General features: G+C 52.2%; 59 protein-coding genes (2 of these 59 cut by a window edge). 19 read left to right on the top strand and 40 right to left on the bottom strand.

Annotation, left to right across the window (positions count from 1 at the left end; genetic code table 11):
- The 4 genes from DG177_RS16280 to DG177_RS16265 all read right to left on the bottom strand — a co-directional run.
- Positions 1–481 carry the start of a hypothetical protein gene (locus DG177_RS16280; RefSeq protein WP_337658959.1) on the bottom strand. 1,043 nt of this gene lie to the left of the window's left edge, so the window shows 481 of its 1,524 coding nt (coding positions 1–481); the start codon lies at positions 479–481; its stop codon lies off the left edge, out of view.
- A gap of 299 nt (positions 482–780) precedes the next feature.
- On the bottom strand, positions 781–1,155 hold the full coding sequence (locus DG177_RS16275) for a hypothetical protein (protein ID WP_108812449.1): 375 nt from the start codon (positions 1,153–1,155) through the stop codon (positions 781–783).
- A 186-nt stretch (positions 1,156–1,341) separates the two neighbouring features.
- Positions 1,342–1,989, bottom strand: a complete 648-nt coding sequence (locus tag DG177_RS16270; protein WP_108812448.1) for an HAD-IA family hydrolase — start codon at positions 1,987–1,989, stop codon at positions 1,342–1,344.
- Positions 1,986–2,906 (bottom strand): SMP-30/gluconolactonase/LRE family protein, encoded by a 921-nt coding sequence (locus DG177_RS16265; protein ID WP_108812447.1) that lies wholly within the window; start codon positions 2,904–2,906, stop codon positions 1,986–1,988. The genes DG177_RS16270 and DG177_RS16265 overlap by 4 nt, the downstream gene beginning before the upstream one ends.
- Positions 2,907–2,991: 85 nt before the next feature.
- Between DG177_RS16265 and DG177_RS16260 the strand changes: the two genes are divergently transcribed.
- The 3 genes from DG177_RS16260 to DG177_RS16250 are packed head-to-tail and all read left to right on the top strand — an operon-like array spanning position 2,992 to position 6,627.
- Positions 2,992–4,428, top strand: a complete 1,437-nt coding sequence (locus DG177_RS16260; protein ID WP_108812446.1) for an aldehyde dehydrogenase family protein — start codon at positions 2,992–2,994, stop codon at positions 4,426–4,428.
- An 11-nt stretch (positions 4,429–4,439) separates the two neighbouring features.
- The gene (locus tag DG177_RS16255) at positions 4,440–6,086 is read left to right on the top strand and encodes a thiamine pyrophosphate-dependent enzyme (RefSeq protein WP_108812445.1); all 1,647 of its coding nucleotides are present in this window, start codon (positions 4,440–4,442) and stop codon (positions 6,084–6,086) included.
- Between the two features lie 28 nt (positions 6,087–6,114).
- Entirely contained in the window at positions 6,115–6,627 is a 513-nt protein-coding gene (locus tag DG177_RS16250) for a VOC family protein (RefSeq protein WP_108812444.1), read from the top strand.
- Positions 6,628–6,655: 28 nt separating this feature from the next.
- Here DG177_RS16250 and DG177_RS16245 read toward each other — a convergent pair whose 3' ends face one another.
- The 14 genes from DG177_RS16245 to coxB all read right to left on the bottom strand — a co-directional run bounded on the left by DG177_RS16245 (position 6,656) and on the right by coxB (position 17,741).
- Positions 6,656–7,063, bottom strand: a complete 408-nt coding sequence (locus tag DG177_RS16245) for an EVE domain-containing protein (RefSeq protein ID WP_337658958.1) — start codon at positions 7,061–7,063, stop codon at positions 6,656–6,658.
- Between the two features lie 104 nt (positions 7,064–7,167).
- Complete coding sequence (locus tag DG177_RS16240; protein ID WP_337658957.1) at positions 7,168–7,746, bottom strand: fasciclin domain-containing protein; 579 nt, start codon at positions 7,744–7,746, stop codon at positions 7,168–7,170.
- Between the two features lie 113 nt (positions 7,747–7,859).
- Positions 7,860–8,633 (bottom strand): SDR family oxidoreductase, encoded by a 774-nt coding sequence (locus DG177_RS16235; protein ID WP_108812443.1) that lies wholly within the window; start codon positions 8,631–8,633, stop codon positions 7,860–7,862.
- Positions 8,630–9,001, bottom strand: a complete 372-nt coding sequence (locus DG177_RS16230) for a dihydroneopterin aldolase (protein WP_108812442.1) — start codon at positions 8,999–9,001, stop codon at positions 8,630–8,632. Before DG177_RS16230 ends, DG177_RS16235 begins: the two co-directional genes overlap by 4 nt.
- Before the next feature lie 66 nt (positions 9,002–9,067).
- The gene (locus DG177_RS16225) at positions 9,068–9,922 is read right to left on the bottom strand and encodes a class I SAM-dependent methyltransferase (protein WP_337658956.1); all 855 of its coding nucleotides are present in this window, start codon (positions 9,920–9,922) and stop codon (positions 9,068–9,070) included.
- 22 nt (positions 9,923–9,944) lie between these two features.
- Complete coding sequence (thrC, locus tag DG177_RS16220) at positions 9,945–11,348, bottom strand: threonine synthase (protein ID WP_108813025.1); 1,404 nt, start codon at positions 11,346–11,348, stop codon at positions 9,945–9,947.
- 42 nt (positions 11,349–11,390) lie between these two features.
- Complete coding sequence (locus DG177_RS16215; RefSeq protein ID WP_108812440.1) at positions 11,391–11,981, bottom strand: SURF1 family cytochrome oxidase biogenesis protein; 591 nt, start codon at positions 11,979–11,981, stop codon at positions 11,391–11,393.
- Positions 11,978–12,370, bottom strand: a complete 393-nt coding sequence (locus tag DG177_RS16210; protein WP_108812439.1) for a DUF983 domain-containing protein — start codon at positions 12,368–12,370, stop codon at positions 11,978–11,980. The genes DG177_RS16215 and DG177_RS16210 overlap by 4 nt, the downstream gene beginning before the upstream one ends.
- Positions 12,371–12,379: 9 nt before the next feature.
- Positions 12,380–13,249 (bottom strand): cytochrome c oxidase subunit 3, encoded by an 870-nt coding sequence (locus DG177_RS16205; RefSeq protein ID WP_108812438.1) that lies wholly within the window; start codon positions 13,247–13,249, stop codon positions 12,380–12,382.
- A gap of 34 nt (positions 13,250–13,283) precedes the next feature.
- Entirely contained in the window at positions 13,284–13,874 is a 591-nt protein-coding gene (locus DG177_RS16200; protein WP_108812437.1) for a cytochrome c oxidase assembly protein, read from the bottom strand.
- Entirely contained in the window at positions 13,871–14,035 is a 165-nt protein-coding gene (locus DG177_RS17815; RefSeq protein ID WP_337658955.1) for a hypothetical protein, read from the bottom strand. The genes DG177_RS16200 and DG177_RS17815 overlap by 4 nt, the downstream gene beginning before the upstream one ends.
- Positions 14,032–14,937, bottom strand: coding sequence for a heme o synthase (locus DG177_RS16195; protein WP_108812436.1), 906 nt, complete (start codon positions 14,935–14,937; stop codon positions 14,032–14,034). The genes DG177_RS17815 and DG177_RS16195 overlap by 4 nt, the downstream gene beginning before the upstream one ends.
- A 90-nt stretch (positions 14,938–15,027) precedes the next feature.
- Complete coding sequence (ctaD, locus tag DG177_RS16190) at positions 15,028–16,680, bottom strand: cytochrome c oxidase subunit I (RefSeq protein ID WP_108812435.1); 1,653 nt, start codon at positions 16,678–16,680, stop codon at positions 15,028–15,030.
- A gap of 14 nt (positions 16,681–16,694) precedes the next feature.
- Positions 16,695–17,741: a cytochrome c oxidase subunit II gene (coxB, locus tag DG177_RS16185; RefSeq protein WP_108812434.1), complete on the bottom strand. Its 1,047-nt coding sequence runs from the start codon at positions 17,739–17,741 to the stop codon at positions 16,695–16,697.
- 252 nt (positions 17,742–17,993) lie between these two features.
- Between coxB and pyrE the strand changes: the two genes are divergently transcribed.
- The 4 genes from pyrE to lepB are packed head-to-tail and all read left to right on the top strand — an operon-like array spanning position 17,994 to position 20,629.
- A complete protein-coding gene (pyrE, locus tag DG177_RS16180; RefSeq protein ID WP_108812433.1) occupies positions 17,994–18,575 on the top strand; it encodes an orotate phosphoribosyltransferase in 582 nt (193 codons plus the stop codon).
- Complete coding sequence (locus tag DG177_RS16175; RefSeq protein ID WP_108812432.1) at positions 18,572–19,306, top strand: pyridoxine 5'-phosphate synthase; 735 nt, start codon at positions 18,572–18,574, stop codon at positions 19,304–19,306. The genes pyrE and DG177_RS16175 overlap by 4 nt, the downstream gene beginning before the upstream one ends.
- A gap of 10 nt (positions 19,307–19,316) precedes the next feature.
- The gene (gene acpS, locus DG177_RS16170; RefSeq protein WP_108813024.1) at positions 19,317–19,721 is read left to right on the top strand and encodes a holo-ACP synthase; all 405 of its coding nucleotides are present in this window, start codon (positions 19,317–19,319) and stop codon (positions 19,719–19,721) included.
- Between the two features lie 38 nt (positions 19,722–19,759).
- On the top strand, positions 19,760–20,629 hold the full coding sequence (gene lepB / locus DG177_RS16165) for a signal peptidase I (RefSeq protein ID WP_108812431.1): 870 nt from the start codon (positions 19,760–19,762) through the stop codon (positions 20,627–20,629).
- Positions 20,630–20,640: 11 nt separating this feature from the next.
- Here the strand turns inward: lepB and argC are convergent, their stop codons facing one another.
- From argC to DG177_RS16105, 12 genes are all read right to left on the bottom strand, one after another.
- A complete protein-coding gene (gene argC, locus DG177_RS16160; protein ID WP_108812430.1) occupies positions 20,641–21,573 on the bottom strand; it encodes an N-acetyl-gamma-glutamyl-phosphate reductase in 933 nt (310 codons plus the stop codon).
- Between the two features lie 21 nt (positions 21,574–21,594).
- Positions 21,595–22,536 carry a C40 family peptidase gene (locus tag DG177_RS16155; RefSeq protein ID WP_337658954.1) on the bottom strand — a complete coding sequence of 314 codons (942 nt, stop codon included), beginning with the start codon at positions 22,534–22,536 and terminating at the stop codon, positions 21,595–21,597.
- A 119-nt stretch (positions 22,537–22,655) separates the two neighbouring features.
- A complete protein-coding gene (locus DG177_RS16150; RefSeq protein WP_108812429.1) occupies positions 22,656–24,077 on the bottom strand; it encodes a leucyl aminopeptidase family protein in 1,422 nt (473 codons plus the stop codon).
- 43 nt (positions 24,078–24,120) lie between these two features.
- Positions 24,121–25,632 (bottom strand): NAD(P)-binding domain-containing protein, encoded by a 1,512-nt coding sequence (locus DG177_RS16145; RefSeq protein WP_108812428.1) that lies wholly within the window; start codon positions 25,630–25,632, stop codon positions 24,121–24,123.
- 56 nt (positions 25,633–25,688) lie between these two features.
- The gene (locus DG177_RS16140) at positions 25,689–27,227 is read right to left on the bottom strand and encodes a flavin-containing monooxygenase (protein WP_337658953.1); all 1,539 of its coding nucleotides are present in this window, start codon (positions 27,225–27,227) and stop codon (positions 25,689–25,691) included.
- 335 nt (positions 27,228–27,562) lie between these two features.
- Positions 27,563–28,564, bottom strand: a complete 1,002-nt coding sequence (locus DG177_RS16135; RefSeq protein WP_108812427.1) for a hypothetical protein — start codon at positions 28,562–28,564, stop codon at positions 27,563–27,565.
- Between the two features lies 1 nt (position 28,565).
- Positions 28,566–29,837 (bottom strand): outer membrane beta-barrel protein, encoded by a 1,272-nt coding sequence (locus DG177_RS16130; protein WP_337658952.1) that lies wholly within the window; start codon positions 29,835–29,837, stop codon positions 28,566–28,568.
- Between the two features lie 137 nt (positions 29,838–29,974).
- Positions 29,975–31,105 (bottom strand): glycosyltransferase, encoded by a 1,131-nt coding sequence (locus DG177_RS16125; RefSeq protein ID WP_337658951.1) that lies wholly within the window; start codon positions 31,103–31,105, stop codon positions 29,975–29,977.
- A gap of 114 nt (positions 31,106–31,219) precedes the next feature.
- Positions 31,220–31,480 (bottom strand): hypothetical protein, encoded by a 261-nt coding sequence (locus DG177_RS16120; protein WP_108812424.1) that lies wholly within the window; start codon positions 31,478–31,480, stop codon positions 31,220–31,222.
- Positions 31,481–31,518: 38 nt separating this feature from the next.
- Positions 31,519–32,862: a hypothetical protein gene (locus tag DG177_RS16115; RefSeq protein ID WP_108812423.1), complete on the bottom strand. Its 1,344-nt coding sequence runs from the start codon at positions 32,860–32,862 to the stop codon at positions 31,519–31,521.
- Positions 32,863–32,911: 49 nt separating this feature from the next.
- Positions 32,912–35,101, bottom strand: a complete 2,190-nt coding sequence (locus DG177_RS16110; protein WP_108812422.1) for an AAA family ATPase — start codon at positions 35,099–35,101, stop codon at positions 32,912–32,914.
- A 68-nt stretch (positions 35,102–35,169) separates the two neighbouring features.
- Complete coding sequence (locus DG177_RS16105; protein ID WP_108812421.1) at positions 35,170–36,117, bottom strand: glycosyltransferase; 948 nt, start codon at positions 36,115–36,117, stop codon at positions 35,170–35,172.
- Between the two features lie 211 nt (positions 36,118–36,328).
- On the opposite strand from DG177_RS16105, the gene DG177_RS16095 reads away from it, so the two are divergent.
- Genes DG177_RS16095 through DG177_RS16080 form a run of 4 tightly spaced genes read left to right on the top strand, consistent with a single transcriptional unit; the run spans position 36,329 to position 40,745 of the window.
- Positions 36,329–37,081, top strand: a complete 753-nt coding sequence (locus DG177_RS16095; protein WP_108812419.1) for a glycosyltransferase family 25 protein — start codon at positions 36,329–36,331, stop codon at positions 37,079–37,081.
- A gap of 16 nt (positions 37,082–37,097) precedes the next feature.
- Positions 37,098–38,606: an oligosaccharide flippase family protein gene (locus tag DG177_RS16090; RefSeq protein ID WP_108812418.1), complete on the top strand. Its 1,509-nt coding sequence runs from the start codon at positions 37,098–37,100 to the stop codon at positions 38,604–38,606.
- A complete protein-coding gene (locus tag DG177_RS16085; RefSeq protein ID WP_108812417.1) occupies positions 38,599–39,600 on the top strand; it encodes a polysaccharide pyruvyl transferase family protein in 1,002 nt (333 codons plus the stop codon). The genes DG177_RS16090 and DG177_RS16085 overlap by 8 nt, the downstream gene beginning before the upstream one ends.
- The gene (locus DG177_RS16080; protein ID WP_108812416.1) at positions 39,597–40,745 is read left to right on the top strand and encodes a glycosyltransferase; all 1,149 of its coding nucleotides are present in this window, start codon (positions 39,597–39,599) and stop codon (positions 40,743–40,745) included. Before DG177_RS16085 ends, DG177_RS16080 begins: the two co-directional genes overlap by 4 nt.
- Here DG177_RS16080 and DG177_RS16075 read toward each other — a convergent pair.
- Entirely contained in the window at positions 40,695–42,089 is a 1,395-nt protein-coding gene (locus DG177_RS16075) for a sugar transferase (protein ID WP_108812415.1), read from the bottom strand. The genes DG177_RS16080 and DG177_RS16075 overlap by 51 nt on opposite strands.
- Before the next feature lie 393 nt (positions 42,090–42,482).
- Here DG177_RS16075 and DG177_RS16070 point away from each other — a divergent pair, with 393 nt between their 5' ends.
- Entirely contained in the window at positions 42,483–43,151 is a 669-nt protein-coding gene (locus DG177_RS16070; RefSeq protein WP_108813021.1) for a hexapeptide transferase, read from the top strand.
- On the opposite strand, the gene DG177_RS16065 is transcribed toward DG177_RS16070, so the two are convergent.
- The 8 genes from DG177_RS16065 to DG177_RS16030 all read right to left on the bottom strand — a co-directional run bounded on the left by DG177_RS16065 (position 43,148) and on the right by DG177_RS16030 (position 50,846).
- Entirely contained in the window at positions 43,148–43,744 is a 597-nt protein-coding gene (locus tag DG177_RS16065; RefSeq protein WP_108812414.1) for a polysaccharide biosynthesis/export family protein, read from the bottom strand. The two genes, DG177_RS16070 and DG177_RS16065, sit on opposite strands and share 4 nt — an antisense overlap.
- 143 nt (positions 43,745–43,887) lie before the next feature.
- Positions 43,888–45,210 carry an oxygen-independent coproporphyrinogen III oxidase gene (gene hemN / locus DG177_RS16060; RefSeq protein ID WP_108812413.1) on the bottom strand — a complete coding sequence of 441 codons (1,323 nt, stop codon included), beginning with the start codon at positions 45,208–45,210 and terminating at the stop codon, positions 43,888–43,890.
- A 45-nt stretch (positions 45,211–45,255) separates the two neighbouring features.
- The gene (locus DG177_RS16055) at positions 45,256–46,371 is read right to left on the bottom strand and encodes an MBL fold metallo-hydrolase (RefSeq protein ID WP_337658950.1); all 1,116 of its coding nucleotides are present in this window, start codon (positions 46,369–46,371) and stop codon (positions 45,256–45,258) included.
- 105 nt (positions 46,372–46,476) lie between these two features.
- Positions 46,477–47,163, bottom strand: a complete 687-nt coding sequence (locus tag DG177_RS16050) for a cell cycle transcriptional regulator TrcR (RefSeq protein ID WP_108812411.1) — start codon at positions 47,161–47,163, stop codon at positions 46,477–46,479.
- 161 nt (positions 47,164–47,324) lie between these two features.
- Complete coding sequence (locus DG177_RS16045; protein WP_108812410.1) at positions 47,325–48,389, bottom strand: glycosyltransferase; 1,065 nt, start codon at positions 48,387–48,389, stop codon at positions 47,325–47,327.
- On the bottom strand, positions 48,386–49,300 hold the full coding sequence (locus DG177_RS16040) for a UDP-2,3-diacylglucosamine diphosphatase (RefSeq protein ID WP_337658949.1): 915 nt from the start codon (positions 49,298–49,300) through the stop codon (positions 48,386–48,388). The genes DG177_RS16045 and DG177_RS16040 overlap by 4 nt, the downstream gene beginning before the upstream one ends.
- A gap of 103 nt (positions 49,301–49,403) precedes the next feature.
- Positions 49,404–49,832, bottom strand: a complete 429-nt coding sequence (locus DG177_RS16035; protein ID WP_337658948.1) for an NUDIX hydrolase — start codon at positions 49,830–49,832, stop codon at positions 49,404–49,406.
- A 3-nt stretch (positions 49,833–49,835) separates the two neighbouring features.
- On the bottom strand, positions 49,836–50,846 hold the full coding sequence (locus DG177_RS16030; protein ID WP_337658947.1) for an NAD(P)H-quinone oxidoreductase: 1,011 nt from the start codon (positions 50,844–50,846) through the stop codon (positions 49,836–49,838).
- Positions 50,847–50,974: 128 nt separating this feature from the next.
- Between DG177_RS16030 and DG177_RS16025 the strand changes: the two genes are divergently transcribed.
- The 5 genes from DG177_RS16025 (at position 50,975) to DG177_RS16005 (ending at position 55,785) form a co-directional block, all read left to right on the top strand.
- Complete coding sequence (locus tag DG177_RS16025; RefSeq protein ID WP_108812409.1) at positions 50,975–51,175, top strand: DUF1192 family protein; 201 nt, start codon at positions 50,975–50,977, stop codon at positions 51,173–51,175.
- A 263-nt stretch (positions 51,176–51,438) separates the two neighbouring features.
- Positions 51,439–53,763 carry an ATP-dependent Clp protease ATP-binding subunit ClpA gene (clpA, locus tag DG177_RS16020; RefSeq protein WP_108812408.1) on the top strand — a complete coding sequence of 775 codons (2,325 nt, stop codon included), beginning with the start codon at positions 51,439–51,441 and terminating at the stop codon, positions 53,761–53,763.
- Between the two features lie 136 nt (positions 53,764–53,899).
- Positions 53,900–54,625, top strand: coding sequence for a DUF1428 family protein (locus DG177_RS16015; RefSeq protein ID WP_108812407.1), 726 nt, complete (start codon positions 53,900–53,902; stop codon positions 54,623–54,625).
- Between the two features lie 90 nt (positions 54,626–54,715).
- Positions 54,716–55,087 carry a VOC family protein gene (locus tag DG177_RS16010; RefSeq protein WP_108812406.1) on the top strand — a complete coding sequence of 124 codons (372 nt, stop codon included), beginning with the start codon at positions 54,716–54,718 and terminating at the stop codon, positions 55,085–55,087.
- A gap of 2 nt (positions 55,088–55,089) precedes the next feature.
- Positions 55,090–55,785, top strand: a complete 696-nt coding sequence (locus DG177_RS16005) for a WYL domain-containing protein (protein WP_108812405.1) — start codon at positions 55,090–55,092, stop codon at positions 55,783–55,785.
- 4 nt (positions 55,786–55,789) lie between these two features.
- Here the strand turns inward: DG177_RS16005 and DG177_RS16000 are convergent, their stop codons facing one another.
- Positions 55,790–56,134, bottom strand: a complete 345-nt coding sequence (locus DG177_RS16000; RefSeq protein ID WP_108812404.1) for an EthD family reductase — start codon at positions 56,132–56,134, stop codon at positions 55,790–55,792.
- 106 nt (positions 56,135–56,240) lie between these two features.
- Between DG177_RS16000 and DG177_RS15995 the strand changes: the two genes are divergently transcribed.
- Together DG177_RS15995 and DG177_RS15990 are read left to right on the top strand one after the other, a co-directional pair.
- Positions 56,241–57,032, top strand: a complete 792-nt coding sequence (locus DG177_RS15995) for a DUF547 domain-containing protein (RefSeq protein ID WP_108812403.1) — start codon at positions 56,241–56,243, stop codon at positions 57,030–57,032.
- Positions 57,033–57,039: 7 nt separating this feature from the next.
- Positions 57,040–57,671, top strand: the 5' portion of a protein-coding gene (locus tag DG177_RS15990) for a DUF3047 domain-containing protein (RefSeq protein ID WP_108812402.1). 109 nt of this gene lie beyond the right edge of the window; only the first 632 of its 741 coding nucleotides appear in the window; its start codon is at positions 57,040–57,042; its stop codon lies off the right edge, out of view.

The raw sequence follows: 57,671 nt of genomic DNA, 5'->3' as shown, positions 1-57,671 counted from the left end.
TCATGATGATCGGTTCAGAGGCGGTGCCCTCAGCAAATAACTGCGAACCGCGATTGACCAGCAAGAAGTCACCGCCAGACGAACCAAAAATCACGACGCCGGGCTCAATTGTCATGATCCCGGCGGTGCCGCCATCAACACCGACTTCGACCGCACCGGAGAAAGAATAAATCGTGCCATCGCGATTAGGTACAGTCAGGTTTCCAGTGATGACGCCGGATATCTGGCAGTTCCGCACTTCCTGGCTATTTCCTGTTGTGATCGTTCCGACATTGGCTATGCCAACCGGGCAATCAGCAGCAGGGCCGCCAGGCGGGGTTGGTGTCGGCGTAGGAGTTGGGGTTGGCGTAGGTGTCGGCGTCGGCGCAGGCAAAACTATGGTGCCTTCACCTGGAGAGGCCACGTCATCGGCACCACAAGCGGTCACCGCCACAGCCGCCGCACTGGCGAAAAGTACAGAACGAATTTGCTTATTCAACATGGATAAAGTCTCCGCAGATAACTGATTTCAAACACTTCAGATCAGATGATGTGGAAACGAATCAAAATGCCCCCATCGCCTTCGGACTCGGGCACTAGGCGCGACAAATGACCCGCCGATGCCGTTTGCATGACGCTTTGGAGACAATATTATTTCAGGATTGTTGCAGTCGCTTGGTAAGCCGCCAAAGCGCTTAGCTTTTAATGCTGCAGTGCAAAAATGCAGCAGTGTAAATATTAATAAACAAAAAAGGCGGCCGCATGAACGACCGCCTGCTTATAATGGCACGAAATTTCGGTTTAGCGAGAAGCCAATCGTCCATTCAGATCGTTCAACGCCATCTCAGCCGCCTTGCGAGAATTCATAACCTGGCCATCAGCAAGCACCAAATCAAAGCTGCGATTGCTGCTCATGGCAGCTACGAACATTTTCGCTGCATCACCCGAGCGTCCGGTACGGGCATAAGCCTGACCCAGATTGATCATAACGGCTGGATCAGTGAGCTTTCCGCTTTCCAGCTTTGCAACAGCCGCCTTATTGTCGCCAGCCATCAAAGCATCATAGGCCAAAGCACCCCTATCGTAGCCAATTTCACCCTCTTGCGCTTGTGCCAGTGCAGGCGACACCGTCATCGTCAAGCCTATTGCAAAGGCCATAATCTTTGCGTTTTTCATACTCACTCTCCTGTTTCTTTGGGCCATTATTACAGTTTTATGACGTATTTTGCAACATAACTGTAATAATAGTGTCATTGAAGAGTCATTAAAAACTGGCGGTCAAGCACCATTTCTACCGAAAACAACATGCTTTCAGTATGTTAGGATCGTTGAAAATCTATAGATTTGTGACGAAATTCGCTACTATGCGAACGGCATATCCAACAGTGCATGCAAGTCTTTCAGCGCCTGCTCTTCGCCGGTCACTTTGATCGCGGCCATACCCAGCGCCGCAGCGGGCTTGCAGTTGATACCAAGGTCATCAAGATAGATGCACTGTTTCGGATGCACGTCCAAAGCCTCGCACATCATCTCATAAATGCGCGGATCGGGTTTCCTTATACCCACCTTGCTACTTTCAATAATATGATCAAACCGTGCCATAATCTCCGCGATCGCGGCTGCCTTTTCATCATTCAGCGCCATGCCCGATCCTTTGCCAGATGGGACGTTGTTCGTGATGCAGCCGATAGTAAAGTCCTGGGCTTTCAGTGTATCGAGCATTGCCACCATTGCCGGACGGATATCACCGGCCAGACAAGCGAGCACATCGCTGCCGTTCAGCTCGATACAAATTGCTCTCGCTTCTTCGGCAAAAAGCGCATCAAAACCGGCGGCGTCAATTTCTGATCGTTCAAATTTCGCCCAGGCGTTATCATGCGGATTGGTACTGTTGATCTGACGAACGCTATGGATCGGCACGCCGCGCTCAGCCTCCAGCCGATTAAATGCATCAAATGGCGAACTGGTGATTACGCCGCCAAAGTCGAAAATTACGGTGTCATGGTTCATTTATTCAGATATTCCAATTTGAGGCCAGGGCGTTTCCATCGCATTTTCATCAACTTTCCGGTCGCGGACAGACAAATATAAGCATCCATCATATCGGCACCACCGAAACAGATATTGGTGGTAAAGATATCCGGCGTTGGCACGAACTCTACCAACTCCCCATCCGGAGAAATCACGCTGATCCCGCATTCACCGATGGTTGCGACACAGATATTACCGCTCTCTTCCATCGCCAAACTGTCGAAAAACTTGTATCCAGCGGGGCGATAGACCGGGATACCGGGGCCGCCTGGCCCAGCATCCGGAGAGACTTTGCCCGGTTCGGTAATATTGAACTTCATCAACCGGCAAGTGAAAGTCTCCGCTGCGTAGAGAGTTTTACCATCAGGTGATAACCCAACGCCATTGGGGTTTTGCGAAGGAAAGATGACTTCCTCCAAATAACTACCATCGGCCTTCGCATAGAATATCCCGACAATGTCATGACAGCGCTTTTCATAATCCGTTTTACCGTGATCGGTGAACCAGAATCCGCCATGTTCATCAAAGACAATGTCATTCGGCCCGCGAAGAATGCAGTCAAAATCACCGCTCTTGTAAAGCACTTCTACCGCACCGGTTTGCGGATCAATCCGCTCGATCCGACCACCGGAATAATCCTTTGCAATACCGGCCGGGGTTAGAAAGCCGTTCGCTTCCTGATATTCAAAGCCGCCGTTATTACAGACATAGATTTTGCCGTCGGGACCTAGCGCGGCGCCGTTGGGGCCGCCGCCCGGCTTCGCAATCACCTCCTTGGAGCCATCCGACCCGATACGGGTCAGTTGTCCGGCGGCGATTTCAACCAATATTACGCTGCCGTCAGGCATTGCGATCGGGCCCTCGGGGAAACGCAGTCCGTCGGTAACCAGTTCCATCTTTTTCCTCTCGAAAATTTGTCACAGTCATTGCGGGAAACAGACGACAAGTCTAGTGCTGTCTCAACCGGTTACAGGAGCAACTATGTCAAATACCTATCCCCCTACCCTGCAACTTCATATTGACGGCGAATGGATTGATCTGGCGGATCGCGATGTCCATCATGTTGTCAATCCAGCGACCGGAAAAACCATTTCCGATTTGCCTAAGGCAAGCATCGCCGATCTTGACCGTGCACTGGATGCGGCGGATCGGGCTTTTCCGGTCTGGCGCGATACGCCTGTCAATGAACGCGCAGCGATCCTCCGCAAGGCTGCGGAGCTGATGCGTGAACGCGCTCCGGAAATCGGTCGGCTAATGACTGCTGAGCAAGGCAAGCCGTTTACTCAGGCCGCAGGCGAGGTAACCGGCTCAGCCAATCTGTTCGATACAATGGCCGAAGAAGCCAAGCGCTGTTATGGTCGTGTCCTGGTGCGCCCGACCGGCCAGCAGAGTTTCGTCAAATATCAACCTGTCGGCCCAGTCGCCGCATTCAGTCCCTGGAATTTCCCGGTTTTCACGCCTGCACGAAAACTGGCTGCCGCACTCGCCGCCGGTTGCTCGATCATCTTGAAACCAGCGGAAGAGACTCCGGCAAGCGCAATTGAAATGATCCGCTGTCTGGTCGATGCCGGCCTGCCAGCTGGAGTCGTACAGGTTGTCTTTGGTGATCCTGCACAAGTATCTAGTCACCTGATCGCATCGAAAATCATCCGCAAAGTCAGTTTCACTGGTTCCGTTCCTGTCGGCAAGCATCTGATGAAACTGGCGACAGAGAATATGCAGCGCACGACTATGGAACTGGGCGGTCATGCGCCGGTCCTGGTCTTTGATGATTGCGATATGGACCAGGCGCTCGACCTGCTGGCCATGCAAAAATACCGCAATGCGGGGCAAGTCTGCGTCTCCCCTACCCGCTTCTATGTTCAATCCGGGATCTACGAAAAATTCGCTGCGGAATTTACGAAGCGCGTGGAAAAGGTCCGGGTTGGTGACGGCTTTGGCGATAATATCGACATGGGACCGCTTGCCAATCCACGCCGCCCAGAAGCGATGGAACAACTCATCGGCGATGCGAAGGCCAAAGGCGCAACCGTGCGTCTTGGTGGAGAGGCAATCGATGGTGATGGCTATTTTTATCGCCCAACTGTCTTGACCGATGTGCCGCTACAAGCGGATATCATGAGCAGTGAGCCTTTTGGCCCGGTGGCTGCCATGCGACCATTCGACACATTGGACGAAGCGTTAGAGCAGGCCAATCGCCTGCCATTGGGCCTTGCGGCTTATGCCTTTACCGAAAGCCTGCGCACAGCCAATATTGTCGGAGACATGATTGAGGCCGGCATGGTTGCGATCAACAACATGACCATCAGCCCCGGTGACGCGCCTTTTGGGGGCGTAAAAGAATCTGGTCATGGATCAGAAGATGGCCCCGACGGGTTGAAGGCCTATATGGTTACTAAAGCCATTCACCAGAGCTGAGGATTAGCAACATGACCAAACGTACCGGCGCTCAAATCCTGGTCGATCAATTGATTATCCAGGGCGCCGACCGCATTTTCACTGTGCCGGGAGAGAGCTTTTTGTCCGTTCTTGACGCGCTGCACGATTGCGATGAAATCGAGACTGTGTCTACTCGCCAAGACGGCAGTGCCGCATTCATGGCGGAGGCCGATGGAAAGCTGTCCGGTCATCCCGGGATCGCCTTTGTCACACGTGGTCCGGGTGCCACCAATGCCAGCATCGGCGTCCACACCGCGATGCAGGACAGTACCCCGATGATCCTGTTTATCGGCGACGTTGCCCGCGATGATCGTGACCGCGAAGGTTTTCAGGAAGTCGATTTCACCGCGATGTTCACACCGCTCGCCAAATGGGCGGCGCGGATCGATAATGCCGCCCGCATCCCCGAATATATCGCCCGTGCCTTTGACACAGCCAGCTCCGGTCGACCCGGCCCTGTGGTGCTTAGCTTGCCTGAGGATATGCTACGCGACGAGGTGGAAGCACTGGACCGTCCGAAAGTGGTCGCACCGGTTCAACCCATGTGTGCTAATGCGATGACCACGCTGACCGATCTGCTTCGCGATGCGACGGATCCGATAGCGATTGTCGGAGGGGCTGGCTGGTGTGCCAGCGCAAGAGAAAACTTCGCCACCTATGCCGAGCGTATCGGCCTGCCTGTCGCTTGCGCGTTCCGCCGGCAGGATAATTTTCCCAACACCAGTCCTGTTTATGCTGGCAATCTCGGCTATGGCCCCAATCCCAAGCTGGTTGAGCGGGTGAAAGCGGCCGATCTAATCATCGCTGTCGGTGCGCGGCTTGGTGAGGCTACCACCGATGGTTATACACTAATCACCCCCGATCATCCCGATCAAACACTGGTCCACATCCATCCCGATCCCGATGAACTGAACCATGTCTATCGCATTGACCTACCGATTTGCGCGGAGATGCATGAATTTGCTGAACAAGCCGCTTTGTGGGAAGACGATTTGCTCAGCTTTGACTCGGGCAAAGCAGCCTATGCTGATTACACGGAATGGACGACCGTCAAACCCAGTGGTGCCAAACTCGATCTCGGCCCCTGTGTCGCGGCGATGCAGGACATGTTGCCTGCTGACGCCATTATCAGCAACGGGGCAGGTAATTTCTCCGGCTGGTGGCATCGCTACTGGACCTATGGTGATTTCCCGAGCCAACTTGCTCCAACATCGGGCGCTATGGGCTATGGCGTCCCGGCATCCGTTGCTGCTGCCCTGCGGTTTCCGGATCGCGTCTCCGTGGTAATCGCGGGCGATGGCGACTTCATGATGAACGGACAGGAGCTTGCAACTGCGATGCAATATGATGCAAACCTGCTGGTGCTCGTCATCGACAATGGCAGCTTTGGCACCATTCGCCTCCATCAAGAACGTGAATATCCTGCGCGCCTGTCGGCTACTTCGCTACAGAATCCGGACTTTGCCATGCTCGCCAAGGCCTATGGTGGATGGAGCGCAACGGTCGAAAGCACGGAGCAATTTGCGCCAGCACTGACTGAAGCCATGAAGCACAAAGGCCTGCGCCTATTGCACCTGAAAACCGATGTCGAATATCTCACCGCCGCAGGGGCTACGGTCAGCAGTTTCCGAAAATAGCCCGAAAAATGCTTGAGAGGAATCTATAATGAAAGCGCCCTATCTTCTGTTTGTTGCAGGATTAGCCGCCTGCTCCCCAGTGCAGGAAGAAACCGCTCCAACAGAAACTGAAACCCAAGAAGAAGCCGCGACGCTTGGCCTCAACCATATCGGCTTTGCGGTTACCAAGCTGGATGACAGTGTGGCTTTTTTTGTTGATACTCTGGGCTGGAAAACCGCTGGCGGCGAGCCGGAATATCCTTCTGTATTTGTAACGAATGGCGATATGTTTGTCACACTATGGCAGGTGACTGACCCGACCAACGCCGTTGCTTTTGATCGAAAGAACAATGTTGGCCTTCACCATATGGCAATCACAGTCCGCGATCTTGCAGCGTTAGATGCACTTCACGAACAATTTCTCGCTAAGGACAATGTGGTTGTTGAATTTGCCCCAGAATTTATGGGGGATGGTCCAACCACTCACATGATGATCCGCGAGCCATCTGGATTGCGTCTGGAGTTCATTGTGCCTGCGGACCGGGTTGAATCGGGAAGCTAAAAACTGAGGCACCAGTGCCACAAATTTCTCAGGCTGCCATCGTCAGTATCGCTTCCCATTCGTCGCTGGTCACCGGAGCCACTGACAAACGGGTCTGCCGAATGATAGCCAAATTTTCGAGTTTCGGATTCTGCTTCATTTCTTTAAGCGGCACTGCTTTGTCCAATTTGCGTACCGGCTTCACCTTTACAGCAATCCAACGGCCGGTATCGTCGAACGGATCTGGAAACTTTTCTTCACTGACTTCCATGATTCCAACAATTTCCAGTCCCTGGCGGGAATGATAGAAGAAAACCTGATCCCCGACCTTCATCATTTTCATATTATTGCTGGCCTGCGCATTTTTGACGCCGTCCCACGTGCCTTCCTTTTCCGCGACCAGATCATCCCAGCCATATTCGTCCGGTTCGGACTTCATCAACCAATATTGCGCCACAGGACTGCTCCTTATTCAATAACCACACCCCAATAGCGGCATGGCGGGCAATAAAAAAGGCCCCGCCGTTGAAGCGAGGCCTTTCGGAATTGTGAGGTTCAATCTTAGCCAGGCATAACGACTGTATCGACGGCGTGAATCACACCATTGGTCGCTTTGACATCGACGAGAGTTACTGTTGACTTCCCGCCAGCAGCATCTTCCAAGACGACTTTTTGACCTTCGAGCGAAGCCTTCAGCTTCGTGCCTTCAACCGTGGTCAAGGTTGCTGTGCCACCGCCATCGGCAATTGCCTGTGTGACATCTGCTGCGGTCATCTCTCCGGAAACAACATGATAGTTTAGCAGAGAGGTAAGATCTTCTTTCTTTTCTGGAGACAGCAAAGCACTGAGTTCTGCAGGATCGATTTTGTTAAACGCATCATTGGTCGGCGCGAAAACCGTAAAGGGGCCTTCTTCCGCCAGCGTTCCACCCAATTCCGCGACCGTCATAGCCATAACCAGTGTCGACAATTCTGCATTATTTTCGGCAACGCCAACAATATTGGTGGGTTCGGCGGGTTCTTCGACCGCCGCACTTTCGGCATCACTTTCGCCATTCGCTGTGTTGGCAGCCTGCTCGCCACAGGCTGTTAAAGAGATTGTGGCTGCACAAGCCAGAAGGATTTTGGAAATGTTACGCACATTGGTCCTTTCACTAATTTGTCCCCCATTTTAGCTAAAGCCCACACAGCAGGGTGGGAGCTCTTCCCCGCCATGTAAGGTAGTTATCGATGAACGGAATGGTAATTCGGGACCTAGCGACGCTCCATGAACATGAAATCGCGATCGAAACTTTTCATATGTGCACCGCCGTCTACAAACAAAGTCTGGCCAGTCACACTATCTGCCTCGGCGAGATAACGCACTGCCGCAGCAATATCATCAGGCGATGAGAGCCTGTTCAGCGGCATGACAGTCGCTAAACGGGTCATCTGCTCGGCACTATAATCTTCGGTTGCCAAGGTAAGACCAGGCGCAATGCCGTTAATCCGCAGTTGGACGGCACACGCGATAGCCAGGGTACGGATTGTTTCAGAAAGGGCCTGTTTGGACAATGTGTAGCTCAATTGATCGCCATTTGGGTTGCGAACCCGCTGGTCAACAATATTGACCACTGCGGCGCGCTCATTTTTTGGCACCCGTTTCGCTAGCAATGTTGTCAACAAGGTTGGCACCATCATATTGATTCTCAGATGCTGTTCTAGATTCCGGTCATCCAGACTTTGTGCATCATCATAGTCGAACAGCGAAGCGTTGTTGATCAACAGATCAGGAGGACGTCCAAAATGCTCGACTACCGATTCTAACAGTCTGGAAGCCGCACCCTCTTCGACAAAATCGGCAACGAAACCAGACCAATCGGTGTTGTGAACCTTCAGAGCTTCGGTCAGCATATCATCTGGCTGTGCATCACTATGGCCATGAAGCGCCAACGCGTAACCTGCTTCCGCCAAGCGAGTCGAGATATGCGCGCCAAGTCTCCTGACGCCGCCTGTGACCAAAGCCAGTTTCACCGGATTGCCATTCATTTGCGCGCCCGTGACAGCGTTATACCAATGGCTTCCCCTTTTTCGGAAATGAGCAGCTTTACAATTTTTACCGTCACTCGCAGCACATTCTCATCCTGCAAGAACAATGTTTCCATAATATGGTCGGCCACGGCCTCGATCAGTTTGAAATGCACGCCCTCTGGTAGGGCTGTGGTCGCAGCATCTTTAAGGTCCATATAGTTTTTGGAGCTTTCCAGCGGCGTTTCGGCCTCATAGCGCTCCTGAACTTTCAGTTCCGCCATAATCGAGATGCGCAACGGCTGTGGTAGATGGGTTTCTTCGGAATAGATGCCGGTCAGGACATCGACCTCTAAATCATTGACCTCTAATGTAAGTGTATCTGTCATGAGATGTCTTCACCACTTTGCAGACGAAATGGCAAGCCATGCTGTCAGTTTGATGGCGACGAATCCCTATTTGGACCAGCGCGCGTAGATCGCCGTTGGCAATAACAACCCGCGTGATTCTTCTTTGACAGCCAGTTCCCCTACCTCAACAGTGCCCCCCAAATGGGCCAGTTTTTCTTTAAGCAGCGATCCCAAAGCAAGCGCAGACATCCGCACTGCATAGACGGTCAGAAAGAGGCAGCGACTTTCCTCGTCTAACAACTTTCCGCAACTTTCGATCAAAGGAGCTAGGTCCTCTTCCAGTCGCCAGATCTCCCCATCAGGGCCTCGGCCATATTTTGGTGGGTCGAGCAGAATCGCGTCATAGCGCCGCTCCCGCCGCACTTCACGCGCTGCGAATTTGGCAGCGTCATCGATGATCCAACGAACTGGACGCTCAGACATGTTGGATAGTGCCGCATTGTCTCTGGCTGCAGAAACAGATTTCTTAGACGCATCGACATGGACCAATTTGGCACCAGTAGCAGACAGTGCAAGTGTTCCCACTCCGGTATAACCAAACAGGTTGAGCGCTTGCGCTTCTTCCAAATCTTGTAAGTTTGACCGAAGCCAACGCCACACCGGGTCCATATCGGGAAAATAAGCCAGATGCCGAAAGGGCGTGCATTGTGCGGTAAAGGTAACTTCTTCCCAACTCAGTGGCCACCCCTCTTGTGGAACGGGCCGGTTGAAATGCCAGCGCCCACCCCCATCGTCATCGGATGCGGGGATAAACTCGCCATCTGCTTGCCATTCCTCCCGCGCAGGCGACCACATCGCCTGGGGTTCGGGTCGAATGAAATGATAATCGCCATAGCGTTCGAGCTTACGACCATTGCCGCTGTCAATCAGCGCATAGTCGCTACGCGGATTGCTGATCATTACCCCCGGCTTTGATGATGCCTCAACCATTTGCAGGAGTGGCTTTGGAGGTTACAAAAGCCTTCACCGAGTCATAATCACCCGGAAGTTTATCGCAGGCTTCTTCTCGATCAAAAAGGTCACCGATACGTCGCGGTAAGGCAGGCCGCATGCCGGTCGCCCGTTCGACAGCATCCCTGAACTTGGCGGGATGGGCTGTTGCCAGGGTCACAATCGGCACCGAGGGATCAATTTGGGCTGATCGCGCTGCGGACAGGCCAATGGCAGTATGCGGGTCAATCACCTGCCCGGCCTTCTCTTGCGCTTGACTCATCGCTAGCGTCATTCCGTCTGGATCAACTCTTTCACTGGCGAATATGCCAGCAGCTTTTGACAGCATATCCGGCGCTATCTGCATATCGCGGGTCGCTTCAAACGCTTTCATTCGCGCCGCCGTTTTTGCGCCATCACGACCTTCAAGATCAAAGAGCAGACGCTCAAAATTGCTGCTGATCTGGATATCCATTGATGGTGCCGCAGTTGGGGTTACGGTGCCCGCAGAATAATCGCCTTGGCTCAAGGCGCGATGAAGTATGTCATTTACGTTGGTCGCGACAATCAAACGTTCAATCGGTAGCCCCATTTGCGCTGCAACATAGCCGGCGAATACATCACCAAAATTGCCCGTAGGAACCGAAAATGCCACTTTGCGATATGGCGCACCCAATTGTGATGCCGCATAGAAATAGTAAACAATCTGAGCCATTAGCCTTGCCCAGTTGATTGAATTAACCGCGGAAATAGCAAACCTGTCAGTCACTTCTTTGTCGGCAAACATGCGTTTGACCATAGCTTGTGCGTCATCAAAACTGCCATCTATCGCGACATTGTGAACATTCGGCGCCAAAACGGTGGTCATCTGCCGTCGCTGGACATCCGATATCCGTCCATCAGGATGAAGCATGAATATATCGACCTTGTCGCGCCCCGCCAGTGCATCAATAGCGGCGGACCCCGTATCACCCGAAGTTGCGCCCACGACAGTCAAATGCTTGTCCTGCCTCGCCAGAAACGTTTCAAATAAGAGTCCCAGCAGTTGCAGTGCGACATCCTTGAATGCCAAGGTTGGCCCGTGAAACAGTTCAAGCAACCAATGTTGCCCATCCAATTGCACCAATGGGGTCACCGCATCATGTGCAAAACGGCCATAGGCTTGCTCACACAGGTCGCGTAATTCTTCTTCTGACAGCGCGTCACCGACAAAGGGCCGCATCACCCGAACCGCTAGCTCGGAATATGGAAGTCCAGCCATGCTGGCAATCTCAGCCTGCGTTAGCTTAGGCCACTGAGCTGGCACATAAAGCCCGCCGTCACCCGCCAGCCCAGTCAATGTCACCTGTTCAAAATTTAGCGGTGCCGCGCCGCCCCGTGTTGAGATATATTCCATGATGGCCAGCGGGTTAGCGACCTGATTGGCCAAGAGCAAGTTTTAAGCTTTGGTAGCCCCACCAATACGCGCTCGCAAAGCCAGAAAAAATATGATCAATGCGATACCGGCAAACAGAAACCACTGCACGGCATAGGCCATGTGATTGTTGGGGACGTCGTCAGTTGACGGTTCCTGACTTTTTTGCAAGCCAGCAACCGGTTCGCTGGCAACCAAACGCACCACATTTTGACTGTCAGGTGCAATGATACCGTTCACAAATCCGCCTTGCCAAGTGGGATCGTCGGATGATCTGGACCAACCTGCCACAACCTGTGCGCCTGGCCCCTCCCCTCCGGATGTTTTGCAATGCGCAATATGAGCCCACCCAGATTGGCCATTTGCATTTCGCCCGCTAACAGCACGCCAACCCAATACCTCAAGGCAATTTACCGTTGATTTCCGGAAATAGGGTGCACCCTCACTGACGGGTACAGTTGGATAGCTGACGGCGGGCTGATCACTCGCAGCTTCGTAAGTTGCCAGCAGATCATTCTTCCAATCAGCCCGTTGTAATTGCCAGACGCCTAACCCGATCATCGTCGCGACGGCCGCCAAAACAATGACTGTGCCAATGATCGGCAAGCTCTTCATTCTTCAGTACCATCATCGATGCTGCCTTCGCGGGCCTGGTTACGATGTTCCAAGATCAGCAGTATCGCTTTCGAAACGCGCAAGGCTCCAACAACTGCTGCAATTGTGAGAGGGAACCAAAGCATGGCGTGGACCCAGATTGGCGGGCGCCAGTTGAGCTCGACTATCAAGGCAAGCGCTAGCACCAGTCCACCGACGATCAATGTTAAAAAAGCCGCAGGACCATCACCAACATTGTACTTGTCATAGTCTAACCCGCAAGCCCTGCACTTGTCAGAAAAAGCCGTCAGGCTTCGAAACAGGGTTTTCTGTCCGCAATGGGGACAGAGTCCAAAAAGGGCAGCAGGAAAAACGTCCGGCTGCCCTTTTGAGTGTTCGCTATCAGTCAATAGACCGCCCTAGTGAACCGGTGCGCCCCAGCCGCCCCATACATAAACAGCGAGGAACAGGAACAACCAAACAACATCAACAAAATGCCAGTACCATGCAGCGGCCTCAAAACCGAAATGCTGTTTTGGCGTGAAATGGCCTTTATAGGAACGCGCCAGACAAACGATTAGGAAGATCGTACCGACGAGCACATGGAAACCGTGGAAACCGGTCGCCATATAGAAGGCGCTGCTATAGTTTATGCCTGCAAACGGGAATGGTGCGATGCTATATTCGTAAGCCTGTATCGCGCTAAACACGGCCCCAAGAATGATCGTCAACCAAAGACCTGTAATCAGGCCCTTGCGATTGCCGTGGATGAGCGAGTGATGCGCCCAAGTTACCGTTGTACCAGAACAGAGCAGAATCAGGGTATTCAAGAGGGGCAGTTCGAAAGCGTTCAAAACCTCTATGCCCTTTGGTGGCCACTGCAGAAGCGCTTCTGCGCCCTCTTGGCCAATCATGTTGGTTGTGAAGCCCTCGGCAAACTCCAGAGGCTGCGGGAACAAGGAATAATCGAACCAAGCCCAGAACCAGCCGACGAAGAACATGACTTCCGAAGCGATAAACAAAATCATTCCATAGCGGAGGTGCAATTGCACAACCGGTGTATGATCGCCAGCATGCGCCTCTTTGACGACATTTGACCACCATGCAAAAAACGTCAGCGCAACCGTCGCAACACCAATCGCAAATACCATTGGACCGAAAGATCCAAAGACATCAGGATGTAGCCACATCACACCGCCGAACGCCATCGTCAGCGCAGCAAACGCGCCGAAAAACGGCCAGATGTCTGGCGGCAATATGTGATAATCGTGATTTTTGGCTCCGGCCATGGTTTAATTCCCCAAACTTCTTTCGTTACTGTTCTTAGCTCTCGCTCTTTGCGGGGTCCACCGCAATGCCATTTTTAGAGCGATAAAATGTGTAGCTCAACGTGATCTCTTCAATATCGCGCGTTTCCGGATCTTCTAGAATCGCGGGATCAACATAATATAATACAGGCATCCGCATCGTCTGCCCCGGTTTCAAGAGCTGTTCGGTGAAACAAAAGCACTGTACTTTGTGAAAATATTTACCGGCTTGAACAGGCGTAACATTAAATGTCGCGGTGCCCACAACCGGCCGCTCAGATTTGTTCGTCGCAATATAGATTGCCATGTCGCGTGCGCCAACACTGACGCGGTCAACTGCTTGTTCGGGCTTAAAGGCCCACGGCAAAGCAGAATTGACGTTGGAGTCAAAACGAACGGACATAACCCGTGCAGTGGTTTGTACTGTGGCCGCTTGCGCCGCATCAACCCGCTGGGTGGTTCCGCCATAGCCCGTGACCCTGCAAAATATCTCATAGAGAGGTACGGCGGCATAGCCCATGCCAAGCATAGCCAAACCCATCGCCCCAGCCATCACGGCGCTGCGGAGATTTTTGCTTGATAAATCTCGGGTCTGTGCGTGGCTCATGATACCGAACTGTTTATCTTAACAAAGGTGATGAAGTAAAATAACACGACGAGGAAAAAGAGCAAGCCAGCCATGATCGCCGCGCGATGCTTTTGCTTGGCCTGGTAGACCTTTTGTTCCTCAGGTGACATCGCTGCCTTGCTGCCATCAGAATCGCTCATGCGAATACCATCCTGTCCGCTACCAGCGCACCAAACAATGCGAACAGGTAAATAATCGAGAAGCTAAACAGATGTTTCTCAGCGGACATTGCGGCGGGATTTTCGGTTTTGCTCAGACCAACGCGCAGCGATAGAAGGACAAAAGCTATGCTCAACACTATGGCCACTGCTCCATAGACGCCACCAGTCATGCCAAGGGCGAAGGGAGCAATTGCGCTTATCGCGAGTATCAAGCTGTAGGCAAAAGCCTGTCTGCGCGTCGATTGTCGGCCAGCGACGACCGGCATCATAGGGATTCCGGCTTTGGAATAATCGCTGTTCACAAACAGTGCTAGCGCCCAGAAATGCGGAGGTGTCCAGAAAAATATGATGGCGAACAGCAAGATCGGCATGGCCGTCACATCACCGGTTACCGCAGCCCATCCGATCACCGGCGGGAATGCTCCAGCAGCGCCACCAATCACAATATTCTGCGGTGTACTACGCTTCAGCCAGATGGTGTAGACCACGGCATAGAAGAAAATCGAAAAGGCCAGAATCGCTGCGCTTAACCAATTGACCGCAACGCCCATCAGCAACACAGAAAAAACCGATAATCCAACACCAAAATGCAAGGCCGTCTCACGTTCCATCCTACCGGCAGGAAGCGGACGACTGGCGGTGCGCTTCATGACCGCATCGATATCATGCTCATACCATTGATTCAGCGCCGCAGATGCCCCAGCGCCCAGGCTGATTGCCAGTATAGCCGTAAAGCCTATTACAGGATGAATTGTTCCCGGAGCCGCTAGCATGCCGCAGATCGCAGTAAAGATCACCAGCGACATCACGCGCGGTTTGGTCAACGCAAACAGATCCTGTGCGCTGGCCAGCTTGTAAGATGATGTCGAAGCGGTTGTCATGTTTCTGTTTATATCTCTAGTCGCCAATATGGCAGTCTGTCCTGCAACCCATTGGTCACCGGACAGACTGTTATTATTGCTTTGCCCAGATTACTTGATCTGAGGAAGCGTTTCAAACTGGTGGAAAGGCGGCGGGCTGGACAATGTCCATTCCAGCGTCGTTGCACCTTCGCCCCAGTAGTTATCTTCCGCTTTGCGACCAGCGATAAATGCCCAGGCGATATTGATAAAGAAGATCAACACACCAACTGCCATGATCGCATAGCCGATGGACGCAATTTCGTTCCAATAGGCGAATTGCTCCGGATAGTCGGGATAGCGGCGCGGCATGCTCTGGTTACCCAAGAAGTGCATTGGGAAGAACAATACGTTCACGCCGATGAAGAAAATCCAGAAATGAAGCTGACCTAGCAACTCGCTATAATGGCGTCCGGACATTTTCGGGAACCAGTAATAGAAACCAGCAAAGATCGAGAAGACAGCACCCAGCGACAACACGTAATGGAAATGAGCCACCACATAATAGGTGTCATGCAGGTTGTCGTCGATACCGCCATTGGCCAGTACAACACCGGTCACACCACCTACCGTAAACATGAAGATGAAGCCCAGCGCCCAAACCATCGGAGTTTTAAAGGTCATCGAACCGCCCCACATGGTCGCAATCCACGAGAAGATTTTGATGCCGGTCGGCACCGCAATAACCATGGTTGCCGCGGTAAAGTACATTTTCACATTTACCGACATGCCGGTCGTGAACATATGGTGCGCCCAGACAACAAAGCCGACCACGCCAATTGCCACCATGGCATAGGCCATGCCAAGATAACCGAAGATAGGCTTGCGCGAGAAGGTTGAGATAATGTGGCTGACCATGCCGAAACCGGGCAAGATCATGATATACACTTCAGGGTGACCGAAAAACCAGAAGAGATGCTGATAAAGCACCGGATCACCACCACCGGCGGCGTCAAAGAATGTCGTCCCGAAGTTACGATCCGTCAGCAGCATTGTGATTGCGGCAGCCAGCACTGGAAGAGCCAGAAGCAGCAAGAAAGCCGTCACCAAAACTGACCATACAAAAAGCGGCATTTTATGCAGCGTCATGCCTGGTGCACGCATGTTCAAAATGGTTGTAATGAAGTTCACCGCACCGAGAATGGAACTGGCACCGGCAAGATGGAGCGAGAGAATGGCCATATCCACTGCGGGCCCAACGGAACCACTGGTAGAAAGCGGCGCATATACAGTCCAGCCGGTTCCGGCTCCGTCGCCTGTTCCTCCAGGGACAAATGCCGATCCCAATAGCAACAGAAATGCAGGAATAAGCAGCCAGAAACTAACATTGTTCATGCGCGGGAACGCCATGTCTGGCGCACCAATCATCAACGGTACGAACCAGTTACCAAAACCGCCGATCATCGCCGGCATGACCATGAAGAACACCATGATCAAGCCATGCGCAGTTATCAGCACATTCCAGAGATGAAGCGCTTCATCCATTGAAGCCCCTGCTCCTACCCAGCCAGAGAGATACTGGATGCCAGGTTCAGCGAGCTCCATCCGCATCATGCCGGAGATAGCGCCGCCAATAATACCGGCAATAATCGCAAAAATCAGATAAAGTGTACCAATATCTTTGTGATTGGTCGACATGAACCAGCGTTGAAAAAAGGCCGGCTTGTGATCTGCGTCATGTGCGTGATCATCCACAATCTGACCGTCTGCTGCAATAGTTGTCATCGCTTGCGTATCCCTTAGTTTACAGCGGCGGCTGCATCAGCAGGCGCGCCTTCTGTTGTCGTCTCGTCAGATGCGGTTTCTGCGTCAGCATCTGCTTCCGCTTCGCCCTCTTCCGCAGCCTCTTCACCTTTTACGGTTCCGCCGTTAGCGCGAACCCAGTCGTTAAACTTGTCCTCTGGCAGAACTTCAACCGTGATAGGCATGAAACCATGCCGTGCGCCACAAAGCTCGGAACATTGGCCATAGTAGACACCAACTTCATCGATCTGCAGCACTTTTTCATTGATCCGGCCGGGTACAGCATCAAGCTTGAACCATGCCGCCGGTATTGCGAAACTGTGAATAACATCAGCACCGGTGATCAACATTTTAACCGGTTTGCCGACCGGAATCACCATCCGATTATCCACTGCCAGCTGGAAAGGCTCTCCGCGCGCATTCGCCTCGTCTTCAGGCAGCATGTTGGAGATGATTTCAAAATCGCCATTGTCCGGATAGTTGTACCCCCAATACCACTGGTAGCCGGTCACCTTCACCGTGAGTGCATCCTCGGGCGCAGGCTCAAACTGCTTCGCCAGCAGGCTGATGGAGGGAACAGCAATAACCAGCAAAATCAAGACAGGAATCACGGTCCAGACAATCTCGATAAATGTATTATGAGTGGTCTTGGATGGCTCCGGATTGGCGCCCCGGCGGAACCGGATCATCACGATAAACAGCAATGCCAACACAAACAGGCAGATAACGGTCATGATCGGCAACAAAATGACGTTGTTAATCCATTTCGCCTGCTTACCCGTTTCACTTACCTGCGGTTGAAAGTCGAGACCGCCATCGACCGGCATTCCGACACCCTCTGTCGGTTTCATCGGCGTATAAAGTTCAGGGTCAAGGCCAGATGTTGGAGCAGCTTCAACTGCAGGTACTTCTGTATCTGCACTGGCCTCTGCCGGCGCGGCTTCCGCTCCTGGCGCTGCCGGCAGCGCATCTTGCGCCATTGCTGTTGCCGGTGTGAGAATCAGGCCCAATGCCAGAATCCATGCTTTCACATAATGAGTCATTACTTGCTCAACCTTATCTAAGCCCTAATTTCCGGTCGTTTTCAGCCCATATACCGCCCAGATATTCTGGTAAATATGCCCATTTGGACACCAACCCGACTAACCTGAAACATCCCGTTTGGAGCGGCTTATAAGCAGGGTTGTCGCAAGCCTCAAGCTACTCTACGCATATTTTTTAAGTTTTTGGGCTTTCATTAAAACCAAGATGAACCCATTTCGGATATAGAAACCAGAAAGGACGGAACAAAAACCTTGACCGAGAACGAAATATTGGACGAATTCCGCGCCAGCGATGCCCTTTTGGAAGGGCATTTCATATTGTCATCTGGTCGGCATAGCGCACAATATCTGCAATGCGCCCGAGTACTTATGGATCCAGCACGTGGTGCGAGACTGGCCAATGCACTTGTGTCCAAAATGCCTGAGAATATTCGGAATGCCATCGAGATTGTCGTCTCTCCGGCCATGGGGGGCGTCATCGTGGGTCACGAAATGGGCAGAGCCCTTGGCAAGGAAGCAATATTCCTCGAGCGCCCCGAAGGTACGTTCGAACTGCGGCGCGGTTTCCGTTTGGAGCCTGGCCAAAAAGTGCTGATGATGGAAGATGTTGTCACCACGGGCCTATCGTCACGTGAAGCCATAAAGGCGATAGGTGAAGCTGGCGGCGACGTGATCGCAGCAGGCGCGTTGGTCGACCGCTCGAATGGGACAGCAAGTTTTGATGTCCCATTCTATCCCTTGATCGCATTGGAAGTACCTTCCTATGCCGATGAGGATGTACCTGCCGAGCTGGCCGCTGTTCCGACGACAAAGCCTGGCAGCCGCCAATCATGAATCAAGCGTCACATCTTAGACTGGGCGTCAATATTGACCATGTTGCTACCATTCGCAACGCTCGTGGAGGAGATCATCCGGAACCCGTTCGGGCGGCAACCATAGCGGCAGAAGCCGGGGCAGATGGCATCACCGCTCACTTGCGCGAAGATCGGCGGCACATCCGCGATGGCGACCTGATTGAGTTGATGGACAAGCTTTCTATTCCGCTAAACCTTGAAATGGCGGCTACAGATGAAATGCTGGACATTGCACTACGTCACAAACCACATGCAGCCTGTATCGTACCGGAAAATCGAGAAGAACGCACAACTGAGGGTGGCCTGGATGCTGCGGGTCAGCATAACCGGTTGAAGGATTTTGTCGGGCAGCTGCGCAACGCCAATATTCGCGTCAGTCTATTCATCGAACCGGACCCACGTCAGATCGAAGCGGCGATCCATCTCGGCGCACCGGTGGTCGAGTTTCACACCGGTCATTATGCGCATGTCAGTGGCACCGAACGCGAAAAGGAACTGCGCCGGATCAGCGACGCAGCTGCACTCGCCGCTAAAAACGGCATCGAGCCGCATGCCGGACATGGCCTGACTTTCGAGAATGTTGTTCCCATCGCAGCCATCCCCCAATTGGTCGAATTGAATATCGGTCATTTCCTGGTTGGCGAAGCAATTTTCGGCGGTCTGGCCGGAAGCATCAGGCAAATGCGTACGTTAATGGACGATGCGCGGTGATTATCTGATCATGATTATTGGACTAGGCTCAGACCTTTGTAATATTGAACGGATCCAGAATTCCCTGGATCGCTTTGGCGAACGTTTTGAGAAGCGCGTTTTTACTGAGATCGAACGCGCGAAGGCTGCTCGACGACCGTTTACGAAGGCTGGTACCTACGCGAAGCGCTTCGCGGCCAAGGAAGCCTATTCCAAGGCGGTTGGAACTGGCTTCAAAGCTGGCGTATTCATGAAAGACATCGGCGTCGTCAACGCTAAAAGCGGGGCTCCGACATTGGCGCTTTCCGGCGGAGCAAAAAAACGCCTCGACGCCCTTACACCCGCCGGATATGATGCTATCGTTCATCTCACACTCACTGACGATCATCCATGGGCCCAAGCGTTCGTAATTATAGAGGCGATGCCCACACGCTGAGAGATCACGGTGAAGGCAATAGAAGAAGAAAACAGAATATGGCTGTAGAAAAGGCGGATGATCAGGCAATTAAGTCTGGGGGATCCGAAAAAGAGAAAACCGATTGGGTCGGCGAGGCCAAAAGTATTGGCCTTTTACTGCTTGCCGTTTTGGCTTTCCATAGCCTCGTCGCCAAACCATTTTATATTCCGTCAGTGTCGATGATGCCGGGTCTCTTGGTAGGCGATCGTCTGATCGTAAGCAAATATGCCTATGGTTGGTCTTGGGTGTCGCCCACTTTTCACATATTGCCGCGGATGGAAGGGCGACTTTTCGGGTCTTTGCCGGAGCGTGGAGATATCGTTATTCTCACCCCAAAAGATCAAAGCAGCGACTATATCAAAAGGGTTATCGGATTGCCGGGAGATACGCTGGAATTGCGCGGCGGTCAGGTTTTTCTCAATGGAACGCCAGTTAAACAAGAGATACAGCCAGACTTGCAATTGCCAATAGATGCCAATGCCCCATGCGGCGGTCAGGAATTCCCCGGTTTGCGCGATACTGATGCAAATGGCGATGCCGTATGTATGCTCCCCATTGTTCGTGAAACGCTACCAAATGGCGTAAGCTATGATATCATAGATCTGGGCCCTCAAATGACCGATGATGTTGATCCAATCATCATCCCGGAAAACCACGTCTATCTGCTTGGTGACAATCGCGACCTATCTGCTGATAGCCGTGTTGCAAGCCCGCGCGGGCTGGACGGTGTCATTCCTGCAGAAAATATTGGAGGGCGGGCAGAATTCATCACCTTCTCGCTTGATGGCACGACAAGTCTTAACCCAGTCACCTGGTTCACGTCCTTTCGCAGCGGACGGGCAGGAAGCAGTCTAAGACCTGACAGAGATAGCGGCGGCTCCGAATAGATCGGAATAGCTTAAAGACGCAGACCCAAGGTCTCATCGAGACCAGCCATGATGTTCAGGTCCTGAACCGTACTTCCTGCTGCCCCTTTGCCAAGATTATCAAGCTTGGCCACAAGCCGCACATGATCGCCGGTTGCCTCACCACAAACATGGAGCTCAAGCCGGTCGGTGGCCGGGTCATTCTCACTGAGCAACAGTTCGTCGAGACCAGTCCCATCATGTACACCGACAATCGGAGAGCCTTCGTAATGCAATCTCAATGCATCCAGCAAGTCGCCCGCTTTTGCGGCAACATCCATTGCGGCCAGGTTTAGCGGAACCTCAACAATCATTCCGCGATAGGCACGCACCACCGATGGCGCAAAAATCACATCATGGGTCAGGCCAGCGTGGCGCTTCATCTCTGGCATATGTTTATGATCAAGAGCCAAGCCGTAACCTCGAAATCCGATATCCGGTTCCCGCTCAAAGCGTTCAATCAACGCTTTCCCACCGCCAGAGTAACCGGATACGGCATTGACGGTATACGGCCAGTCCGTGGGCAGGAGCCCACTAGCGATAAGGGGGTTAACGAGGCCGAGAAACCCCGTGGGATAGCAACCGGGATTAGACACAAATCTTGCTCCGGCGATGCGCTCCCGCTGACCATGTCTAAATTCAGCAAATCCAAAGACCCAATCGGGCGCGATCCGGTGCGCCGATGATGCATCGATGACACGGGTCTGATCATTTCCGACCAGCGATACCGCCTCCCTTGCTGCTTCATCAGGCAAACACAGGATGACAAAGTCGCTATCATTAATCGCTTCACGCCGAGCCGACGTGTCTTTGCGCTTGGCATCCGGCAGCTGCGTAAGATTGAATTCCGAGCGATTGCTCAAGCGATCCGCTATCTCCAGGCCCGTTGTCCCAGCCGCTCCATCAATGAAGACACTATATGTCATGATCCATCACCAATATGATCATCAACTGAGCCGCTTACGCGACGATATCGGTGAATCCACATCAAAACGTGCTACGACATCACCGAGCGGTTCTGCGCACACTTGCATCCAATGGATGTTGGCATGAATAATCTCGCTGTCATCGGCCATTATACCGACATGATCGGGGAAAAAGACAAGATCGCCCCGTTTCAGGTCGTCATCCTTGGAGAGTTCCGTGCCGACAGCTTTCATCTGCTGATCAGCATCTCTCGGGGCAGACTGACCAGTCAAACCAAGCACCATCTGAACGAGGCCGGAGCAATCAAGGCCGTCACCGCTCCTGCCACCCCACAAATATGGCGCACCAATGAGCTGTTCAGCAAATCCAACGGTGTTATTTTTACCGTCAAAAACCGGCTTAGCGCCAATTTCCTGAACATGGCGAACATGCACAAAGCCTTTGCCTGCCTGCAAAAAATTGCCGCAATCACTGAGTGTACCACATGCCAATTTCGCGCCCATTGGCAGTCGCTTCATCACGCCTGCCTTGACGTCGGGTTCTATGAAAATCAGCGCTGCTCGCGCTGAAATCAGATGTGTAGGCTGCGCCGTCTTACGTTGATGCTGCAATGCATGCACGGGTACGTAACCAACATAATTATCATGATCACAATAGCCCCAAGCCCAGTCGCCAACGACATCCAGCATATGAAAATCTTCGCCATGCAGCAGTTCAGACACCGCGACATGATTTTTGCTGCCTTGCTTGCGGATCATCGCTTTCGGAGCAGCACAACGCATCGGCATTGTTTCCGCATAATGTGGTGCGAACAATTTGCCCGCCAAGGCGATATCCGCCAAATCGCCGCGATGCGCAGTTGTCCGTGGATCAAAATCCTCTTCGGGACCGTGCAGCGAAAACTTCGCGCGTGCCGCCATGTCCCCGGTTTTCATATCCCCGACAATATTCATGTTTCTCATCTACCCCATTTGCGGCTTTACCGCCGCTGCGCGACTTGAGCGCTTTATGACAAAGCTGTTACAATATAGCCGCCCTTAAACGAGAAGCGGCCAGTTGATCAAGCTGCGACTGAATTCGGCTATTTGTCGTAACGTGCCTTCAGATAAGTCCAGCTCGCACGCAAACCCAGCGCTTCTCCACCTTTCGGTCGCCCTGCCTTGCTTGCGGGACGCCAAGCATAGGTGTCGAAATGGGCCCAGGGAGTGTTTTTTGGCACAAATTTCTTCAGAAACAGGGCAGCCGTAATACAGCCTGCAAAAGAGCCGGTAGCGACGTTATTTGTATCTGCAATCGGGCTGTTGAGACGATATTCATAGCGCGACCAGAGAGGCATTCGCCACAGCGGATCATCTTCCTCTTCCCCGCTTTCGATTAAACCAGCGGCCATATCATCGTTGTTGCAAAACAAGGCCGGCAAGTCAGGCCCCAATGCAACACGCGCCGCACCGGTCAGCGTTGCAAAATCAATAATAAGTTCCGGCTCTTCCTCACCGGCAAGCGTTAATGCATCACCAAGCACCAAACGCCCCTCAGCATCCGTATTGCCAATTTCCACGGTCAAACCTTTGCGACTGTTCAGGATGTCACCGGGACGGAGTGCATGACCGTCAACCGAATTTTCAACTGCTGGTACAAGCAGGTGGAGTTGAACTGGCAGATTTCCTTCCATGATCATCTTCGCCAGCGCAATTGCATGAGCCGCTCCACCCATGTCTTTCTTCATGATCAACATGCCCGCAGGCGACTTCATTGAAAGTCCTCCGCTATCAAAGGTTACGCCTTTGCCTACAATCGCGATCTTGGGGGCATCAGCCTTGCCCCATTTGAGTTCGATCAAGCGAGGTGCATGTTCGCGCATGGCTGCCTTGCCGACACCGTGAATCATCGGAAAATGTTTTTCTAGCGTATCGCCACGCGTAACTTTCAGATCCGCGTCATGCTTATCAGCCAGTTTTTCAACAATATCCTCAATCTTGTCTGGCCCCATGTCAGCAGCGGGCGTGTTCACCATATCGCGAACCAGCGCTGTAGCGTCCGCCTGACGCACCGCTTCATCAACTTTGGAAATCTCTTCTTTAACCAGCAGAACGCTAGGTCCCTGCTTATTTTCAACTTCCTTGTACCGCTCAAAGCTATGCTGCGGGATCAGCCAGCTAAACAGGCCACCTTTGGCACTAGCCCCTTTCAGGCGATATTTTCCTTCAGGCAGCTTTCCTCCCAATTTGGCCAACGCCCAGGGATCGAGCTTTTTGTGGTTCTTCACTCCAGCCACAACCGTGAAATCACCTTGCTCTGATTTGTCTTTTTGGCCTTTGCTTGATGCAATAGGAAGAATCAGAAATGATTTCGGATTGGCAACAAATTTATAGGCCTTCACGATGCTGCGGACACTCTCGGACTGGTCTTTCAGCCAGTCTTCAAAATTCTTCACATCCAAAATCTGGATAGTACGTGCTGGCTGGCCCTTGTCGGCCTCTATCAATTTCGCAAAATCAGTCATGACGGTGTTATAGCGACAGAATTGCCGCAGTGCGAGAACCTAATTACGCCGCAACTGCTTCCTTCTTTTGACCTTTTTGCTCCAAATCAACCGATTTGCTACCAGCTTTCGCAAACACCATCACACCATCATCCACCGTCCTATGACGCAAATTGATGATATCCTTTGCGTAATTCTGGTTCAATCGCCACGGCTTTTTCTGACCCTGTTTCGGCAAATCCGCAGCGGCCCGTTCAATATAGCCCGAGGAGAAATCTACTATGGTTTCAGGAACCATCGACTCCGGATCTGTCGGGTGCGGATAGGCAATTTGAGCGTCTTTGCGATCCATTAAGTTGATCAAACGGCAAATATATTCGCTGGTCAGATCAGCTTTCAGTGTCCAGCTCGCATTGGTATAACCAAATGTCATCGCCAGATTGGGTACGTCAGAGAACATCACTCCCTTATAGTTGAAGCGCGAGCCGAAATGGACAGGGTCACCGTCGATCTTAAACGCAGTGTGGCCGCCATTTACGAGCTGCAATCCGGTTGCAGTGATAATGATATCGGCTTCAATTTTCTCGCCGGATTTTAGCAATATTCCATCTGAAACAAATCGTTCGATGTGGTCAGTCACAATCGACGCCTTACCCGACTTGAGTGACCGGAACAGATCACTGTCAGGAACTAGACATAGTCGCTGATCCCATGGGTTATAGCTTGGTGTGAAGTGCTTCATGTCAACACCCTCACCCATCTCCTCGCGCACCATGTCTAGCAGGGTCTTTTTAAAACCAGCCGGCTTGCTCCGCGCGAGATTAAATGTGAAGAGTTGATAGAGAACATTGCGCCAGCGGGTCACACCATAAGCCAATTTGCTCGGTAAGAATTTGCGAAGAGCCAGCGCAAATTTATCCTCGGCGGGACGCGATACGATATAAGTTGGCGATCGCTGTAACATGGTAACATGTTCTGCGGTCTCCGCCATCGACGGGACCAGCGTCACTGCAGTGGCGCCACTGCCAATGACAACTACTTTCTTGCCAGCGTAATCCAAATCCTCAGGCCATTCCTGAGGATGAATGATCGGTCCGGCAAATTCATCCTGCCCTTTGAAGTCAGGCTTGTATCCGCCTTTATAGCTGTAATAGCCAGAGCACATGAAAAGGAAGTTACATTCAATCTCGCTCGTCGTGCCATCACCATGGATCAGGCTGACCGTCCACCGGGCGGTTTCGCTCGACCAACTCGCATCGGTAACCTTGCGCTCGTAACGAATATGCTCTTCGAGCCCATACTCTTCTACAGTTTCCCGCAAATAGGTTAGAATTGTGGGCGCGTCGGCAATCGCCTTGCGCGCGGTCCAGGGTTTGAAGTTATAGCCTAAAGTGTACATGTCACTGTCCGAACGAATGCCCGGATAGCGAAACAAGTCCCAGGTCCCGCCCAGGCGTTCACGCCCCTCGACAATTGCGAAGTTTTTTCCAGGGCAACGCTTGGACAGGTGAACCGCTGCACCAATGCCGGACAAGCCAGCGCCAACGATCAGGACATCTAGAATTTCATTTTTCATGAAACTAACTTACTAACATTAATGTTAATTACAAGGCATTCATGCAAAAATTAGAATTATTCCGCCGCTTCGAGCGCCGGTTCAGAATCCGTTGTCGATTGGCTATTTGGCCCGTAAAACTGAATCACACCGTCATCAATGGCTTCATTGAGCAGGACCTTCTTATCAAACAGATAGTCCTGATTCAGCTTCCAAGGCATCATCGTGCTGTTGCGCGGCAGCTCATTGATAGCGCGTTTGATATAGCCGGAAGAAAAATCAAATAGCTCTTCATCTTCAAGGTTTTCGGTCAACACAGGATTGGCGATCCGTGTGCTGGTAGCGTCCATATGATTAAGCATCCGGCAGACATATTCCGAGACAATATCGGCCTTGAGCGTCCAGGATGCGTTCAGATAGCCAAAGACAATCGCCATATTCGGTATATCGGAGAACATGCAGCCTTTATAATAATAATGTTCCGGCCAATTCACAGCCTTACCATCGACTTCAAACGCGACCTTGCCGGCAACCGCCAATTTCAGACCCGTAGCGGTAACAATCACGTCCGCGTCCAGTTTTTCACCCGATTTCAGCTTGATGCCATCAGCGGTCACAGTCTCGATATGACCGGTTTTGACATCCGCTGCTCCAGAGCTGATCGCCTTGAACATGTCGCTATCCGGAACAAGACAGAGGCGCTGCTCCCATGGTCCATAAGGTGGGGTATAATCTTCCTTGTTATACTTGTCGCCCAGCTCTTTCTTGAGCGGTTTCTCCAGCTTTTTGACGATTTTCTCAGGCTTATTCCGTGCCATATTGAACGTGATGTCCTGCATTTTCACGTTTTTCCAGCGGATGATATTATAGGCCCACTGATCGGGCATGATCTTACGCAGGAAATTGGCGAGATGGTCCTTCGCGTCGCGAGCGAAATACCAAGTTGGGGTACGCTGCAACATGGTGACATGCGATGCCTTCTCGGCCATCACGGGGACAATAGTCACCGCCGTTGCACCGCTGCCGATAATCACGATCTTTTTGTCGCTATAGTCCAGTTCCTTGGGCCAAAATTGGGGATGGACAACATCCCCCTTGAAGTTTTCGATACCCGCTATCTTCGCGTCATAACCCTGATCATAATCATAATAGCCAGACCCCATATAAAGAAAATTGGCATACATAACGGTCTGACTGCCGTCCGATTTTTCGGCAGTCACTGTCCAGCGGGCCTCTTCACTTGACCAACTCGCGCTCAGCACCTTGTGACCAAAACATATGTGCTTTTCCAGATCATGTTTCGCCTTGATCCGGTGTAGGTAGTTCATAATCGAAGGGCCATCAGCGATAGCCTTTTGCTCTGTCCATGGCTCGAATTTATAGCCTAATGTGTGCATATCGCTGTCAGAGCGTATTCCCGGATATTGGAAAAGGTTCCACGTTCCGCCAATTTCTTCGCGGCGTTCGACCAAGGCGAAGCTCTTACCCGGACATTTGTCGCGCAGATGGACTGCCATACCGATACCGGAAATACCCGCTCCAACGATCAAAACATCGACCGTCTCTGTCGGTGCCTGTGCACCGGTGCTGTTTTTTTCTGCCATCTGCGTAGCCATTTGCCGTCTCTCCCAGCTATAAAGCTACTATGCCATTCTCGCGACAAGGTTGCAATTGACAATTTAATCGACCAATTAAGCGCAAAGTTCACACAGTTCTCACTTATAGAGTGACGGTTTCCAGCCAGAGGCGCGAGTTATGGCCGAAATTTTCAAGAGCGAAATCGGGGATTTTTCACTCCAGTTTTTTTGCCTGAGTTTCTGCAATCATAAACAGAATCGCCTACCCAGTTTTCCGATTTCCGCGATCTGTTTAAATGGTCGCTGCATCCATCCTGCTTAGCCAATAGCATAGCCGATTGATGCTCTTGTAGGACAGGATTTTTGGAGCGGAATTATTCAGCAGTCCGGATATTCTGTTCGTCACGCGGAGGAACCCACGTAATGTTCGGCTCGCTATTTTCAGCAAGAACGAGCGGTGCACTAGGCGCGTCGATATCTGCATTGCGGATTTCGACGTTAGCGGGTGTGTCATTGTCAAATAGGAAAACCGGCGCATCATTATCCGATGCAGCACGCACAACCGGGCGATCGATAACATATTTGGCAGTCCCGCCATGGAAAGAGAAATGGCTTGGCCTGCCGGACCCACCATATGACCGAGGATCTTCGCTGCGGCAGTTTTCGACTAGACCATTGCCCCAAAAACGAAAATTCCGTTTGTTATCCTTGGCCACACAATCGACCAGCCGGACTTCCGTTGATTTCAAATCAAAGCCGCCGTCGCTGCTGCCAGTGGCAATGCAACCGAGATATTGGATCGCTTTATTGCCTCGCTCGTCAGAAAAGCCATCGCCATTCCAATAATCATCGCTCGACCGGCTCCGTTCAACAAAGCCATGCGCCTCGCATCGCCGATAAATAATCTCACGTGCTTCATCATCAAGGACAAAACCGGCGCAGTAACGTTCGGTATTGTCGCTTGCTCGCGCAATAACATCTTCGATCAGACCATCTCGCGACCCATAGCGAATGCGGGTCATGGCACGTCTGATATCGGCACCCATAATCCGCCGCAGTGTGAAATTTGTAAGTGAGGCCGGCGTGGAGCGATTGGATGCGGTGTTTTCTAGGAACCGATATAGATTCCTGCCTTCCGCCTGCTCGACTACCAACCCGTCAGTTGCAACATTCACCCGTATCGCACCGTTCCCCAGATTGAGAAATTTGGAATTCCTGATCACCAGCCCCGATTGTGCTCTCAACCCCTCTCCAGAACCGTCACCTTGAAACGTCCTGCCCTCAATCGTCGCCGCTTTTACGCTACGGGAACATCCGGCGAGAGATGCCAAAGCAATGACGGAAACAAAGGTTCGACGGTTCAGATAGGTGATCATATCACATTCCTGCAATCGTGATGCCGACCAGAAAACGATGCCGTGAAAATGCACGCCCCGGGAATGTTCCAGAAGCATCCTGGTCGCGAAAATCATATCGTGCATGCAACGAATAGCGCGGTGCCAGACGCCATTCGACACCCATCGCGGCCCCTGTAATATCATAGTCCCGGTCGATGTCTTGAAAACGGTCCTGTTCGTAACTGACACTGGCCGTAACGATCAGATTGCGCAGAAGCTCATAGTCTGCCGTCAGCGAAACAGATGTTGCGACGAAAGCGCCTGATCCCAAAGTTGATGATTCCTCGACACCACGATTGGCGCGCGCTGTCAGAGTCACGAGCGGCGTGACAAAATATTCCAACTTCCCCCGAATTGCAAAACCGTCAACATCATCAAAACCCGCATCTTCGAAATCTTGCTGAAAATAGCCGATACCAATTTCCGAGCGGATCAACTTGCTCAGCTGAAAACTTGTGCCGGCCGTAATTTCATATCCTTCTGAATCTCGGGAAGGCAGTGATGGCGGCTGGCTAACATAATCGCGTCGATTGACGCTGCCGTTCACAAAAACCGATATATCTGGGTTGACCGCAAATTCCGCGCCTAGATCGCCGGTCCACAATGTGCGGTTGCGAAAGTCCTGATCGACAAGAGCGTCGAGCCCATCACGTCCATCTTCATAGTTGCGCTTTTCTACACCGGCACGCGCTGCGATCCGTAATCGGTTAAAATTCTGTGCGGCTCCGAAAAAGGCAGAAGCAAACCGGTATTGAACGGGCTCCTGAAGGTTCAGCGGAGATGCCGGATCGGTTCTGTCTTCGGTCTTCTGGCCATTGCGGGTACCGATGTAAATCTGACTCTCACGGCTGATATCGTAACGACCACGTAGCCCCAATGTGAAGTCGGTAGTACTCTGGCTATCGGTGCTGAGATACTGCCGGTGATCAACTTCGGCGGCGGTGGTTATGTTGAAATTTCCGAACTTGGTTGAAGCGGTAAGCTTCGGCCTGACCCGTATAATCAAATCGTCGCTGGCATCGTTCACAGCAAAGATATTGCTATCATAAAAAGCGTCAATATTGATGCTGGGCATTATTTCCACTCCATCAATCCGGTACGGGACAGGATCAAATTCTGGCTGCGAGCGATCCCGTACGCCAAGCTGTTCGCTGCGCTTGAACTGAAGGCTTTCATCACGAAAATCCTCCAATATGTCAGACTGCTGCGCGTGAGCGTCGGTCGGAAACAAGGTGGCCAGAATCAAGGGCAAAAAAAGCACCTTTGACGGCACAAAAACTCTATTGCTAACCGCCCGAACAGGAACAAAAGTCACGAGGCCAGATTGATGCATATCCGCTTCAATTCCTTGCATAGCCCCAAGGTTAAACAACTGCCTGATATGATCAGCTACGCAGCAGCGTGGGCATTGCCTATCACATGCCAGTAATGCTGTGCCGCCTTTTCCGGTGTATAGTCTTTGGTGCGCGCCAAAGCGAGCCGAGCCAGTCGTTTGCGGACCGCATCGTCCTGTAAATAGAGCAAAGAATCGGCCATAGGTTCAATCTCGTCACAGGGAACCAGGACCCCAAAATCCACCGGCGTCATCCGTTCGACGGTCATATTACTCTGTCGCGCCAGAATTTCGGATGGACCGGATCTACAGTTTGTCGAAATGACCGCCGTTCCGGTGCTCATTGCCTCGACCAAGCCATTGGGAAACCCCTCCGCATTAGATGGCAACACAAAAAACTGCGCTCCGGCCAGCAACGGAAAAGGGTTGGAAATGAATCCGGTCAGAATGATCCGGTCCTGCAAGCCATGATCCGCTATTTGCTTTTCCAGTACAGAGCGCAGTGGGCCGTCACCGATGATGATCAGCTTTTCGGGCACCGACGCCGCTGAAAAAGCATCAATCAACAATCGGAAATTCTTGTTTTCGACCAAGCGGCCGATCGCCACAATATACGGCTCGTGCGTGTGGACAGGATGCTTTTCGAGCGCCAGCCGGGATATCCGTGTAACGTCGACAGGGTTCGCAATGACACTGATTTTCTTCGTGGGCACTGCGAAATTACTCGATAGGTCATCAGCTACGCCCTGCGAGACGGCAATGACACAGGTTGCCTGCCGATAGGATAAGCTTACCAGACCGCGGCTCAGCCTGCCGGAAAATCCGTGACCCAGATGGGCGCTGGTATTCACTCGCTCGCTAATGATCCACGGTTTGCGCCTGGCAGCCCTGCTGGCCCAGTTGGCGACATTGGCGCGGGTTAGAAAACTGAGGGTTACCGAAGGCTGTAGCGATCTTTCGAGCGCACGTACTTGCCGAACAGACTGCCATAGACTGCCACCGCAATCCAATTGGTGAACCGTGATCCAGTCAGGTATCTCATAAGCTTGCGGTTCGTCATCGAGCAGCGCCAGAGCAATATCATATTGTTCACGATAGCCCGCCGAGTGGCTGAGCAGCGCGGCCATGACCCGCTCAGCGCCACCGCCGGTCAGAGAGTTGATAATAAAGAGAATCTTTGGCCGCAAAAAACCTGCCTCGGATGGGGGGGACATCCAGGATTTACTAGCAAGTCCCGCCGATCCGCAAAACGTTTCGGCGATATGATGCACAGAATTCGGGGTGACGGGATAAGTATGCGGTCAAGTGAAAAAGAGCAAAACTGCGGCTACAATAATGGCCCAAACAAACAGCCCCGCAAGGCCGATGATCCACATTTTATAGGGCAGCTGTTCCGCTCTCTCCGAAGCAGATGATTCGGCCCAGGGCTCTGCTGAATTCGTGCTTTCAGCTTCGCGATCACCGAGTTTGCGCTCGCGATCTTTATAGACTCTGGGACTAACCAGGTCATCGGAAATAACCGAAGGGTCGGGCCTGTGAGCATTGTCTGCCTTTTTGTCCACACATGCCTCCCTGTTCCAACAACTCCGATTTATCAGAGTCACACAGGGTGCAAGCTCGCTTTCCAATGGCGTTTGACAGCCCCTGTTTCCACTTTCCTGAATAGCGAAAAACCACAAATAATGGCATAAAAAATTACACCTTCAATTTGCCACAGGGCCATGGTTGCCAAGTTCATGAAAAGGAATGACAAATGCGCAAACACCAATGTTGCGCGATCCTCAACAGGTGCTTTGATTGCCAGATTGAACATCATAATCCAGAACATCAGCAACAGAAAGACGCCAGCCCAACCCAATTCGTAGAGATAAGCGACAATGGTATTATGGGGATAGACTTTGAATATCTCCTCCCAGCTGTCCGGGCCGAAACCAATCATATGATTGAGTGTCGATCCTTCCATCCATGCGTAAATATAGCCTGACCAGATATAAAATCTGCCTGACAACAGGCGCCGCTCGTCAAACGAAAACTCCGCCTGTGGTTTTATATACTGGCCGGGATCACCGAAGAACACGGCCAGATCATTGAAACGTTCCGCTGAAAAGCCGGCCAATATAAATAGACCGACCAACATCAGTAATGACAGGATGACCGCTAAAATCACGCGCTGTTCCCGCACAAAGGAAAACATGGCGCTACTGACCATCTGAATGGCGGCCAATGGCAAAACAGCAAGCATCGTGGTTCGGTAATTCGCGAGAATAATACCGCCCAGCAATCCGGCGGACAACAAAGCTTGAATCACACGTGGCAAAGTCGTTGCAAAACAGGCGACTATAAAAAAGGTCGCCATCGCTATGGAGAAAGTTGCTTCGTGATTATAACCACCGATATAGCTGCTCGAGCCATCAAATTCGGATGCTTTCACCGCGCCCAATCCAATGGATAGCAACTGAAAGACCACAAGAGGTGCAAAGGCCCAGAGCAACGGCGAGAAAAATCGCGCACCGCCATTGTCCAGCAGGGCTCGGTAAACAGCGACCATCAACACCAGAAAATAGACGTGCTTGACCGCCGCATTCAATGCGGTGAACAGACCGTCATTTGCCGCTGCACTTATTAGGGAAAGCAGAATCAGAGCATAGACTGGCATTAGCGGTTTGAACAGCAAGTGCCGTGGATTGAGCAGTAACAGCCCGATTCCAGCAACCGCCACTGAGCCCAGCGCATTCAGGCTCAGTCCAGCGACAACTGGTGAGAATGTCACCTCATGAAAAGCGCTCATGATGTAGCGCAACCAAATGGCGAGAATAACAAATCGCGCCGGATAGCCCTGTACTTTTTTGAGGGCGAGGACCATCGGCGCCGCCATCAAGACCGCAACCAGCACCAAGAGCGGTAACGGCAGGGATGGTGCACCGCCCAGATCGCTACCGCTCATTAGAATGTCCTGTCGGTATGTGAGAGGATTATTGCCAAAACGACCCGCCTTAAGCGTAATATTCCTTGTAGCGTTTGAAGTAGAGCCCCGCGTCACCAAAACCTGTGCGCGCCTGTTCGACAACATCGACCCGGCTCAGTACAACCCCTGCAACATTAGCGCCGACCGCATCCAGCTGATGCAGACCGATCTCGGCCGCCTTGGCCGGCGTTTCCTTCCACTGCACCAGAAAGACAACAATATCTGCAAGTGCTGCCAGCATCCTGGATTCTGCAACCGGCAGAACTGGCGCGGTGTCAAGCACAACAAACTGGAATTGACCGCGTAACTCGGACAGCAAATCGGACATGGCCTGCGACCCCATAAGATCAAATGGGGTTTCCTCATCGGGTCTTTGGCCAAGAAAATACACACCGCTGTCGGAATCATGGACGATCGCTTCGCTTAGCGATGCTTTGCCATTCAGAACATCCGTCAAGCCGCAGCTTATCGCCTTGGCCAGGGATCGCGATGAAGCTTGGCGGCGGGAATCGCAGTCAATCAGCAAAGTACGGATACCCGATCGTGCGGCTGCGCTGGCTAGACATATGGCCGAACTTGTCTTGCCTTCGCCGGGCAGCGCCGATGTCAGGGAGATGATCTTTGTCTGATGCGCTCCGGGGGCCATGACCAACGTCGTCTTGAGCGCCCGAAAAGCCTCTGCAAAAGCAGATTTGGGATGATCAATAAGAAATTGCGGAGGCCAAGGCGCTGGCTCGCGAGACTTCCTGACCTCCGGCAGCGAGCCAATCTCCGGAATGGAACCCAAGGCGCTGATCTTGAGCCGCTTCTCTACGGCTTCGGCGGTTCTTAGTCCGCTTTCCAGAAACTCCCGTCCTGCAACAACAGCGGTCGACGATGCCGCAGCAGCAACCAGCCCTAACGCCAAATATAACAGCGGATTGGGTGATACCGGGAGCACAGGTATGGCAGCGCGAGAAACTTCTTTCGCGCCGCTCGTCTCGGTTCCTTGCCGGGCTAGTGATTCCTTGTAGCGATCAAGAAACCCCTGATATAATTCGCGAGCCGAAGCCGCGTTCCGTTCCAGTTCGGACAGCCGTACAGAGGCATCGCTATCTACCGCGAGCCGATTTTGCAGACCCGCAATGGAAGATGCAATGGAGGCCGTACGTCCTTGCGCTGCCCGCGCTTCGGTTTTCAGGCTGGCGACAATTCTTCCGACCTCAGCGCCAATCTGTACATCTATGTCACTAAGCTCGCTCTTCGCCTTGATCAGACTGGGATGCCGGGGTCCATAGCGGGTGATCAGGTTTGCCACTTCGGCGCTGGAGACGGCACGCTGAGACCGCAAGGCGCCAACGACTTCAGACTCTAACGCAGCGCCGAGCGCCTCCCCAGAAAAGCCCTGCGACATTTGAGACTGTGCCGTTGCCAGCCGAGATTGGGCGGCGGCTTCAGCGGCTCTCGCTTCAGCCAGCTGGGTGTTGAGGACGGACAGTTCCTGCTGTGTGATGGAGCTTGCATCGGTTGCTGCGAACAGGCCCTCATCCGAACGATAGCGCGCAACCTGCGCCTCAGCTGCCAACACCTCTCCGCGCAACTCTTCCAGTCTGGTCGCCAATAGATCAGCGCTGCGCTGGGTCGACCCTTCCTCGCCCTCAACCTCGGTCAAAAGATATTCGTCAACAGTGGCATTGGCGATGTTTGCCGCCATTTTGGGATCTTCCGATTCATATCTCACAGCGATGGCGTAAGACACACCCTCCCGCTGGACAGTTAACGAGCCGCCTAATATTCGGATCGCGCGGTCGCGGTCGGCCTGCTGCTGCACTGGCGATCTCACGGTCCTTTCCCCCGCCTTTATGAGACCAGGATTAAACTCAGGGTCCTCCGTCAGCTTCAGGGCATCCACCACCCGTCCGGCGATGAACGGGGATTGCAACACTTCCACCGCGGTATCCACCGTTGGAGAATCTGTTGTCAGCACAGGATTATCACTCTCGACCGGAATGACCTCTTCAGCCTGACGCTCGACCACCATGGTCGCGGTTGCCAGATAACTAGGTTTGGTCATGAAATAGGCCACAGCTACAGCAATGATCGCAAGCATCGAAACCAGGACTACCGGCACCAGATGTTTGCGAAACGCGCGGCCAATTGCGCGCAGATCGATCAGTTCATTGGTTTCTTCGGCGGTAAACCTGTCCAATGGCAGGGGTGTTTCCGACATTTTGTTCATGGCACGCCAGTTCCTCGATAAACAGCCCCCTGCCTTTTGCCCTGATTTTTGCCCCCTGCTTCAGACCATCATATCCCCTTGACGGTCCGGTAAATTCTATGCCGCAATGCTGGCGGCATCAGCCGCGCAGCCTCGATCAAAAAAAAAAGCCCTACCCCCTCCGGCATGCATAGATTGCGCGCGAATTGACGCGATATCGAACCGCTCTTGAATGAGAATCGCGCATATAGTCCGATCTGCTGATTGATAAGCTTACGCAGCAGCATCTTTTCTTCCGGGTTCGCCTTCGCCATCATCGCGCGGGCTGTTTCTACCAACACCGGAATGCTGTCGGGCTGGGTTGTTTTGCTGACCTTATTATCGGTATCGCGATGAAATTCGGCGCTGACTCTGGGCACATAAGTGAATGGGGCATGGGCCAATGCTCTCAGCCACATGTCCTTGTCACCACCGCGGACGGCCTTGCCGTCCGGAAAGGGACCTGCTTTTACAAGAACATCGCGGCGAAAGGCCGCTGCGCTGGTCCAGATCGGGCATTCTCCGCTATGCACCCAGATATCCAGAATCTGCCGCAAATCGACCGCATGCCCATCAACCGCCGCCAGCGCTTCGGTCATTTTCGCTGGTGCGCGGTGATCGGCAAAAACATGCTCATAGCGTGTCGCCGCGCAGCCAGCTTGCGGTACCTTCGCGATGGCGTCAGCAAGATCCGCCAGATGTGATGGATGCCAGATGTCATCCGCATCCAGAAACGCAATCCAGTTCCCGTTGGCTTCCGATATTGCCAAATTGCGCGCCGCATATCCGCCTGGTCCGGGGATATCCCGAAACAACATGCGAACGCGAGGGTCCGTCAGTCGGGAAACTATGGCTGCACTCTCGTCCGTTGATGCATCATCAATGATGATGACCTCTTCAGCTGGTCGAGTCTGTTGCAAAGCACTCGCTACACTCGCAGCGACGTGACGGGCCTTGTTATGGACCGGAATTACAACAGAGAAGCTCAGATCAATCATTCTATCCCGTTTTTTGCAGTGCGGAAGATAATGTGTTGCGTGGCGTCGACGAATAGATTTTTAGCCTTGCCATCGGCGCAATACAGGCATTTATAGAACCTAGCTCCTTCGTTGTGCAATGCAGTAAAATTCAATCGGTCTGGGGATTTGAACGACCGAACCCGAACCACTTTCATATCCGGCATCGGCCGATGTGGATGAAGGAACTGTTATGGCGCGTGGCTCAGTGAGAACCAAAATATTCGTCGTCAGTATGCGCAATGCCGCAGAGCGAAGACGTATATTTATCGACAGCGCTATCCCGGATGCAATTTCATGGAAGTTCTTCGATGCGCATGAAATGTTGCATCCCGACCTTCACTATGATGAGGACCGTGCGATCGTCACCAAGGGGCGGCCACTCACCAAAGGTGAGCTGGGTTGCTACTCCAGCCATTATGCGTTGTGGAAGCAGTTGATTAACGATGATGCCGATCAATATCTTATTCTGGAAGACGACATACTGGCTGACTGGAGCTTTGTCCGACAGCTAATCGCAGAAGATCATGCAGAGGCCGGGCGGGACTATATCAGGCTTTATTATAAAAAACCGGCACCCGCACGCATATTGCAAAAGGACTTTATCTGCCGGGCCACGCGGCTAATCGAAATCTCCGGCTATTGCTTCGGAACGCAGGCTTATCTGTTGACAAAAAATGGCGCGAACCGCTTTCTGGCTCATGCCGGCGACGTAACACGGCCGATTGACGACCAGATGGACAGGTCGTGGATTCACGGTATTCCCAATCTTGCGGTTTTCCCATTTCCAGTACTGGAGCGCTCCGTTCCCAGCGCCATCGGAACCGGCCGTTTCAAATCTTACGAAATTCCACAGAGACTGAAGCTCAAACGCTTCGTCTCCCGGAACCGTCAACGTGCCGGTTACCAGATATTGGGCCGCCGCCGTTTCCGATTTCAGCTTTAACAGTGAGTAGATTTGCATGACGGAAAAGAGCACCGATTTTTCTAACAATGCCTCGGCACTGTTCGATGAATCATTGCGCAAAAAATCCAAGACATCACTGGGCTGGACCGTCGCCAAGGCGCTGAGCGACCAGGTCTTTTCACTGGTCATTTTCATAATGCTGGCCCGGCTGTTGACCAAGGAAGAAATCGGCATATTCGCCATGGTCTATGTATTTTCCGAAGTCGGGCGTATCATCGCAACCGGCGGTCTGGTGCAGCTGATTGCGCGATCCAAAAAGATAGACAGCCTGCAGATCAACACGATCTTCTGGACGAATATGGCCATTGCCATTGCCTATGTCGCGCTGATCTGGATTTGCGCACCATTGCTCGCGGACTTACTCAACCAGCCGGGACTGACGCAGCCGCTACAGATATTGTCACTTGCATTGCCGATTAATGCGCTGGGCGCTTCTCATTTTGCGCTGCGTCTTCGGGAGTTTGGGCATAAGACAGTTGCACTGCGGTCGATACTGGCTGGTATCATTGGCGGCAGTGCGGCCGTGGCAGCGGCCATGTCAGGCTGGGGCATCTGGTCGCTGGTAGTGCAGCGATGCGTGGCAGAGACGGTTAGTACGATCCTTGCCTGGGCCTCCTATCGCTGGGTCCCCGGACTCCAGTTCAGCTGGCCGCAAGCCAAACAGAATTTTGCGTTCTCCAGCAACCTGACTGTTGCCCAAATCATTTTCCTGATGCTGGTACGAATACAGGACCTGCTGATCGGGGCCAGCCTAGGAGCGGCGGCGGTTGGTATCTATCGGGTGGCATGGCGGTCCACGGAAATGTTTGCAAATGCAGCGATCCAGCCTTTTTCCGCCGTAGGTCTGCAAATCTATTCCAGACTTCAGGACAATCCCGTGGCAATGAAGCAAGCCTATAAGGCCATGCTCGGTATCTGCGCGGCCTTGTCATTCCCGGCATTGGTCGGATTTGGTGTCATCGCACCCGATCTCGTACCGCTCATATTCGGCACGAAATGGCAAGCAGCCGGTGATCTTGCACAAGTTTTCGCGTTTATGGCGATCCCCTACACGCTGAACTTTTTTGCTTCGCCGGTGCTCTCGGCAGTCGGTAATACCCATCGGCAGCGAACACTGGCCATCACACAATTGGTTTTAACCCTGATCCTAACGCTGCTCGCCCTGCCTTATGGGTTGACGGCAGTGGCCATCGCCTATGTTGTCCGTTCCTATCTGACGCTCCCGCTGCAGATGTATTTCCTGAAAGAAGCATCCGGAATAGGTTCGTTGACAACCTTTGATGCGATCAAGGCACCATTTTTTGCTTCGACCGCAATGGGCCTGCTTCTCTGGGCTGCCTTGCAAATATTCTCTGGTGGACAACCGCTGCCTTGGCGCGCGCTGATCGCCGCCATGGCCGCTGCGGCACTCTTTTATGGCGCCGCATTGCTGGTCATTTCCGCCACCTATCGCCGTTTAGTCTCTGATTTCCTTCCCCTAAAGGAGCTTTCCCCCCATGCCTGAACAACTCACTCTCTCGAACAAGATGGAAACCAACACTCTTCGTTACTTGCGCCAGGAGATATTGAACCAGATCAAGCCACTGGTTGACGATCTGCCCTTCGCATTGCTCGATTTTCCTGATCATTCCAATGTTGGAGATTCCGCCATATGGCTTGGTGAGAAACAGTTTTTTGCCGATCTGGGCCGGTCACCTGCTTATGTCAGCAAATTGAAATCACATGTTTCCAATCAAATGGAACAGGCCATTGGCCAGGGTACCATCTTTCTCCACGGCGGCGGAAACTTTGGTACGATCTGGAAATCCCATCAGGACTTCCGCATTGAACTTATGTCCCGCTTTCCAAACCAGCGGATCATTCAGCTGCCGCAATCTATCTATTTCGATAATTATGAAGCAGTTGATGAGACTGCGCAGGCCATTGAAAAACACGGCAAGTTCACACTGTTCGTCAGAGACCAAAGGTCACTCGAGTTTGCCCAATGTCATTTTCAGTGCGAGGTTTTCCTATGCCCCGACATGGCGTTTTACATTCAGCCGCTGAAGCGGCAGGCTCCGAATCAGGATTTCTACTATCTGATGCGTACCGATTTCGAACGATCGGTGATGGGCAAAGCCAGCCACCCCGGATACGCGGTCGAGATCGGCGATTGGCTAACCGAAGACCGGCTGCAAATGCGGATAGCGGCAGCAACGTCAAAACTGATGGATTTTGGCCAAAGTCCGGAAAATGCCCGCGCTATGAAATATGACCGTCTTGCCAAGATGCGGTTGAAGCGCGGCATTGGTCTTTTGTCCTCGGGCCGCGTGGTGGTTACTGACCGGCTTCACGGGCACATCCTTTCGACACTGCTCAACATCCCGCATGTCACACTCGATAACTCCTACGGCAAGCTGCAGAATTTCATCCAGGCCTGGACATCAGACCTCAGCTTCATGCGAACGGCCGATACACTCGAAGAGGCGCAGCTATGCGCAGAAGGGATGCTGTCATGAAAGTAGCAGTTACGGGCCTGCGCGGTATTCCGGACGTTATGGGCGGTGTTGAAACACATTGCGAGGAGATGTTGCCCCGGGTGAAGGGTATTGATCCAAATCTCAAAATAACCGTGTTCGCTCGCGCGCCTTATGTCAAAAAATCAAATTACAAATTTCGCGGTGTATCGGTGGTCAGCGTTTCGTCGCCGGTCTCGGTTTGGCGGGAAGCGATAACATCTACCTTCAACGCCATCATGGCTGCCCGCCGTGACGGCATGGACGTCATCCACATTCATGCGATCGGTCCAGCTCTGCTGACACCCCTCGCCCGCATCATGGGCCTCAAAGTTGTAGTAACGCACCATGGCGAAGACTATAAGCGCGCAAAATGGGGGCGCTTTCCGCGCTTTGTACTCAGAATGGGCGAACGATTTGGCATGTGGTTCGCCAATCATGTCATTGCTGTATCACCATCGCTCACAAAACGGCTGCAAAAATCCTTTCCAGGTGCAAGCCGTCGGATTTCCTATATTCCCAATGGTGCACCTGACTTACCCACTGCACCAGGGGACGCCCTCGCCCGCTTCTCACTTAAGCCCGGAAAATTCGTTCTGGCGGTTGCCCGGCTGGTTCCTGAGAAAGGGCTACATGATCTCATCAAGGCACACGCACAAATCAACGATGGCCGGAAACTGGTTATTGTCGGCGGTGCAGATCATGCCAGTGACTATTCAAAATCGCTGCTGAAGCTGGCCGATAAAGATATTATTTTCACCGGGCTGCAAGATCGCGGCACTCTGCGCGAGCTATACGAAAATGCAGATCTGTTTGTGATGCCGTCATATCATGAAGGCTTGCCCATTGCTGCATTGGAGGCCGGCTCCTGCTCTACGCCGATGCTGCTGAGCGATATCCAACCGAATCTCGATATCGGGCTGCCAGAAAAGGACTATTTCCCAGTCGGCGATCCGGGTGCGCTAGCAGAGGCATTGAACCAGCCCACCTATCTATACCGGGTCGACGCCGCCGAATTTCGAAAGAAATTTGACTGGGATCAGATCGCGTTGAAAACCTCGTCGGTCTATCACAAGATCATGGCAGAACAGGATGTTTCAAAAACCGTTGCGATGGATGATGACCCCAAAAGTTCGGGCCAGAATTAGCAGATCAAAGCCGATCGACCAGCGTTGAATATATTCCAGATCAGATGCCAAACGATTTTCTAGATCGGCCTTGGTCATTGTGGCGCCTCGAAAGCCGCGCACCTGCGCCAATCCTGTAAGTCCCGGGACGGTTGCATGGCGCAGCCAATAGTTGCGATCAATTTCCCAGAATAATTTGCTGTCTGCTTTGGAACCCAAGGCATGCGGACGCGGTCCAACCAGACTCATCGTCCCTGCAAAAACATTGAACAACTGGGGTAACTCATCAATGCTGGTGGCTCGAATGAAACGGCCAACGCGGGTGATACGATCATCATCACGATCCGTTGATCTGTCACCATTAAAGTCACACAGATCATCGCGCATACTGCGAAACTTGTAGATATGGAAAAGCCGGTTGCCATGACCCAGTCTTTTTTGTTTGAACAGAACCGGGCCCGGGCTCTCGATCTTAATTGCTATGGCCGTCAGGATCATGAGTGGAGCGAGAAACAGGATCGCCAGAGACACCAAAATCAAATCCATCGCGCGCTTCAGCCACAACTGCGTGCGGGTCAGCGGTTTCACGCGCGACGCATGCATCTGCGTTTCAGAAGATCTGGCCACGGGTGCAGAGCGATAGTGACGATGGACCTCTCCCGTCACACCGGTACTTCTAAGGACTAACGTCCAATCGAGGTGCCGTTCACTGGGGCAGGCAACAATCACCCGATCAATGGATCGAAACAAATTTCCCAGACGATCCAGCATGGCGGGATCAGACACGTCTGGACGAAGCCCGATTTCATTGGCGTATACGACGGCTTGATCCGCAATGGGGCCATGGGGAACATTGTCCACGATTACCAATTCACTCACAGGATTTTCGCCTAGCATCCGCTTGGCAAACATATGGCACGCATAGCGACCACCTGCGATCAGAGCCGACGAGATCAGAAATCCAAATGCGACGAATGACGGATGATGCTGTTTTAGAATCGACAAACCAAATAGTACGAACAGGATCAAAGCCAGTGTAGCAAAAAGCGATGTTATGCTTCGAACGGTGGCGCGCGCGCTTCGGTAGAGAGCTCTCCTGCCATAGGCTTTATTGTTCAGAGCAATTGCGAGGAAAATCGGTATCGACAAAATTCCAAGCTTTAATCCCGGTGAAGCAAAAGGCTGATCGAGAAGCAGCAAGTTGCTGATCAGAAATCCAATAAAGACGGCCAGCGCATCGGTGAAAAGCATGACCGAGTATACCCCTATCCGCCGAGACTTTTTCGTCAGGCTATGGCTTTCGGGAGGTACGACCTTCGTGGTTGTAAAGGATGCGTTTTGAAGAGCGCGTAGATTTGCAGTCATTCGAGAACCCTTTCACTATCATTTCAGCGATGCAGCGGAACCAGCTGATAAATTTGAAACTATAAGGTTCAAAGCTATGTTGCGCCGCAATAATTAGATATCTCCATCACATCGCTTCTATATTGTATCGATAGAATCTGGTGATATCTGCCATGCTAAAACGGGTTGAAAATATTCCCCTGAGAATTTCTCCTGAGTGTTATGTGCCACCCTCAAAACGCCTTGTCACGCTATGTTTGCGGACCGAGAGACGGGGTGTGTATTCAACACGATTAGATACCATATGGTCTAAAGCCAGTTGCTCCGACTCGCATTTCCGGCAACCTGTATTCGATCATATTTGAATGCTGCAATGCAATAAAATGCAACGAAGGAGCACAATCTTTGAGCAACGTGCTGACCCAGAATATCGATATTGAAAGCGGCCCGATATCCCGTGACCGAAGCCTTCGCTACACATGGGCGCTAATATCGTCTGACCTTTATCGCTATGCTGGAAACCGCCGCAAGCGGTCCTTCCTTCGGCACTATCTTTTTACGCCCGGCTTCAAATATTCGGTGATCATGCGGCTGTGTGGTTGCATGAAACGCCGGCCGGTAATGCGCTATATGCTATATCCATTCTTCAAGCTGTTGCTGCTGCGATATCGATACAAATATGGGATTGCCATTCCCGAATATACCCGGATCGGCCCCGGTTTTTTTATCAACCGCTTTGGCAATATCATGGTCAATGGCGATGCGATTATCGGGGCTAATTGCAATATTACCCATGGCTCCATGCTTGGACAGATGAATCGTGGCCCGCACGAGGGTTCGCCCATATTGGGGGACGGTGTGTTTCTCGCAGCCGGATGCAAAGTCATTGGCCGTGTCCAGATTGGCGATCGCGCAGCCGTCGGGGCCAATGCCGTGGTTACCAAAGATGTTCCGGAAGGCGCAGCGGTTGGCGGAATTCCTGCCCGGATTTTATCGATGAACGGATCAGAAGGCTATATAAATCGCCGCGTAGATAAGGACTATGCGACCGGTTTCCGTCCGATCACCTCACCGGATTCCTAGAAAAAGCGCTCGGTAATGCGAATGGTATCGCCCGGATAAATGCGGGTGTTACTGCCTAACCGGATTTTCACTTCCCGCGGTTGATCCGATCGCTTGAGGAATATGATCTTCTGCTGCGCACGGTAAGTGAAACCGTCTGCTTTTGCGATCGCTGCCAAGACTGTCATATCGGGAATATAAGGATATTCACCCGGCTTGTTTACTTCACCCAAAATGTAAACGGGTCGATAGTTTTTGACTTCCACATTGACCTGCGGATTGAGCACATAGCCATCAGCCAGAGCCGCTGCGATGTTCACTCCTAGATCAGCCGGAGAAAGCCCTGCCGCTTGTATATTTCCCACTAACGGAAAAGACAAAATACCATTTGCACCGATATTAAACTCTCCGGTCAGAGTGTCCTCGCCAAAGGTGGAGACTTGAATGGTTTCCCCGGCTCGTAGTTGATAAGCCTGCTTGATATCGGGTTGCTCAGCCGTTTCCACCGGGAATGCACCGGAAGATGCGCAGGCCGCCAACAGTAGCGATAACAAAACCAGAAAAATACTGTTCTTAGGCGCCAGCTTTTGCTGTCCTTTGTTCATCTCAGCCATCCTAACCGGCTTCCGCCAATTGATCCTGCCCTTACTGAAAATCCTAGGTCGATTGCGTTGGTTCTCAACCACTAAACGACAATCTGAAACACAATATCGATCAACTGAACCCAGTATCGTCAACGCATTCCATCAGCAGATAATCAAATTGCCTGACTGAAAGTGCCCGTGCTCGCTTTTCGAAATTCGTCAAATGTTGCGGCAATAGTTCTCGCATAAGGTTTCGCCGATTCATGCAGACAAACGCGCTGGTCCACAATCTCAACCAATCCGCGATTAATAAATGGCGCCAATATTTCAGCCTTGCCCGATACAGAACCAAGCGGCGTCAAATCAGCCTCTCCATTTGCCAATATCTCTTCAATTATTACGCCATGGACTTGATTGCTGATACTGCGCTTAACACCGCCAACGGCGGCTAGCTGGTTTTGAGCAATTAACTCTCTATACCGACCGGAATTCTTCTCGTTCTGAACGATATAGCCGGGAAATTCACTGATCGCGGATGCTCCGAGACCAATCAGGATGTCACTTTGATCATCCGTAAAACCCTGAAAATTCCGACGTACCGTACGACTCATACCCGCTCGACCCAATGGATCTGTTGGCAGCGCAAAGTGATCGAAACCAATGGCTTGATAACCGGCTTTGATCAGAAAATCATATCCGGTGGCTGCCATATCAAAGCGCTCTTTAGCATCTGGTAAAATAGTATCATCAATCTGTCGCTGGCGCGGGATCAGCGTCGGGATATGGGCATATCCAAACAGGGCGATGCGATCAGGCTTCAGCGTCAACGTCGCCTCCAGTGTTTCCATCAATGTCGCTTCCGTTTGCCCAGGCAAACCATACATCAAATCAAAATTCAGCGATGAGACCCCTGCACTACGCAGATTGTCAATCATATCGCTGACCATATCAAGCGGCTGCACCCGCCCAATAGCGGCCTGCACCGCGGGATCAAAGCTCTGCACACCCAGACTGACATTACCAATTTGCATCGCCGCGATGATATCGCACCATTCAGGCGTGAAGCTCCTTGGATCCAATTCAATAGATTTAACTGGATCAGCAAGACTGAACGCATCGGACAGATGATCCATAAGTGCCGCAAAACCGTCAGCACTGATCGCATTTGGACTGCCGCCACCAAAGGCGATCCGCTTCACCCGGCTGTGATGACCAAGCTTGCGGGCCACCAGCTCGATTTCACCGAACAGCGCTGCCATGTAAGCGTTCAAACGTTGCGTCCGGTTTGCTCTTCCGGTGTTACAACCACAATACCAGCATATCTGGTCGCAATAGGGAATATGGGCATAGAGCGAGATGTCATCGCACGGCTTGACCTGCGCCAATGCCTGTTCCAGTTCAGCCGCGCCAACATCATTGTTGAAGTCAGCGGCTGTTGGATAGCTGGTGTAGCGCGGCACTGGGCGTTCTAGCAATTCGGGATAATATTTCCACATAGCGAGAGGCCTATGGAAAAAGAATCACGTCGTCTTTGCGCTAGATCAAACCGCGCTATACCATGCTGTTCCTTCTTTCATCTCGTGCACAGCCCGCCCAGTATATTCAAGGTGGCGAAGAGTCGCCATGGCTTCCCCTGTGGCCATGCCGATGACATCACTGCCAATTGGTCGAGAAAACAACAGCGGGAAGCTGTCCACCACCCGCATTGGTTTTTCAGCAAGCGCGCCTGCAAGGTCGTCCAGCGCCTCGTTATGGCGTAGCGCCAGAGTATCCAATCTCGGATGCGCTCCCTTAAACGGGCGACCATGTGCGGGCAGAACAAGCAAATCAGGATCAATCTCGGCCCGAAACCGGTCGATGCTGGCGAGCCACTCGCCAAGAGGATCAGCTGTCGGCTCGCTTAGCATTACTGAGATATTCGATGTTATCCGCGGCAATATCTGGTCGCCTGAGATCATTACCTGGTTTTTATCATCAATCAGGCATGCATGCTCTGGTGTATGGCCGCGACCGATCATTACGCGCCAGTCGTTGGCACCAATCGTCAGGCTGTCGCCCTCATCCATCCGGATATGACCGACTGGCAGGCGTGAAACAGCACGGGCGAAGCGGCCCCAACCGCCCTCACATTTTTCCCTGATCAGATCTTCATCCCAGCCCGCAAAGCGCCATTCGTCAATCGCTTCCTGGGGTACATCCGCGCTAACGTCTGCAGTCAGCATGCGCGCCAAAAGCCATTCTGTGCGGTTCATATGCACTGGCGCCTTGAAGCGATTGGCGAGCCAACCCGCACAACCGACATGGTCTGGGTGAAAATGCGTGACAACAATCTTTGTAGCGGTTTTGCCGTTAAGCCCGGTCTCGAACAGGCTTTTCCACGATTCTATAACCCCCGGAAGGAATAAGCCGGTATCGACAATTGCAAAACCGGGGCTGCCATCCGGATGCACATCATCCAATACCCAGTTGTTGATATGACCCAGCGGTCCAGGTACCGGCGTACGGGTCCAGCCGATACCAGGCATCAACTCGAAATATTCACCATATTTGGGTTCATAGTCACCAAGCGGATAGGTAAGTCCTTCCGCTTCGATAGGATCAAAGCCGTGGTCGGCCAGCGTTGTATCATAAGCCGGTGGTTTAGTTCTTGCATCCATTGCCAGACCATAGACATAGGCGGCGAACCGGCGCAACCAGATTTAATTGCTCGATTAACTTTGACGTTTCGGCGACACACCAAAAATCGTGTGAAGAACCACTGATCAGCTGTCTTTGAACAACGTCTCTGCTGTAAGATCTTCGGCTGCAATCTCTTCCTCGCCAGACTCGGCGGCAAGTGCAGCTTCTGCATCACGCTCGGCTTGCGCGCGTTCTTCGTGCAGTTCGGCGATAAGCGCTTCCTTATCTCCACCGAGTTTCTTGTCTTCGGGTACTTCCGGTTCGATACCAGCCTTCTTCGCAGCCTTAGCCACAACAGCATCCAGTTCTCGCTGCGAGCAAAGGCCAAGCGTCACAGGATCCTTCGGAACAATATTGGCAATATTCCAATGTTCGCGATCACGGATCGCATTGATCGTGGTACGGGTTGTACCGATCAGCTTGCTGACTTGTGCATCAGAAATTTCTGGATGGTTACGCAGCAACCAGGCAATCCCGTCGGGCTTGTCCTGACGCTTGGAGACCGGCGTATAACGGGGGCCTTTGGTCCGGCGCACCTGATCGGGGCCTTTTTGCAGCTTCATCCGGTATTCCGGGTCTGCTTCGGCTTTCGCGATTTCCTCATTGGTCAACTCATGCGCTTGCACTGGGTCACGTCCGGTATATTTTGCTCCGGCGAGATCATCAGCCATCGCATTTACCTCTAGAATGTGAATACCACAAAATTCGGCAATTTGTTCAAAGCTCAAACCGGTATTATCAACCAGCCAGCTTGCGGTTGCATGAGGCATGAGCGGTGTAGGATTATCTTGGGCCACGTTGGCCTCCTCTTTCAAAAAATAAGGGCCGCCCCTTGCGGGAGCGGCCTGTTGTTAGGGCCCATGTAGGCGAAATCTCAAGAGTCGGCAAGATATTTGCTTGAGTGATGGTTCAATTATCCAGTTTTTCCAATCTAGGTCCTTGCCATAATGGCTTTGGCAATGAACCGGCGGGACAAATGAGCCGTCTGCTGTGGCTTCATTGGCACCAAGCCGTCGACAAACTGACGAGCGCTTAATTGCCAGCTGAATTGGGAAGCGCGTCTCAAACAGGCTTCTGGATCCAAACGCAATGCGGCATCAATGGCAAGGTTCAAATCATCGCTCATCGCGCCGCTTCTCTCTGTTAGTATATCAATCGGTCCGGTCACAGGAAAAGCCGCGACCGGTGTACCGCAGGCCATTGCCTCGATGAGCACCAACCCGAATGTATCGGTTTTGCTGGGGAATACAAAAACATCGGCGCCAGCATAACATCCAGCTAAGGCCCGCCCACTCTTGCGGCCCAAAAAATGAACTTCAGGATAATTAATTCTCAGAGAATCAAGCGCTGGTCCGTCGCCGACAACGACCTTGCTGCCAGGTTGATCTGTATTCAAAAAAGCTTCGATATTTTTCTCCACTGCGACCCGGCCCACATACAATTGGATAGGACGCGTTAAGCTGCCAAACAGCTTCGGAACCGGTTTATCAGGACAAAAATTATCAAGATCAACACCGCGCCCCCAATGATGCACTTGCGGCAGACGCTCTTTAATCAATTGCTGCCGAACACTGTCAGTTGACACCATTATCGCTTGCGATGTTCGATGAAACCAACGGATATAGTGCCAGAATATCCGTGGTGACAGATGGGTTCTCTTTGCAAGATATTCTGGGAATTGCGTATGATAAGCGGTTGTAAACGGACGCTTATTGCGTCGGCACCAGCGCCGGGCAGACAGGCATAGCGGACCTTCGGTCGCCAAATGGATAGCATCAGGAGCAAATTGCGCGATGCGCCGACCGACGCTCCGAGCGCGTGTTAATGCGAGACGAATTTCAGGGTAGCTAGGTGCCGCCAGGGAAGGATATTGATCCGGTGAGATGATCAGCAGCTCATGCCCCCAACCCCGTAATATGCTCGTAACCGTTTCCAGGGTTCGCACCACACCGTTGACCTGAGGATGCCAGGCATCCGTGACCAGCGCGATTTTCATGCGACTTGCTCCAGATCACCCTTCACCGTCTCCAGCTCTACCGATTGATGATGCCGCGCTTCTCGCGCTGCGATTTCATCGGTCCAGTGCAAAATCTCCATCGTCCCGTCATCGCATTCCACCAGCGCGGTACATCCTTCCACCCAATCGCCATCATTATAATATTCGATGCCGTTGATCTCGCGCATCTCGGCGGTGTGGATATGACCACAGACAACACCATCAACTCCCCGACTGCCTGCGGCTTTTGCGACCAGCTCTTCAAATCGCCCGATAAACTCTACGGCATTTTTAACTTTGTGTTTGGCGACTTTGGACAGCGACCAATAAGGCAGTCCCATGCGGCCCCGCACCGTGTTTACCAGCCAGTTGAGCCGCATCAGCAAGGTATACGCCGTGTCCCCGATGAATGCGAGCCACCGATGGGCCAGCATCACGGCATCAAATTCATCCCCGTGCAACACCAATAGGCGCCGGCCATCCGCTGTTTCGTGGATCGCAGAGCGTCGGATCTCGACGCCACCAAAGTTAAGGCCGGTAAACTGCCGGAACATCTCGTCGTGATTGCCTGGAATATAGACGATCCTGGTGTCCCGCTTGGCGCGTTTCAATATTCGCCAGACGATATCATTATGCCCGTCCGGCCAGTAGAATTTTCTTTTCAGTCGCCAGCCATCGATTATATCACCCACCAGATAAAGCGTATCGCTGTCGACGTGATCCAAAAAGTCGATCAGCAGATCGGCATTGCAGCCACGTGTGCCGAGATGAATGTCGGATATCCAGATCGTTCGGTAACGCGTCCGGTCCATCGGGTTGACACGCGGCTGTCTGGTTAGACAGGCCTCATAACGGTCCACCTCGAGCAGCGGGATATCCGATCTCGTAACAGGTGGAAATTGTTTGGCCATCACTTCACTCCCAAGGAAACCATCCATGGAAACGGCTTATAACCTGCCTTTGTGACAGGATGATTCCCGTTTTGTGACCTTTTATTTACAGGAAAGGCAGGATTTAAGCGGGCTGGTCTAGATAATCACGCAGACGTTCTTGCAAATGTGGTACAGCCTGCTCGCTTGCCAAGAATTCTGAAACCGCCATCATTCGCCAATGCTGCCCTTCTTCGCCAAAAACTATGGCCGCCACCTGTTCTTGCGACAGTTGACCGATAAAGAACAGCGCACGCCTGCTGTTTGCGCCTCGCCAGTTTTCATAGTGCTGGACAAATTCAAGCGCCGCAGCATCGATACTTATGCCAAATTCTTCGTGTGTTTCCCTAGCCACACAGGCCGCACCACTTTCTTCGTTCTCCCGGCCACCTCCGGGTAAATCCCACATGTCTGGGAACGGAATGTCGGGTTTGTTGTCCCGGCGATAAACAAGCAATTGATCGTCCACAAACAATGCAACCTTTGCACCGTGAAAATCGATCACATCTTCCATGCTTTAATCGACCGTCAGGATGATTTTTCCAATATGATCACCTGCTTCCATATGTGCATGGGCCTTGGCCGCCTCAGCAAGCGGAAAACTTTCATCCATCACGGGCTTTAATTTGCCGGCTTCTACGTCCGGCCAGATATAGCGATAGAGTTCATCAGCAAGCAGCGCCTTGCGATCTGCAGATTGTGGGCGCAGTGTTGATCCGGTTAGAGTCAGTCGCTTCATCATGATTTGCGCCATATTGAGCGTCGCCTGCATTCCGCCCTGCACCGCGATTGTGACATGGCGGCCATCTTCCTTCAGGCAATTGAGGTTCCGCGGAACATAGTCGCCAGCGACCATATCGAGAACCACTTCAACGCCCTGCCCGCCTGTAATCTTTTCTACTTCTTCAACAAAATCCTGTGTCTTATAGTTGATCGCATGATCTGCGCCTATGCTCTTGGCAGCGGTACATTTCTGATCGGAGCCACAGGTCACGATTACTTTCAGACCAAATAGCTTGCCCAGCATGATCGCCATAGTGCCGATCCCGCTCGTTCCGCCATGAACCAGAACCGTCTCATCTTCCCGGGCAAAGCCACGATTGAAAAGGTTGCTCCAGACGGTGAACAACGTCTCGGGAAGTGCTGCTGCTTCTTCCATCGTCAAACTATCGGGCACGGGCAAACATTGACCGGCTGGAGCGACACAATATTCCGCATAGCCGCCGCCGTTGGTCAGCGCACATATTTTCCGGCCCATCCATTCGGATCCTACGCCTTGGCCAAGCGCAACAACCGTTCCAGATACTTCCAGCCCTGGCAGCGGAGATGCGCCTGGCGGGGCTGGATAGAGCCCCTTGCGTTGGACGACATCAGGTCGGTTCACGCCGGCTGCGGCAACCTTGATCAAAACTTCACCCGCTGCCGGTTGCGGCACTGCCACGGTTTCCGGCTTCAGAACATCTGGGCCACCCGGTTCACTGATCGCGATGGCCGTCATTTCCGATTGCAATGTCTCTGATACTGTCATGGTTGCCCCAAGCCTCCCAAAAACGCGCATATAGCACACGTCTTTTTCTGTGTCGGTCTTATTGACAGCAAACCCGCGCCGGTCAACATTACGATAACCGATGGCCCAAAAAGATAGGATATTTTTACATGAACGATGATGAAGATCTGCCGCGCAATGCCAACGATCCGCTCAATCTGCTGGTAAAACAAGACCTGGATCCCTTTTCTGTGGACGAACTGGAAAAGCGAATCTCAACCTTGAAAAACGAAATAAGTCGCTGTGAAGCCAAGAAGAGCTTTGCGGTTTCACATCGCGCGAGTGCTGACAGTCTGTTTAAAAAGACGTAAATACTGATGTTTGGTAAGGATTTGTTAACCCTATCTCTTAATATTCAGATTTAATTTGATCCAGCTTGAACCGTTTAGGAGAAGAGATCAGAAAACACGCCTGACCTTGGCCGCATGCTTGCCGTTCTTAGGATATGCCCTTGATGTTTTTTGGGTTGCGCATAGATTAAGAAAGAAGCCGAAAGGTTAAGGTCAGAGTAACACCGGACCTCACAGGCTTTCAGCTATCGGGACAATCCTCTGTCCCATCAAGGAGTAAATACATGCCTTCATTCGCAGAATCGCTGGAAAAGACCCTTCATCAGGCTTTGAAAAATGCCGCAGATCGGTCTCATGAATATGCGACGCTGGAACATCTGTTGCTCGCTCTCATTGACGATGGCGATGCCTCACAGGTGATGAATGCCTGCGGAGTGGATCTTGGCGAGCTTGAAGATGCAGTGGTCCTGTATCTCGACAGCGAACTGGACTCACTGAAGGTGGAAAAGTCTATTGACCCCTCTCCGACATCCGGTTTCCAGAGAGTTGTCCAGCGTGCGATCTTACATGTCCAGTCGTCCGGTAAGGATGAAGTAACTGGCGCGAATGTGCTTGTAGCGCTGTTCTCCGAGCGCGAAAGCTATGCTGTTTACTTCCTTCAGCAACAGGATATGAGCCGATTGGATGCCGTTAGCTTTATCAGCCATGGCGTTGGCAAAGGCGGGCAATCAATTGACCCGGCCGAATTGTCCGGCGGTGAAGAAAGCGACGAGAAGAAAGAGGCGAAAAGCAAAAAAGAAACTGCGCTCGACCAGTTTACTGTCAATTTGAATCAGAAAGCCAAGGACGGAAGAATTGATCCCCTTATCGGTCGCCAGGCCGAAGTTGATCGTACGGTGCAAATTCTTTGTCGCCGTTCGAAAAACAATCCCCTTTATGTCGGTGAACCCGGTGTGGGCAAAACAGCCATTGCTGAAGGACTGGCGCTTCGTATTATCGAAGAAACTGTGCCAGATGTCCTGAAACCTGCGATCATCTATTCGTTGGATATGGGTTCCTTGCTCGCAGGCACGCGCTATCGCGGTGATTTTGAAGAACGACTGAAGCAGGTGGTTTCCGAACTGGAAAAAATGCCGGATGCGATTTTGTTCATTGATGAAATTCATACAGTGATTGGCGCTGGCGCGACCAGCGGCGGCGCAATGGATGCATCAAATCTGCTAAAGCCAGCCCTTTCAGGCGGCATCATCCGCTGCATCGGATCGACCACTTATAAAGAGTTTCGCAATCATTTCGAAAAAGACCGTGCCTTGCTGCGACGGTTCCAGAAAATTGATGTCAACGAACCTAGTGTCGAAGATACAATCAAAATTCTCGCGGGTCTTCGTGGTGCGTTCGAAGAACATCATAAGGTGCGTTACGCGCCAGATGCTCTGAAATCCGCAGTTGAACTTTCGACCCGTTATATCAACGACCGCAAACTACCGGACAAAGCGATCGACGTGATCGATGAGGTTGGCGCAATGCAAATGCTGTTGCCGCCTTCCCGCCGCAAGAAAATGATCACGACCAAGGATATTGAAGCGGTTATCGCGACGATGGCGCGTATCCCGCCCAAATCGGTATCGAAAGATGACAAGAAAACGCTCGAAAATCTCGATAAGGATCTCAAGCGTGTTGTCTTCGGTCAAAATGCGGCAATCGAAAAGCTTTCGAGCGCGATCAAACTGTCCCGTGCAGGCCTGCGTGAACCGAACAAGCCAATTGGCAACTATCTGTTCTCCGGTCCAACCGGCGTCGGTAAAACCGAAGTCGCCCGGCAGTTGTCTTCCATCATGGGCATTCCGCTCAAGCGCTTTGACATGTCCGAATATATGGAACGCCACAGCGTGTCTCGCCTTATCGGTGCACCTCCGGGCTATGTCGGCTATGATCAGGGCGGTTTGCTGACCGATGCTGTTGATCAAAATCCGCATTGCGTGTTGTTGCTCGACGAGATTGAAAAAGCCCATCCGGATCTGTTCAACATCCTGCTTCAGGTGATGGACAACGGTAAACTGACCGACCATCATGGCAAGACCGTCGATTTCCGGAATGTCGTTCTGATCATGACGACCAATGCCGGGGCATCTGATATGGCGAAAGAGGGCATTGGCTTTGGCAACGTGTCCAAGGAAGACGCCAGCGATGAGGCGGTGAAGAAGATGTTCACCCCCGAATTCCGCAACCGTCTGGATGCGATTGTCCCGTTCGCTTATCTTCCGCCTGAAGTTGTGTCACGAGTTGTTGAGAAATTCATTCTCGAACTCGAGTTGCAGTTGGCGGATCAGAATGTCCATATCACATTGGACGATGAAGCGGCCCAGTGGTTGACCGAGCGCGGCTATGACAAACTCTATGGGGCACGCCCGATGGGTCGTCTCATTCAGGAGAAGATCAAGCAACCACTGGCCGAAGAATTGCTGTTCGGCAAGTTGGTGAATGGCGGCGAAGTCAAGGTGCATTTGAAAGACAATGAGCTGAGCTTTGAGGTCACGCCGTCTGCGCCCTCAGCAAAGAAAAAGAAAAAACCGGCGGCAAAGAAAAAGACGCCAACCAAGAACAAATAATTTCACTTGAAGAGCAGGCTTACCGTCTGCTGCCCAAAAACAAAAAAGCGGCGTGACTGGTCTCACGCCGCTTTTTTTATGTGCGCGTGATCAGAACGCTCAAATTTGCTATATTCGGGGAGAGGAGAGAGAGAAAATGGGTTATTTTCAAGGATTCATCATTCCGGTTCCCGAAGCCAATAAGGGAGCTTACTTAAAAATGGCGCAAGAGTCCGTGCCGCTTTTTACCGATTATGGCGCCCAGCGGATTGTCGAATGTTGGGGATCGGACGTACCGAGAGGCGAACTTACCGATATGTACGGAGCGGTAAAGGCCGATAAGGGCGAGAATATTGTATTCTCCTGGATCGATTGGAGAACGAAGGAGGAGTTTGACAAGGCCCACAAAGACATGGGGAGCGACGAACGGATGGAACAGCCCGCAGAAATTCCGTTTGACGGCATGCGGATGATCTATTCAGGCTTTGAAACACTCGGTGAGAGCGGAGCAGGCGGCCCGACCGGTTATGTTCAGGGCTATGTCGCTCCGGTCCCAAGAGAGAACCGCGAAGCCTTTGCCGATATGTGCAAGACCATGCGTGATGTAGCAATTGATCATGGAGCCCTGCACGCGGCCGATGGTTGGGGCCCAGAAATCGGGGATGGCAAGGTTACCGATTTCAAAACGGCGGTAAAGGCCGAAGCCGGTGAAGCTATCGCTTTCGGTTATGCAGAATGGCCATCCAAAGACGCTTTTGAGCAAGGCTCAGAAAAAATGCGTGAGGACAGTCGTATGCCGACTCCGGGCGCAGAAATGCCAATGGATGGAAAACGCCTGATCTATGGTGGATTTGAGGTCCTTCTCGACACTGATCGTCAATAACCGAGAAATAAATAGATCCTCCTGACAATATGCTGTCAGGAGGGCTATGGCATAGCGAACTTGTCCCCAACAACAAGCAGGAGCAAGTTAATGACCGAAGCAAAACAAAATCGTCTTGTCTGGACCGAAATTCCGGTCACCAATCTGGAAAGGGCAAGCAACTTTTATGAAACGCTGCTGGAAGCTCCGCTCACAAAAAATGAAGCGGGGCCCCAACCCATCATGATGTTGCCCTATGAAGGTGAGAATGCCTCATCCGGCCATCTTTACGAAGGAAAGCCAGCAACAGAAGGCGATGGAATTACCGCGCATCTCGCGGTCGACGGCTATCTTGATGATGCTATGAAGCGTGTGAAGAAGGGCGGCGGTGAAGTCGTATCGGAAGTCATACTCATTCCGGCTGGCTCCTTCTTCTATGCTAAAGATACCGAGGGCAATTCGCTCGGTATTTTCAAAAACTAAATATGCGCAGAGCCGACCGCCTCTTTCAGATTGTCCAATATCTGCGCGGCGGTCGGCTTGTCACTGCGGCCATGCTGGCCGAGCGTTTGGAAGTATCCGAACGCACCATCTATCGCGACATTGCCGATCTACAGTCCACTGGCGTCCCAATCGATGGCGAAGCCGGTATCGGCTATATCATGCGCAGCGGCTTTGATCTGCCTCCACTGATGTTCACGCGGGAGGAAATTGTCGCTCTTGTCACCGGTGCTCGCATGGTGCGCGCCTGGGGCGGAACCGCGATGAGGACCGCGGCCGAAGAGGCGCTAGTGAAAATAGAAACGGTATTGCCAGAGAAAGAGCGCGACCGGGTTGGTGGTACAAAGATATTCGCACCCGAAATGGGCCTCGGCGAGCAAACCAGAAATGTGATTGACCGCTGCGAAGCCGCGATTGAAGCCCGCGATATACTGTCATTCGATTATCATGATGAAGAAGGCGCGGCGACCAGCCGGAATGTCCAGCCACTGGGCTTATGGTTTTGGGGCAAGACATGGACATTGGTGGCCTGGTGTGAATTGCGCGATGACTTTCGGATGTTCCGCCTCGACCGCATGGAAAAACTTACCAAAACCGGAACTACCTTCACGCCTGCACCCGAACGATCACTGGCTGAGATTCTCAGGCAGATCGAGGGTAAATACGGGAAGCAGGTCTAGTCAACTACTCCACCGTCTCCACTCGCAACGAACGGGTGGCATCGCTGATCAGAAAGTTGGCCTCGTCGGCGCGAATTTCGGCGATTACCGAAGGATCGGAGACTCGTTCGATAAAGGCGTCGAAGTCTGCTGGCCGCGCAAACCAAATTTCGGTCATCACATCAAAATTCGGCGCTGCTTGGTCCGCTCTGAAAGTGGAGTTGCCATGATCCAGATAGTGCCGCCGATAGCGAGCAAACATCGGCAACAGGCGCTTGATCAGGGGCACGTGATTGGCTTCATAATAGCAACGAAATTCTTCAGCCGAGAGCTCCGGTTTTTTCGAGATCAGGAAAAACTGCTTTATCATCGCGCGGGCCTCCACCTTTTGTCGATCGATTTATGCGACACGATGTAACCTCTTGGCCTTGCGCTGCGAACTAACAAATATTCCTAGCGCAAAAGAGGCCTTCGATATGCTGTTCCGGCTATTTCTATCCTTCATCGCTCTATCCGTATCCAGCAACGCATGGGCAGCGCATGATCATTCCGGCTGGGATGTCTTGCTGAAACGCAATGTCGTGGTCACCGGTGGCGGGACATCATCCAAAGTCAACTATACGCGGTTCAAAGCAGATCGAGCGAAACTGAAAACCTATCTCGATTCCACATCTTCGGTCAGCCAGACAACCTTCAACAGATGGTCCAAAAACGATCAGCTCGCCTTTCTGATCAATACCTATAACGCTTGGACGGTTGAACTCATCCTGTCCGAATACCCAAATCTAAAGTCAATCAAGGATCTCGGTTCTATCATCCGCTCTCCTTGGAAACAGAAATTCATTCCGCTGTTCGGCAAGACCGTATCGTTGGATCATATCGAACATTCGCTAATCCGTGGCAGCGGTCGCTATAACGAACCACGCATCCATTTCGCCGTGAACTGCGCCAGTATTGGCTGCCCGGCGTTGCGCAAAAATGCCTACCGAGGCAGCACCCTGCCCGCACAGCTTAACGCTGCCACTAAAGACTTTTTGCGGGACCGCAGCCGCAATCGTTTGAAAGGTGGGCGGCTAGAGGTTTCCAGCATTTTCAAATGGTATCGCGGAGATTTTGAGAATGGCTGGCGTGGTGCGAAAGACCTCAACCAGTTTCTTGCCATCTACGCTAATGCTCTGGGCCTGACAAAGGGGCAGCAAGCCGCATTAAGATCGGGCAAAATGAACGTCAGTTTTTTAAGTTATGATTGGCGCCTGAACCGCACTTGAGGGCTATATGCGCAAAACCATCATCATCAGCACTGCAATCATGCTGGCAGCATCGCCCGAAATAGCGGCAGCGCAAAACGCCGGGGTCCAGAGGATCAGCAATTTTGCTAGCGGCGCCGCAGGATGGCGCAGCGTGAAAATTGATAAGAAAGTACCAGCCACCAAATTTACTGCTAAACGAATTCAAGGCGTGCCAGCCATCGAGGCTTATGCCCGTATGAGCATGGCTTTGTTCACCCGGCCGGTGATGGTCAATCTCACTAAAACCCCCGTGCTGTGCTGGCGCTGGCAGGTCGATGACGTTGTACGAACGGCAAATATCGCCAAGAAGTCAGGTGATGATCAAGCAGCGCGGATTTACATAGGCCTGAACTTACCCAATAGTTCGATCTCGCTTGGCACTCGTGCCAAGCTTGCATTGGCGCGGACGCGGGGTGGCAACGCGATACCCGATGGTGCGATAAACTATGTTTGGGACAACCGCTTTCCTGTCGGAACAGCTCGGAACAATGTCTATACAAAGCAGGCAAAAATCATTGTTGCACAAAGCGGGGCTGCACAGGCTGGAACCTGGGTAAACGAACGCCGCAATCTTGCTGCCGATATCCAAAAGCAGTTCAAAACCAGCAAAGCGAAAGT

It is taken from the genome of Sphingorhabdus sp. Alg231-15 (genome assembly GCF_900149705.1).
In the GTDB taxonomy this organism is placed as follows: domain Bacteria; phylum Pseudomonadota; class Alphaproteobacteria; order Sphingomonadales; family Sphingomonadaceae; genus Parasphingorhabdus.
This window is presented reverse-complemented; position numbering and strand designations above follow the sequence as displayed.

Excerpts from the sequence above, each read along its gene's own strand:
- DG177_RS16275 (WP_108812449.1), bottom strand. The coding sequence starts at position 1,155 with ATGAAAAACGCAAAGATTATGGCCTTTGCAATAGGCTTGACGATGACG.
- DG177_RS16270 (WP_108812448.1), bottom strand. The coding sequence starts at position 1,989 with ATGAACCATGACACCGTAATTTTCGACTTTGGCGGCGTAATCACCAGT.
- DG177_RS16265 (WP_108812447.1), bottom strand. The coding sequence starts at position 2,906 with ATGGAACTGGTTACCGACGGACTGCGTTTCCCCGAGGGCCCGATCGCA.
- DG177_RS16260 (WP_108812446.1), top strand. The coding sequence starts at position 2,992 with ATGTCAAATACCTATCCCCCTACCCTGCAACTTCATATTGACGGCGAA.
- DG177_RS16255 (WP_108812445.1), top strand. The coding sequence starts at position 4,440 with ATGACCAAACGTACCGGCGCTCAAATCCTGGTCGATCAATTGATTATC.
- DG177_RS16250 (WP_108812444.1), top strand. The coding sequence starts at position 6,115 with ATGAAAGCGCCCTATCTTCTGTTTGTTGCAGGATTAGCCGCCTGCTCC.
- DG177_RS16235 (WP_108812443.1), bottom strand. The coding sequence starts at position 8,633 with ATGAATGGCAATCCGGTGAAACTGGCTTTGGTCACAGGCGGCGTCAGG.
- DG177_RS16230 (WP_108812442.1), bottom strand. The coding sequence starts at position 9,001 with ATGACAGATACACTTACATTAGAGGTCAATGATTTAGAGGTCGATGTC.
- DG177_RS16225 (WP_337658956.1), bottom strand. The coding sequence starts at position 9,922 with ATGATCAGCAATCCGCGTAGCGACTATGCGCTGATTGACAGCGGCAAT.
- thrC (WP_108813025.1), bottom strand. The coding sequence starts at position 11,348 with ATGGAATATATCTCAACACGGGGCGGCGCGGCACCGCTAAATTTTGAA.
- DG177_RS16215 (WP_108812440.1), bottom strand. The coding sequence starts at position 11,981 with ATGAAGAGCTTGCCGATCATTGGCACAGTCATTGTTTTGGCGGCCGTC.
- DG177_RS16205 (WP_108812438.1), bottom strand. The coding sequence starts at position 13,249 with ATGGCCGGAGCCAAAAATCACGATTATCACATATTGCCGCCAGACATC.
- DG177_RS16200 (WP_108812437.1), bottom strand. The coding sequence starts at position 13,874 with ATGAGCCACGCACAGACCCGAGATTTATCAAGCAAAAATCTCCGCAGC.
- DG177_RS17815 (WP_337658955.1), bottom strand. The coding sequence starts at position 14,035 with ATGAGCGATTCTGATGGCAGCAAGGCAGCGATGTCACCTGAGGAACAA.
- DG177_RS16195 (WP_108812436.1), bottom strand. The coding sequence starts at position 14,937 with ATGACAACCGCTTCGACATCATCTTACAAGCTGGCCAGCGCACAGGAT.
- ctaD (WP_108812435.1), bottom strand. The coding sequence starts at position 16,680 with ATGACAACTATTGCAGCAGACGGTCAGATTGTGGATGATCACGCACAT.
- coxB (WP_108812434.1), bottom strand. The coding sequence starts at position 17,741 with ATGACTCATTATGTGAAAGCATGGATTCTGGCATTGGGCCTGATTCTC.
- DG177_RS16175 (WP_108812432.1), top strand. The coding sequence starts at position 18,572 with ATGAATCAAGCGTCACATCTTAGACTGGGCGTCAATATTGACCATGTT.
- acpS (WP_108813024.1), top strand. The coding sequence starts at position 19,317 with ATGATTATTGGACTAGGCTCAGACCTTTGTAATATTGAACGGATCCAG.
- lepB (WP_108812431.1), top strand. The coding sequence starts at position 19,760 with ATGGCTGTAGAAAAGGCGGATGATCAGGCAATTAAGTCTGGGGGATCC.
- argC (WP_108812430.1), bottom strand. The coding sequence starts at position 21,573 with ATGACATATAGTGTCTTCATTGATGGAGCGGCTGGGACAACGGGCCTG.
- DG177_RS16155 (WP_337658954.1), bottom strand. The coding sequence starts at position 22,536 with ATGAGAAACATGAATATTGTCGGGGATATGAAAACCGGGGACATGGCG.
- DG177_RS16150 (WP_108812429.1), bottom strand. The coding sequence starts at position 24,077 with ATGACTGATTTTGCGAAATTGATAGAGGCCGACAAGGGCCAGCCAGCA.
- DG177_RS16145 (WP_108812428.1), bottom strand. The coding sequence starts at position 25,632 with ATGAAAAATGAAATTCTAGATGTCCTGATCGTTGGCGCTGGCTTGTCC.
- DG177_RS16140 (WP_337658953.1), bottom strand. The coding sequence starts at position 27,227 with ATGGCTACGCAGATGGCAGAAAAAAACAGCACCGGTGCACAGGCACCG.
- DG177_RS16135 (WP_108812427.1), bottom strand. The coding sequence starts at position 28,564 with ATGATCACCTATCTGAACCGTCGAACCTTTGTTTCCGTCATTGCTTTG.
- DG177_RS16115 (WP_108812423.1), bottom strand. The coding sequence starts at position 32,862 with ATGAGCGGTAGCGATCTGGGCGGTGCACCATCCCTGCCGTTACCGCTC.
- DG177_RS16110 (WP_108812422.1), bottom strand. The coding sequence starts at position 35,101 with ATGAACAAAATGTCGGAAACACCCCTGCCATTGGACAGGTTTACCGCC.
- DG177_RS16105 (WP_108812421.1), bottom strand. The coding sequence starts at position 36,117 with ATGATTGATCTGAGCTTCTCTGTTGTAATTCCGGTCCATAACAAGGCC.
- DG177_RS16095 (WP_108812419.1), top strand. The coding sequence starts at position 36,329 with ATGGCGCGTGGCTCAGTGAGAACCAAAATATTCGTCGTCAGTATGCGC.
- DG177_RS16090 (WP_108812418.1), top strand. The coding sequence starts at position 37,098 with ATGACGGAAAAGAGCACCGATTTTTCTAACAATGCCTCGGCACTGTTC.
- DG177_RS16085 (WP_108812417.1), top strand. The coding sequence starts at position 38,599 with ATGCCTGAACAACTCACTCTCTCGAACAAGATGGAAACCAACACTCTT.
- DG177_RS16080 (WP_108812416.1), top strand. The coding sequence starts at position 39,597 with ATGAAAGTAGCAGTTACGGGCCTGCGCGGTATTCCGGACGTTATGGGC.
- DG177_RS16075 (WP_108812415.1), bottom strand. The coding sequence starts at position 42,089 with ATGACTGCAAATCTACGCGCTCTTCAAAACGCATCCTTTACAACCACG.
- DG177_RS16065 (WP_108812414.1), bottom strand. The coding sequence starts at position 43,744 with ATGGCTGAGATGAACAAAGGACAGCAAAAGCTGGCGCCTAAGAACAGT.
- hemN (WP_108812413.1), bottom strand. The coding sequence starts at position 45,210 with ATGTGGAAATATTATCCCGAATTGCTAGAACGCCCAGTGCCGCGCTAC.
- DG177_RS16055 (WP_337658950.1), bottom strand. The coding sequence starts at position 46,371 with ATGGATGCAAGAACTAAACCACCGGCTTATGATACAACGCTGGCCGAC.
- DG177_RS16050 (WP_108812411.1), bottom strand. The coding sequence starts at position 47,163 with ATGCCTCATGCAACCGCAAGCTGGCTGGTTGATAATACCGGTTTGAGC.
- DG177_RS16045 (WP_108812410.1), bottom strand. The coding sequence starts at position 48,389 with ATGAAAATCGCGCTGGTCACGGATGCCTGGCATCCTCAGGTCAACGGT.
- DG177_RS16040 (WP_337658949.1), bottom strand. The coding sequence starts at position 49,300 with ATGGCCAAACAATTTCCACCTGTTACGAGATCGGATATCCCGCTGCTC.
- DG177_RS16035 (WP_337658948.1), bottom strand. The coding sequence starts at position 49,832 with ATGGAAGATGTGATCGATTTTCACGGTGCAAAGGTTGCATTGTTTGTG.
- DG177_RS16030 (WP_337658947.1), bottom strand. The coding sequence starts at position 50,846 with ATGACAGTATCAGAGACATTGCAATCGGAAATGACGGCCATCGCGATC.
- DG177_RS16025 (WP_108812409.1), top strand. The coding sequence starts at position 50,975 with ATGAACGATGATGAAGATCTGCCGCGCAATGCCAACGATCCGCTCAAT.
- clpA (WP_108812408.1), top strand. The coding sequence starts at position 51,439 with ATGCCTTCATTCGCAGAATCGCTGGAAAAGACCCTTCATCAGGCTTTG.
- DG177_RS16015 (WP_108812407.1), top strand. The coding sequence starts at position 53,900 with ATGGGTTATTTTCAAGGATTCATCATTCCGGTTCCCGAAGCCAATAAG.
- DG177_RS16010 (WP_108812406.1), top strand. The coding sequence starts at position 54,716 with ATGACCGAAGCAAAACAAAATCGTCTTGTCTGGACCGAAATTCCGGTC.
- DG177_RS16005 (WP_108812405.1), top strand. The coding sequence starts at position 55,090 with ATGCGCAGAGCCGACCGCCTCTTTCAGATTGTCCAATATCTGCGCGGC.
- DG177_RS16000 (WP_108812404.1), bottom strand. The coding sequence starts at position 56,134 with ATGATAAAGCAGTTTTTCCTGATCTCGAAAAAACCGGAGCTCTCGGCT.
- DG177_RS15995 (WP_108812403.1), top strand. The coding sequence starts at position 56,241 with ATGCTGTTCCGGCTATTTCTATCCTTCATCGCTCTATCCGTATCCAGC.